Consider the following 56,958-nt stretch of genomic DNA (forward strand, 5'->3'; position numbering starts at 1 on the left):
AGCCCGAGAAGAAGATGGGCCAGCAAGGCGCGCACATCTGCGACGTGATCTTCGACAATGTCCGGGTGCCGGTGGAAAACCGCCTGGGCGCCGAGGGCGAAGGCTTCAAGGTCGCCATGCAGGTGCTGGACCGCGGGCGGCTGCACATCTCGGCGGTCTGCATCGGCGTGGCCGAGCGTCTGCTGGCCGACTGCGTGGCCTATGCGACCGAGCGCAAGCAGTTCGGGCAGGCGATCACCACGGCATCGAGCGGTTCTATCGCGACGTGCGCATCTTCCGGATCTACGAGGGCACCAGCCAGATTCAGCAGGTGGTCATCGCCCGCGAAACCCTGAAGCGGGGCGGCTGATACGTCTCCGCGGGGGGCGACCAGATGTGGCTGGCGCTCCGCGCCAAGTTCGCCCGCGAGTCCGATGGCGGGTTTCGGATCATCGACTGTCAGCTGGCCGAGCCCTAGGCGGCCCGCCCCGGTCGGTGAAACACGAGGCCTCGCAAATGGTGGAGGAGACCGGAGTCGAACCGGAAGCCCTCTGACAGGCTCAGCTGAACTTGACGAACAACTGGTGGCCCCCGCCACCGTCCTCCACGGCTCCGCTCTAAACTCTAGGCTGAGCCTGGGCAAGACGGGACTAAGGCTAGGCGCTGACCGCGCGGGGGTCCGTCGTGCTGCTGAACTGGCGGTACTGGGCGGAGTTCTTGGGTCTAAAGCTGCCCCGCTTGGGCAGGGACGTGATCTCCCACGCATAGACCTGGAAGATTGACGACTTAGGGTCGCTCGGAAACGGCGCGGTTCGACGACTTTGCAGAGCATTGGGGAACTCAAAGTCCTGATAGCCTGCGAAGAGATTGCGGAGCATGGCGCGTCGCGCCTCCACCGTCGGCCCAAGCGTGGTCTGGTGCAGGGCGTTGTTGTCATGACGAAGGAGCGGGCTCTTCACTCCCCGATTGTCGGTCGCCGCAAACGCCGGGTGCGCAAAGAACGTCTCGAGCTTTCTGCGCTTGCCGCCGAGGACGAAGATCGCTCGGATGCCCTGGCTGGCCAACATTTCGAGCCGAATGAGGTCCCAGAAGATCTTGTCCACCGGCGGCGTAGTCGCGCCGATCCATTTCGATTCTACGGCGACGACGACTTCGCGCTTTTCATTGATGACGACGAAATCCACCTCAGGGCGACGCCCGGCAGAGGTCTTCAGCGGCCCCAGCACGGGATGCTGATACTCGGCGAGCGTCCGCCCCCCGCTTGCGGCGTTGAGGATTTGGCCGATCGGATGGGCGAGGTACTTTTCGCTAAAGAGCGCGGTGCGATCGCACGCCGCTTCGAAATTGAGCCAGGCCCCAACGCCTCCTGTCAGTCGCTTCGCATAGTCCATCCCGCCCCCCTTACGCTAGCTGGAGTCCGCCAGCTCTAGCCGCCGCTCCGGCGCCAATCCTCTGGTCGACTGAAGCTTCCCTGCCAGACCCCGGCCTTGTCCCGCCGCGCGCGCAGCTCATCGGGGAGATAAGCTCCCCTGCTGTAGCGCGTGTAGTCGAGCGCGTGTCCCTCGCGAACCAGGCGCGCGCCGAGGTCCTCCCCATCGGCCGAGCACTGGGCCACCGTCCGCCCATATTGGTCGACGTCACGCTCCTGGCAGGTCAGGGTGCGGCCGGAGACCAATGACGATAGAGCCCAGGTCGCCTTTTCCCCGCAGCCATAGAGGTCGCCCGCCGCGTCTTCACAGCTCTGATCGCGCTCCGGCGCATCGACGCCCCACAACCGAACCCGCTCGCCCCCAACGTACAGGGTGTCGCCATCGATGACCCGGGCGGCCCCCGCCGGCCCGGCGTTCGCCGATGGCGGCGCGCCCGCATCGGCGATCACAAAGCCTATCGCTGCGCCCACCAGTACGGCGAAACCCAACAGGCCGAGCGGCAGGCCAGAGCGGCGGCGTCTCGACGACCTTGGCGACGAGATCGCTGCGAACCAACCTCGACGTCTGTGCATGCGAGGGTCTAGCGAGGTGGTCTTGCGGCGCATGGCAGTCTCAGGAAGGTGGGAGCGTCACAGTACGCGCCCAGCGAGCGGCGGCCAAACCGTCCCGGCCCTATGGCGAAGCGGCGTCGCCACGCAGATAGGCGGTCGGACTGACGCCGATGGTCGTGCGGAAGGCAAAGGCGAAGGCTGACGACGACGCGTATCCGAGTTCCAGCGCGATCTGGGTGATGTCCATGTCGCCCCCGAGCATCTCGATGGACCGAAAGAGCCGCATGCGCCGCCGCCACGAGCGCAAACTCATACCGAGGTCCGCCTCGAATCGCCGCGTGAGCGTGCGGGCGGATATCCCGAGTTGCTGGCTCCACTGTTCAGCGGAACGCGCGTCCGTCGGGTCGGCATAGAGCGCTTCGCACAGTTCCGTCAGCCTGGCCGAACGCGGCCAAGGCAAGGCTGCCGGCAGGGGACGTGCTCGGCGCAGCTGGTCGAGGATCAGATCCGTGACACGCCCCCGGTAGGCGACATCGTCATCGCCCTGCTGCAGGACGGCGGCCTCCGCGATCAGGGCGCGCAGCAACGGCGCGACGCTGAACACCGCAGATTCGTCGGGCAGATCGCCGGTCACGTCGGTGGTGATCCAAAGACTTCGAAACTCCGCTCCCATGAGCGAGCCAACACGATGGCTCACGCCTGCCGGCAACCAGGCCGCCTGCCGCGGGGAAATGATGAAGGACCGGCCGGGGATCGCCACCGAAAGCACACCGGAGATCGCGTAGGCCACCTGTCCCCACTGATGCTCGTGTTCCGGAAAGTAGGTTCGCGGCGTCAGGGACTCCACCCGCACCGAGAGCGGCGCGGGCGCTTCAATGTCGTGGGGAACTGGAATTGCACTCCAGGTCATGCTCGCCTCCGTATTGTCCGATGATCTACAAGATGTGTCGTCTGGTCGAAAGGCGGACAGACCGTGGCCGGATATAGCGGGGACACGCGCGCTAAGCGCCAGCACCGCCCGGCGCCGATCGACGCATGCGTGGGCGCCCTTTCCCGAGCGCTACGGTTTGCGCGCAAGCTAAAGGCCAAGTCTACGATGCCTCACGACGCCGCCGCGCCTCTGGGACAGCACGCTCAAAGTCTGACTGATCGACGGGTTCAACGGGGAAACATCGCCCGGCTCACCATAGCGAGCGCTCTGGCGGGCGCGAACTCGACTGTCATCTACGCCACCGGCGCGATCATCGGAGCGATGTTGGCGCCGGATAAGGCCCTGGCGACCCTCCCCATCTCGGTGTTCGTCGTCGGCATGGCGGCCTGCATCCTGCCCACCGGAGCAATCGCTCGCCGCCATGGTCGACGTGCGGCGTTCCTGGCCGGAACAGCCTGCGGCATCCTCACGGGCCTGCTCGCGACGCTCGCTGTCGTCATCGACTCGTTTTGGGTCTTCTGCCTCGCGACCTTCTTCGGGGGCGCCTACGCAGCTGTGGTCGCCTCCTTCCGCTTCGCCGCCGCCGACTGCGTTGAGCCCCTGTGGCGACCGCGAGCGCTATCGATCGTGATGGCGGGCGGGGTGGCGGCGGGCGTCGTCGGGCCTCAGCTCGTCACCCACACGATGGACCTCTGGCCGTCGCACATGTTCGCAGCGACCTTCATCGCCCAGGCCGCGGTCGCCGTCCTATCGGGCATGGTCGTCGCCGGGGTGCGCCTGCCGCCGCCGACGACGGACGAACAATCGGGCGGACGCCCGCTCCTTGTGATCCTGCGGCAGCGAATTTTCCTCATCGCGGTTATCTGCGGCGCCGCCTCATACATGCTGATGAACTTCCTCATGACCGCCGCCCCGCTGGCGATGCGGATGTGCGGGCACTCCCAGGAGTCGGCGAACCTCGGACTGCAATGGCACGTCATCGCAATGTTCGCGCCAAGCTTCTTCACCGGCCGGCTGATCACCAGGTTCGGCGCCGGACGTGTCGTCGCCGCGGGCCTTCTGCTCACAGGCCTGTCTGCTGCGATCGGTCTCGCTGGCGTGGACATCCCGCACTTCTGGCTGATGCTCATTCTCCTGGGCCTCGGATGGAACTTCGGCTTTGTGGGCGCCTCGGCGATGGTGCTCGAGTGCCATCGCCCTGAAGAGAAGACCCGTGTTCAGGCGCTGAACGACTTCATCGTGTTCGGCACCATGGCGATTGGCTCGTTCTCCTCCGGGGGCCTGCTGAGCTCCCATGGATGGCAGGTCGTCCTCGGGGTTTCATTTGCCCCCCTGCTCCTCGCCATCGTCGCCCTGGCCCTGGCCGCGCGCCGGCCCGCCAAGGCGCTCGCAGGCTGAGGCCATGGCCAGTCGCGCACGCCCGCCGCCTCGCGTCCCGTCAGCCCGGAACCGCGCCGTGCAGTAGCTAGACAGCCTAGGGCCTGTTGAGATCGGTGAATGAACCTCGCGTCCATCGGGCGCGCGGATGATCCTCCTGTGCGATCTCGCCTTCAACGCCTTCCAGATCAACGTCACGTCGCCGCTGCTTGCGATACGGACCACACGGTCCATATAGACCTGCAGTCTTTTGATCCCCTGCATGGGAGAGGCGAATGGCGAGGCCGCAGGAATTCTCGACGCCCGACGCGCTTCGGGCGGCAATGCATTTGTTTTGGCGGCGGGGCTTCGAGGCGACGTCCATGACCGACTTGCTCAATGCGACGGGGCTCAGCAAGAGCAGCCTTTATGCGACCTTTGGCGGAAAGCGGGAGCTGTTCCTGGCCGCCCTGGACGCCTACCGCGAGGAACAGGGCGCCATTTTTCGCGAAACCCTCGCCTCGGGCGACGCACGCACCTCACTCGAGACGTACTTCCGCCGGATCGTCGCCACCGAACGCGAACCCGAATACGCCTTCGGCTGCATGAGCGTCTGCCAGTTGGTCGAGATGTCACCCCGCGACCCAGAGGTCCAACAGCGTCTGCTGGCCGACATGGACGCGGGCGCCCAACAGCTCGCTGAAATCATCGCCAAGGGGCAGAACGAGGGTTCTGTGCGCAGCAAGCGTGCGCCGCTCGAACTCGCCCAACTACTGTCTGTCGCCTTTGCAGGCCTGCAGGTGCTGGTCCGAGCGGGGGCCGACCGGCGCAGGCTCGACAGCGCCGTGACCGCATTGCTCGCCAATCTCGACTGATCACAGAAGACGCTTGTCTCTCCGCTTACGCCGGGTATTGTGAACCGATCGGTCCACAACGCTCGACTAAGGCGATCAGTCATGAATTTCAGAAATCTTCGAAACCTTGCGCTGGGCGCTGCGGCCCTCACAGCCGCCTTTGCCACGAGTGTGCAAGCCGCGCCGAATAGTGAGACCGTGGTGTTCCAACAGGTCCGTGGCCCAACCATCAAGCTGACCTATGCGGGCACGACCTTTCTGGTGGATCCGCTGCTCGGCAGGAAGGACGCCTATCCCGGATTTGAAGGCACCCTGAACAGCGATCGCCGCTGGCCGCTGGTCGACCTGCCGTTTCCTGTGGCTGAGGTCCTCAAGGCCGATGCGGTGATCGTCACGCACACCCATCTCGACCACTGGGACGACGCCGCCCGCGCGGCCCTCCCGAAGGGCGTTCCAATCTTCGTCCAGAACGACGCTGATGCGGCGACGATCCGCAAAGATGGATTCGCCGACGTCCGCGTCCTGACTGAAAACACCGTCTTCAAGGGCACCCGCCTGCACAAGACAGGCGGCCAGCACGGCACTGACCAGCTCATGTCGAGCCCCGCCGGCCCGCTGCTGGGACAGGTGATGGGGGTGGTGTTCGAGCGTCCCGGCAGCGCCACCGTCTATGTCGCCGGCGACACGGTCTGGCACGCAAAGGTCACTGAGGCGGTCACCACCTACCAGCCCGACGTGATCATCCTCAACACGGCTTATGCCCGCGTCACTGGCTTCGACGGCTCCATCATCATGGGGAAGGAAGATCTGCGCCGGGCCTATGATCTGGCCCCCGGAGCGAAGATCATCGGGACCCATATGGACACGGTGAACCATGCCGCTCAGACCCGCAGCGACCTGCGGGAGTACATTGCGGCGAGCCAAATGGATCCCCAGCGCGTCCTCGTACCTGCGGACGGCGAGACCTACAGGTTCGCGGATGGCCACCAGACCGCGCCGACGGCGGTCGCCCACAAGGCGCAGACTTCGGCGGAAGAGAACAAGGCGATCGTGCGTGAGTTCTTCGCTGCTGTGGAACGCCAGGACTTCGAGGCTATCGCGTCGCTGACCCATAAGGAGTTCATGTTCTATCCGCAGCTCAATCAGCCGATCCGTGGCGCGGCCGCCTTCTTCGAAAGCGAGAAGCCTGGCTTTGCGGCCTTCAAGGGGTTCAAGTTCCCCGTCGAGCGGATCGTAGCCGAGAATGACCAAGTGGCGGCCTACATCATGTTCGATGGCGTACAGAGCTCGCCCCTGCCTGGGCTGCCGAACGTCGGCGCCCGACTGCACAATTCCATGCTGATGCTGCTGCGCCTCTCGGACGGAAAGATCATCGAGATGCGTCCCCACTACGATCGCGAAGAGAACCGGCGCCAACTCCTCGGCAAGCCGCCAGAAAAGCACTGAGCCCTCGCCCAACGGCAAGCCGGTCCCCCGCGTCCCCCCCGTACAACCTGCGGGCCGGGACGCGGGATGAGCGGATCGACGCCGGCCGGAAAGCTCGCGCTCTAGGTCGTAGCGCCGATATAGGGATATCCAGTAGGGGCGAACCCTTGTGCAGGTCTGACTTCGGAGGCGGCCTTGGAAGGCGAAACGCTTCCTCACGACCAGTGGGAGCGGGTCAAGCCGCTTCCCGGAGGTCTCAAGTGCAAGAGACGCCCACGGAGCAACCGGCAGCGGTTCACCGACGCCCTGTTGTGGACGCCCGATTGAGGGCGCGTTGGAGCGGCCTGGCCGGCGGGAGCTCAAATGCGCCACAAGCGGAAGTCGGCTTCCAACTGGAAAGCGGACTCAGTTGGCCCCTGCAGTGCGGCGGAAGACGGAAGTATTTGCCCGCGAGAATCCAACTCGTTCGAACAAACCGTGAGCAACTTCACGCGTCGGATTTGAAGTCAGGCTGATGGGAACGTCGCCGTACGACCGAGCTCTATCAAGAGCAGCTTCCATCAGTCGCCGCCGCCTGAAGCTTGGCTCATGAGCCCATGCCGCGCCACCCCGACGATGATCGGTGCTGAGTCAGCTCGGCGCCAGCTGCGGACATTGGCTCCCAGCCGCAGAGCGGACATCCCAGAGGTCCGCTTCCAGGAACCACGCTCTCGACCGCTTCCGACCCGTTGCGGACATTCTGGATGTCTGTTCCCAGCCGATGAGGCGCAAAGGTCTGGCCCCAGGCGTGGAAGCGGCTTCTGCTTTCAGATCACCTCTGAGTGGTGCGCAGCCCTACTCAGCGAGTCCGTCTTAGACACGCAGTAGCGTTTTGATCGCGCGGCGCTCGTCCATGGCCCGATAACCCTCGGCCACGTCCCCGATAGGCAGGCTTAGATCAAAGACCTTGCCCGGATTGATCTTCCGGCTCAGCACAAGATCCATCAGGTGCGGCAAGAAACGGCGCACTGGCGCCGGGCCGCCCAGCAGGTTCTTCTGGGCGTAGAATAGAAACTCCCCGCCAAGCTCGACGCCATGAGGCACGCCGACGAAGCCGACCGAGCCGCCCGGCCGGGCGCAGTCAATCGCCTGATGCATGGCCTCATTGGTGCCGACGCATTCGAGCACCGAATCTGCGCCCACCCCCTGCGTTAGCTGCTTGATGCTGGCTACGCCGTCCGCGCCGCGCTCGGAAACGATGTCCGTCGCACCGTATTGGAGCGCCAGGTCTTGCCGGCTCCTATGGCGGCTCATGGCGATAATCCGATCAGCGCCCATCTGCTTGGCCGCCAGCACACCCATCAGCCCGACAGCGCCATCACCTACGACCGCCACCGTTGAGCCCGGCTGCACCCTTGCAGCGTCGGCGGCGTACCAGCCGGTCCCCAGCACATCCGACGCGGCGAGCAGGCTTGGGATCAGATCGTCATCGGGCATGACTTCCGTCGCGACCAGGCTTCCGTCCGCCAGCGGCACACGGGCATACGGCGCCTGGGCGCCCGACATGAATTCGCGCTGTTCACAGGAGGATTGGAAGCCGAAGCGGCAATGCGGGCAGGTGTTGTCTGAGAGCGCGAAGGAGCCGACCACGAACTGGCCGGGCCGCACGGTCTTCACTGCGTCACCAACCTCAACGACAACGCCGCAATATTCGTGGCCCATGTGCATTGGGCCGTTGAGCGGCTGCAGGCCGCGATAGGGCCAGAGGTCCGAACCGCAGATGCAGGTGGCCGCTAGCTTGATGATGGCGTCGGTAGGCTTGAGGATCTTCGGCTCAGCGACCTCCTCGAAGCGGACGTCCCCGGGAGAGTGTAGGACAGTGGCGAGCATAAGGTTTGCCTCCAATCAGCGTTGGGGAGAGATGAGCTCGACGCGGACAGGCCCGTCGGTCTTCGCCAACGCCTCGACGCCGCCTTCGAAGCGGCCCAGACGAACAAGGCCGCGTGAGTAGCCAAAGTCGCGGTAGAAGATCGCGAGGTTGCCCCAGGGAGCGTAGTAAGTGATGTCGCCCACGGCCGGATCGACGCCGTCGGGGGCGCTCTCCGTACCCAGCCGCCGGGGCAGATCGGCGACCTTCTCGGTGCGGTTATAGTCCCGTAGGGTCAGCTCAATCGGCAGGAGGGCGGCGAAGTCCCGCGCCGTCTGGCTGTCTTCGAGCAGTGCGGTGAACGTCTGATCGGCGGCGATGAGTTTGATCTTCATCGGCTCCTCAACGGTTTGAGGTGATCGAGCTTGGGCTTGTGCGGAGCCGTCGGCCTGGGCCGGCGGTCCGCTACACGCGGCAGCCATCGCGATGAGCGCCAGTAAGGCGAGCGGGCGGCAGCGCTCTGTCATGACCTAGCGCTTTACGTCTGCCGACTGGGGGGAACCTGCGAGGTACTCTTCGTCCGTCACGTGTTCCATCCACTCGACCATCTTTCCGTCGAGGGCCTCTTGGACAGCGATGTGAGTCATGGCCGTGGTCGGCGACGCGCCGTGCCAGTGGCGATGTCCGGGCGGGCACCAAACGACATCGCCGGCACGGATTTCCACGATGGGCTCGCCTTCGCACTGTGTCCAACCAACGCCGGACGTCACGATCAGCGTCTGGCCCAGCGGGTGAGTGTGCCAGGCGGTGCGCGCGCCCGGTTCGAAGGTCACGCGCGCCGCACCGTGGCGCGCCGGCGCCGGCGCGGTGTTCAACGGATCGATGCGCACCGCGCCGGTAAACCAATCGGCCGGCCCCTTCTGCGAGGGTTGAGTTCCGTTGCGATAGAGCTTCATCGGTTCCTCCATGATGGGCTGCGCCACTGCCGGGGCGACCGACAGGAAAAGGGCGGCGATCATCACGCTAGCTGCGAGCAGGTCAGGTCGGCTTGGGGGCATAACGCGGCTCCTTCACGCCAGATGCTGAGTGAAGAAGGCCTGGAGCTTGTCGAAGGGGATCACATCCACCTTGTCGTAGAGATCAACGTGGCTGGCCCCTGGAATGATCAGGAACTCCTTGGGCTCGGCCGCGGCAGCGTAGGCCGTCTCGCTGAAGTAGCGCGAGTGGGCCTTCTCGCCATGGATCAGCAGGATCGGGCGCGGCGAGATCTCCTTGATGTAGGTCAGGAGCGGCATGTTCATGAACGACAACGGCGTCGTGACCGTCCACGCGTTCCCAGAGTTGACGGCTCGGGGGTGATACCCGCGCGGGGTCATGTAGTAGTCGTGGTAATCGACCAGGAACTGGGCCTCGCCTCCCTTCAGTTCATTGTAGGGCGGCTGGTACGCCGGGGCGCCCTTCTCGGCGTCCTCCCAGCGCTGCCGGCTCAACTGCTCCAGCGTCTTCGTGCGTTGATCGAGGGTGACGCTGTCGTTGTAGCCTTTCGACATGACCCGGGTCATGTCGTACATGGTGCTGGTCGCGACCGCCTTGACGCGCTTGTCCACGGCAACGGCGTTCAGCGCCATGCCGCCCCAGCCGCAGATGCCGATGATCCCGACACGTTCGCGGTCGACCGAGGATTGCAGGCCGAGGAAGTCGACGGCCGCGCTGAAGTCCTCGGTGTTGATGTCCGGCGAGGCGACATTGCGCGGCTCGCCCCCACTTTCTCCGGTGAAGGACGGATCGAATGCGAGGGTGACAAACCCCCGCTCGGCCATGGTCTGGGCATAGAGGCCCGACGACTGCTCCTTCACCGCGCCGAACGGGCCACCGATGGCGAGCGCCGCCAGTCGCCTGTCCCCGCGATCCTTCGGCAGATAGAGGTCGCCTGCCAGGGTGATGCCGTAGCGGTTCCGGAAGGTGACCTTCTGGTGATCGACCTTAGCGCTTCTCGGGAACGTCTTATCCCAATCACTCGACATCGTCTGAGCCTCCGCATTGGAAAGGTTGAGCAGCGCACCGACGCCTAGGACGGCCGCCCCAGCGCTGGATATTTTCAGCAGTTCCCGGCGACGCAGGCCGTTCGCGGCCGGTGTCCCGGCGTCTGGTTGAGGATTGATCATTGTGCCTCCTGGTCCTGGCGTCATTGGGACTTCAGCATTCGGCGGCCGTCGCCGATGAGGGCGATCGCGGCCACGGCGAGCAGGACGCTGCCGATGAAGGTCGCCTGGATCGACATAGCGTCGAGCAGGACGCCGCCCACCACAGCGCCGAAGAGGATTGAGGTTTGGATTGCAGCGACCATCAGACTGCCGGCCGCCTCTGGTGCATCGTCAGCGTTCTGCGACATCCAGGTCATCCAGATGACCGAGAACAGGGTGTTCATCGCCCCCCAGATCGCCATGAACAGGCCCGCCGCGATTGGCGAGAAGCCGAGCAGAAGTAATCCAACCGTGGCGCCGCCCATCACCATTGCGGGGAGCTTCAGGAACGGCGCGATATTGCCCTTCAGAAAGCGCCCAGCGGCCCAGGTTCCGATGAACCCAGCGCAACCGAGGATCAGAAGAAGGATCGACAGCGTCGTGACGCCGACACCCGTCACCCGCTCAAGGAACGGCCGCAGGTAGGTGAACATCGTGAAAGCCGAGCCCCACGAAAGCATGCAAGCTGCGAGGCCGCGCAGGAAGTAAGGGCGCGCCAGCAGCCCGAGCATGGCCCGGAAGTCCTGCTTCTGTTCCGCAGGCAGGGATGGCAACGCAACGACGTGCCAAATGAGATTGATGGCGACAATCGGCGTCAGGGCCCAGAACACCTCGCGCCAGCCGAAGAGGCCTCCGAGGTAGCTGCCCACGGGCGCGGCGAAGGCCGCGGCGATCGCCTGGCCGCCGTACATCAGCGCCAGTGCACGCGGCACGTCGCTTTTGGGAACCAGGCGCATGATGACCGCAGCAGCGAGGGCCCAGAAGCCGCCAATGCAGACGCCCAAGAGCGCGCGGCCGATCATCAGCACAGCAAAATTCGGTGCGGCGGCCACCAGGACCAGGGACAGCAGCATGAACGCGGTCATGGCCACCATCACCCACTTGCGATTCAGTCTCCCGGCGGCGGTCGTGATCAGAAGGCTGGCGGCGACCGCGAACAGGCCGCTAATCGAGATCGCTTGGCCGGTTTGACCTTCGGTTGCTCGAAGGCCCTCCGCCATCGGCGTCAGCAGGCTGACCGGCATGAACTCCGAAGCGATCAGCATCGCGACGCAAAGCGCCATGGATAGGACCGCGCCCCAGGCGGCGGTCCGTGCTGTTTCGATGTGTGAAGTGGCCGCGTCGGCCATGGGCGACTGTCCTGCAATGTCTGCTGGGAACCTAGTCGCTGGCTGTAGAAAGGATTACCCGTCGAAATCGGAATGAACTAATCGGTCAGGGCGATAAGTCTAAGTGAGTGCGTTGAATGGCCGGCGCTGACCTCAATCACCTGAAATGGCTTCAAGCTGTCGCCGAAGAGGGCAGCTTTACGAAGGCCGCGGCCAAGCTCGGCATCGCGCAATCGACGCTCAGCCAGACGATCAAGCAGCTCGAAGCACAGTTAGGCGTGCGCCTGCTGACCCGCACGACACGGAGCGTGGCGACAACCGCTGCCGGGGATCGCCTCCTGCAGACGAGCGTTCCGCGCATCGCTGAGATCGAGGAGGAAATCTCGGCTCTGACCGCGGTCGGTGAACGACCGTCGGGTTCCATCCGGTTGACCCTGTCCGATCATGCTTTGCAGACGGTCGTCTGGCCCAAGCTCAAGGCGGTGCTCGGCGCCTATCCAGACATCCACGTCGAGCTGATCCTGGACAGCACGTTCCGCAACATCGTGGAGGAGCGGTTCGACGCGGGCGTCCGCCTAGGCGAGAGCGTCGAGAAGGACATGATTGCGGTCCGCATCGGGCCCGATTGGCGACTAGTCGCCGTGGCCTCGCCAGTTTATCTCGCAGCGCGTGGCGTGCCTGGGCATCCCCGAGACCTAGTCGCGCATGTCTGCATCAACATGCGGCAGGAAACGGCCGGCGGACTCTATGCTTGGGAGTTCGAGAAGGACGGTCAGGCGCTCCGCGTGCGCGTGGACGGCCAACTGACGTTCAACAACTCCTACGCCATGATCGATGCGGCGGTGAGCGGCTTCGGCATCGCCTATGTGCCGGAGAGCATCGTCGAGGCGAACATCGCGTCCGGAGCCCTTGTGCGGGTCCTGGACGACTGGTCGCCGTCCTTCGACGGCTACTTCCTCTATTATCCGAGCCGCCGACAGAACCTCCCCGCGTTCCAGATCATCGTCGACGCCTTGCGGCATCGCGGCGGGTGAGTGTCCGGTCTCGGGCAGGGGCTCAAGGTCCGCCTCCCACCCTTTGCGGACGCCCCTTACGTCCGCGCCTGGCAGCGTCGGTTGCAATTGCGCCAAAGGCGGTGGCCTCCCCTACTTCAGCACGCCCAGAGCGTGAAGCGTAGCCATGTCCATATTCCCGCTGACGGTCAGGCCGCCTGCAGTCTGAAAGGCACGCAGTGCCTCGCGGGTCTTGGGCGAAAGCACGCCGTCCGCGGGGCCGGGATCGTAGCCCTTGATCATCAAGGCGATCTGCACGCGTTGGACGAAGCGGCTGATGTCGTCCTGGCTTAAGCGCTCCACGCCGGCTGCGACGTCCTGGGGCGCTTGCCCGGCGCTTCCTGTGACGAGGCCGCTGCTGGCGCCCGCAGCGCTCGAGGGCGGCGCGGGAGTCGAGGGCCTGGCCGCGGGCGACGCCTCAAAGAGGGTCGACGGCGAGGACGGTTGGTAGGACGGCGCAGGCCTTGGCGCCGGAGTCGAGACGGGCTTGGGCGCGGCCGGGGCTACCGGCAGCACGGGTGTGTAGCTCGGCGTATAGCTGGGCGTGCCGGAATAGTGTGAGCCATGTCCGCCGCTCCCTGAAACGTGCGACCGGTGGCTGGAGTGGCTGCTGTGGCTCGAGTGGCTCCGGTGTCCGGCCAGCTGCAGCAAGTGATGCGTGTGCGCAGGATCGTTCCAGAACTCGAGCGGCTGTAGACTGACGGGTTCATCGCCACCCTCCGTCCACAGCAATGTGTTCGGCGTCGCTGCGGCGCTGTGGTCTGCGATGGCGAACGGACTTGCTGCGCCCAGGAGCAGGGCCAGACGCTCACGCCATGTCATTAGGCGAACTCCTCAAGCTTGAGCGGTCGAACAGCGCGACTGCGCCAGCTGGGGCCAGCTGAGGCAAAGAAACCCCCGCAGTGGGGCCGCACCACGCATCCGTCACAAATCTCCGGATAGGCGTTCTTCCAAGCCGAGATCGACTGTTGGGCGAAGGGCCAAAGGTCCCGCGGCAGTACGCAGAGCGGCAGGTTGTAGAGTGACAACGACATGCCGCGGTCGGCCAGATGGAAGGCCGCTGCGCGCAGCTGCTCGATGTAGTCGGCCGGATCGATCCAGAGGCGATCGCGATTAGATTTGGCGAAGCCCATGGGCTCTAGGCCCATGAGCGCCACGTGGCGCACGAACGGCAGGCGCCGGTAGATGAAGGCCGCCAGCTGCGGTAGACGCGGAATGGTGATGGCGTGCAAGACCACGCGGATCTCGACGGCTGCGCCGAGCCGGCCAAGTTCGTAGAGGCCTTGCAGGGTCTCCAGGAACGCTCCCTCGGCGGCGACCACCTCGTCATGGATTTCGGCCACATCGGCATAGAGCGGGACCGCCCAGGTGACGTGATCTGGATGAGCGCTCCCCCACCGCTCGGCCCAACCACGATCCTTGAACGTCCGGCCATTGGTGAGGACGTGCATATGGGTGGAAGGCAGATAGGTCCGGCAGGCCGTGAGGACGTCGGCGAGCCCCTGGCCCAACAAGGTCGGCTCGCCTCCGGTGATCCCGAGCTGTGGTTCGTCGGCGTCGACGAGCGAGACCTGGCGCAGCAGTTCGCCCACGCGCCAACTGTCGTCCTCGTCGCGCGGGGGCTGCGAACACATCAGGCAGAGGCTGTTGCACCGTTCCGTGGCGAACAGCGTGTTGGAGGTCGACCCACGGCGATAGAGAACCGAGACGAGGCTGGAGCCGGGGCGCAGGCGCACCACATCCCCAGGGCCCACGACCTCGGGGTTGCGAAGGCTGCTGATCCTGATCGGGCCGCCGCCGCGGCGCACGAGCGCCTCGTCCTCCAGCAAGAGCACGTCCGTCTCGCCTAGGTGCGACCCCCTCGCCTCCTCCGGCGTCAGCACCTTGAGCAGCTCGACCCGCTCGACGCCTTCGATGGCGGCGTGGGTGTGCAGCGGCAGACCAATGCTCATCGCTCGACAAATCCCGACGTGCGCACCTCGCGGCGGTCCTTGCGAAACGCCCAGGCCGTGAAGGTCCGCAGAGTCTCCGGGTCGCCTTTATCGATGTGCTCGAAGAGGATCCGGAAGAGCCCCGTCTGCCGTTCGCAGAAGTCGCTTGCAGCGCGATCGCCGACCGGATCGCCGTGCACGACGGCGTGGTGCACCGGATCGGCGCCGCAGTACGGCAGGAAGGCGCAGCGGTCGCATGACGGGATGGCTTCTGCGACAGCGCCGGCCGCAAGCCAGCTCATCGCCGGCGAGGCCAGCAGGTCATCAAGCGGCTGATCGACCCGGCCGAGCGCGAAACGCTTATCCCCGGTCTCGGCGGCCATACGCGCCTCATCCGACGGATAGGCCAGGCCGTCGTAGTTGTAGACCATGACCCCAAGGCCTGCGCCGGCCGGCGAGCGGAGGTCGACATAGCCGGAGTGAAATGGGCTCCAGATGTGGCGCAGGAGGATGGCCGCATAGACCTCCTCGATCGCCTCGCCGGCCGCGCTCAGTTTGAGAATGTAGTCGAGCGCCTGCGCGTAGAACGCCAGGAACTCTGCCGTGCTGTAACCGTGCACACGCGCGGTCTTGCGCGCAAAACCGTAGGGGCTGACGGGCCGCAGGAAGATCGAGCGCAGTCCGAGCGCCCGATAGGTGTCGACCAGGCCGTGCGGATCGTTGAGCGCCGCGCGCGTGACCGTCGGCAGCGCGGCAACGGCGTGCTCACCTAAGGCCGCTCGCGCCCGCCCGATCCCCTCGACTGTTCGCGCCCAGGCGTCACGCGATGGATTGGGGCGCTGGTGATCGTGGAGGGCTGAAGCGCCGTCGATCGAGGTCGATAGTTGGATCTCGTGCTCGGCACAGAACGCGAGGTCAGCTTCGCCGAGATGGTGCAGCGTCGAGACCATGGTGAAGCGCAGCGCCTTTGCGCCATCAGCGTTTCGGGACTTCGCGCCGAGCACGATGTGGCGGACGAGGTCGAAGCGGAGCGCCGGCTCACCGCCTTGAAACTCGATCGTCAGGTCACGCCCGGGCGCCTCGAACACCCGATCGAGGGCGGCATCGGCGTCCGCCAGGCTCATATCGAAGCCGGCCGCGCCGACAGCCGCGCGCGAGACCTGACAATAGTGGCAGCTGTGATCGCAGCGCAGGGTGACGACGAAGATGTGGAGGGTCGGGCCCTCGAGCAGGAAGGCCTTGCGGGTGCGCCGCACAGCCTCGTCGAGGTCGGGGACCGCGCCGCTGACGTTAGTCAGGCCGCGCGCGGCGAGATCCATCCTGCGGGTTGGAGACAGCCCCTGGCCACCCGCCTGCAGGGCGTCGGCCTCGTCACGCGATAGCAGCGCATAGTCGCCAAAATCGCTGGAGATGAGAACGCGGTCTCGCCCCAGATCCGTCATGCGTCGCACGTCGCCTTCCCCCTGCTTAAGCTTAGGGTCGCGCGAAAGACGCTGCAACAGTAAGCTGCAGCTTGGAGTTGCCGGACAGTCGATGAGCCAAGATACGAACCCCGCCGGCCGCAGCTGGCTGTTGCCCGCCCTGGGAGCCGTCGGCCTGATCCTGGCGATCGGCCTGGCAGGGCAGCTGACGCGCACGTCGCCTGTTCGGCCCAAGACTGAGCCCGTCGCGGCGATCAGTTCGACGCAGGCAGAGCTGGCGTCCAACACGCTGGTGGAGTGGAGCCAGGACGATCAGCCCGGCCCGGTTTCGTTCAAGAGCGGGGATCTGGAACTGACGCTCTCGGAACAGGTCTCGTCGGAGGGAAATGCGCCGCTGCTCGTGGTTCGCCAGAATGGGAAAGTCGTGGCGGAGGTCGTCGGGACCCCATGGTTTGGTCGGGCGTCCGCCGAGTTCGGGGTGGGCCGCATCGATCTGACTAGCAGCGCACCGCAGGTCATCTTCACAACCTTCACCGGGGGCGCCCACTGCTGCGCGGACATCAAGTTGATTGAGCTGCACAAGGGCGCATGGAAGGTGATGGACGTGGCGGTCCAGGACGGCGATCGCCTGGGTGAGTTTCCCAAGGACTACGACGGAGACGGGCGTCCGGAGTTTCGCCTCGGTGACGACCGGTTCCTCTATGCGTTTGACGCCTATGCAGCCAGTTGGGCACCGCCGTCGTTCCACCAAGTCGTCGACAACAAGGTCATCGACGTCTCAGCAAGTCGGAAACTGCGGCCGCACTATCAATCCTTCCTGAACCAGCTGGAACCTGAATGCCGCAGGGGCCAGAATGGCGCGTGCGCGGCCTACGCCGCCGCCGCCGCGCGCCTCGGTCTCATCGAGACCGCTTGGCCTGTGGTGCTTGAAGCCTACCAGCGCGACAGTGACTGGACCTATCCAGGTCCTTGCCGAGCCGCCCTCGTCGAAGGGGCCTGTCCAGATGGCGAGCAGGTTCGTTTCGAGACCTATCCCGAAGCCTTGAGATGGTTCCTAGGCGATGCGGGCTACCTGCCGCCGATTTACTTGCCTGTTACGCAAAGCCAGACCCCTTCCTTCAAGTGCGAGAACGCTGAGGCCGAGGTGCTGCAGCTGATTTGCGCGACGCCTGAATTGGCTAAGGCCGATCGCGAGCTGGCCTGGCTCTATCAGCGCAGCCAGATCCTCTCGGCCGACACAGCGGCAGGTCGGGAAGCCGAGCGAGCGTTTCTGGCCCAGCGGGACGCCGGTCCTCCTGACGTATTCGTGTTGCTGCGGCTCTATGAGGGGCGGCTACAGGCGCTGAGGGATCAGCTCGCGGCCCAGTCAGCCGCGCTGCGCTAGCCGCCGCTCCGGCGCCAATCTTCGGGCCGGGTGAAAGAGCCTCGCCACATGCGAGCCTTCTCGCGGCGAGCACGAAGCTCGTCGGAGAGGTACGCGCCACGGCTATAGCGAGTGTAGTCGAGCGCATGCCCCTCGCGCACGAGTCGGCCGGCGAGGTCCTCCCCGTCCGCCGAACATTGCGCCACGGTCCGGCCGTAGTGATCGATGTCCCGCTGATTGCAGGTCACGGCTCGGCCCGCGATCAGGTCCGACAACGCGGCCGCGGCCTGCTGTCCGCAGGCATACGGACGCCCGGCCGCATCCTCGCAGCTTTGGTCGCGTTCAGGCGCATCTACGCCCCACAGTCTGACCCGTTCTCCACCGACGTCGAGTGTGTCGCCGTCGATGATACGCGCCTGGCCCGCCGGTCCGGCGAGAGCAGCCGGCGGCGCGCGATCCTCGGTGATCACGAAGCCGATGGCCGCCCCGACGAGCACCGCAAATCCCAAAATTCCAAGCGGTAGCCGCGAACTGCGCCGCTTCAACGCTCGCGCGCCTGAGACGGCCGCGAACCGGGCTCGGAGTTTCGATGCGCGTGGGTTGGAACTGGCGGACCTGCGTCCCATCGCGGCCTCCGAGGAGAGTAAGCTCTACAATATGTTGCGAGCCTCATCTGGGAAAGCGAAGCCCCGCGGCGCAGCCGAGAAGCACACCCTAGACGAGGTCCGTTTGCGGGAGCTCAGGCCCGACCGCTTCCGTCCCATGGCGGACGTTCGGGCTTAGGCAGTTCTCGGCTCGAACTGACGTCTAGTGATCTTGAGATCGCTCCACCCTTGGAACTCTCTCCATCCAAGCTCCGGTCCTGCCAGAACATAGCCACGCAGCGGCGCGCCCATTCCGCCGCATTCGTATGGCTCGAGCTGAAAGTGGGCACCGTCGCACCCCAGTTCGACGACTAGACGCATACGTATGGCGTCCCAGATATCGAGACCCATTTGTCCCCTCCCGAGCTGTCTGAATGCTGGACCTCCGGTTGCCTGCTCGTGGGTCAGACTCTCACCCCTATCGGAATTTGCTTCACGCCGCTCCCCTCTCCACGACGATGCCGTCAGCCGGACCCTGCGCGTGATGAGGAAGCTGCAGCGTTCTTTTGTTTGGAGTTGGCCCTCGTCCAGGTCGCGGCCCAGCCGGAACTCCAGAGACTGCAGCCATACAGCATGGCGCTAAGTCGCATCTTTCTATTTTCACGTGAAGTGATACGTTTACGTAAACCACAACGCACACGTGAGGCAGGCACCATGGAGTTTCGATCCCCCACGGTGGCGGCGCAGCAGAACGCCGCCGCCATCACCTACCTGACCAAGTCGCTACGCGACCCCGCTGGCGGCCGGGCGGTCGTCCAGCAGTTGATTGAGGAACTGGGCAACGCCACCGAGGGATATCCTGACTGGCACCCGATCCTTAGCTCCCCGCCCCGAGACTCGAGCCAACACGTTTCCAGCCTGCAGGAAATCAAGACCTACAAGGGTCTCGATCACACAATTGAGTTCGTCCGCGGATTTGTGACCTGCCCATATTCCGCAGAGGCGGCGGACCGGTTGGTGAGCGCCGTCAATTCGGTGCCGAACCTCGAGGCGCGTCGCCTCGCCGAGCCCCTCTATTCAGACCGGGCCTGCCCAGTTGTCGTCGCCGCGTGGGATGTTGAACTCGAAGCCGACGGCACGATCCGGAGCCGGGACGCCCTGCGGTGGTTCATCGCCCTCTCGGCGAGTGAAGCGGCCGACGCGCGGGTGGCAGAGACTTGGTGGAACATCCGGACCAACATTCTTGGACGCCCACACGGGTCTCGCTCCTCGTTGTTCGTGAACCAGCACACGGGCGCACACATGCGTAAGATCCTCGAGGCGATGAACGAAAGCGGCTTGTTCGGCCCGATCAAGGAATCATCGCTCGACATGCTCTCACAGAAGAAACGCGCCGCGATCGGCGAAACACTCATTCGCACGGCGGTGACGAATTGGGATCGAAGGGCCCCCTCCTTCACCTTCGAGTTACGGGGGGAAACCTGCAAGGCGTCGCTGCGCGACACGTGGGAAGACAACGAGGAGCTGTCGGTCCGCGTCGAAATCGGCGACCATGACCTATCCGTCTCGGGGTTCTACTACCCGGCGAAGGACAAAATCACGAACATCGATCCGCAGGGCAAACGTAAATTAGCCGAGAAATTTCTCTAATACTTGGGGACGCACTCGCGTTGACACCCAGGAACTGCAGGCGCGAAAGCACCCGAGGGCGGTCGCATAGGAGGCCGCAAGAGCGGCAGGACCGGCGCCCTCCCGCCGCTTGGCCCTAACAAGGCCAAAGGAAGCATTACTTGCGGACGGGCAGCCTAGGTCCCAAATCGATATGAACGGAGGGCCCATGAGTTCGACAGTCGGACGCGAGTTCTTGAAGTTCGAGGTCCGCGAGACCAACGAAGGCAGTGGCTATTGGCTGGATCGGCCGTGGGTCGACTCTAACCAACGCCCGGGCCTGCTCGCCGCGCAGATCGTTGCGGTTCCAGATGAGGGCGGTGACCACGGCCCGCTGTTCCCAGAGGGCAGTGGCGACTTCATCGCGCGTTTCCGCGAAGCCCTCGGGGACACGGCGGGCCTCGCTGTCGCGATCCGTTCGTCCGACTACCAGGAACTGGCGCTCCATTCTAAGGCTTGGCGGCTTCCGACACTGATCCTGAAGTACGGGATTTTTCCGATCGCCTTGAACATCTTTGCCAATCGCCTCGATGAGCTGCTGCCCGGCCACCAGCAGGGTGACACCGCAGAGATGACGCTGATTATCGAAGGCCCGAATCACAAGGCGCTGAAGCTCGAATACAAAGGCGATCCAGCGCAGATGGCGCCAATGCTCCAGACCGCTATACCAAAATTCATCGACCAGCTCGACGCTGCGCCAGCCTCGCCGCATCAGGTCCACCCCAGCAAGCGGCGCCAGCCCGCAGTCGATTGAGCATGCGGCGCCCGCTCGCCTCTACGGTCCTGACGACCGTTATCCGGGACAGCATCGACCGGCCTTCGCTCACCTTTTGGCGGCAACTGGGTCAGAAGGCGCGCGTCAGGAAAGGTGGCGCCGCTGACGCGGTCGAGAAGAACCGGCTGTGGTTCGTCGGTGCCTATGCGCACGCCACCGAGCTTTACCTGGACGCGTACCGGAAAATGGGTCGCGGAGCGTTTTATCCCGGCTGGTGCGCGCTGGAGGACGCGGAGCACGCTTTCGCACGACTTGAAGAGAATCCGTTCATCCCGGAGCTATCGGTGTGGGTTCGCCAAAGGGCGGATCTCGTGACGCTGTGGCAGTCGACCTTCCCCTACCGGCACTTCATCAGTCCGGCGATGATATACAAGCGCTGGGAATGCTCGATCTGCGGGAAGCAAAGCACCCCGGTCGATCCCTGCGGCCACATTCCGAAGCGCGTCTATAACGGCGAGATGTGTTTCCGGCGCATTCTCGAGGCCCATCCTCGGGAAATGTCGATCGTCACCGATCCGGTGCAGAAGTACTCCGTCCTACAGCTCGACTATCGCTATGACACGGTCCAGTACGTCCTCGACCTTCTGCAGGGGCCGTTCCATCCCTGGTCGGGGGAATGGACCTACAAGCGGCATCTGCACACGAAGTTCGCCGATCACCCGCATGACGATGCTTGCCCGTGCGACTCCAAGCTGCGCTACGCCGAATGCTGTCTGCCGACCGAGGGGGTTCGCATGCCGCACTTCCAACTGGAGGTCGCCTGGCGTCCCGGCATGCCGTCGATGGACGATATAATTCTTTTGCCTCGGCGCGGCAGGGAAGAGGGAACTGAAGATCGAACGGTTCGAGCCGTTGCGTTGCGAGGTCGCTGACGAGGCGTTGCGGGGGGCTCCGCTCGAAGGGGGCGTCCGAGACCCCGCGAGGGCTCGGGCGCAGGGGAGGCCTTCACCTTTCGGCGACCAACAGCCCTAGATTCAAAGTATCGCGTAGCCATCGGCAGCGTCTTCATCGGGACCAGACATGTTCAAAGGCACATTGTCGGGGCCGCCCCTCACCTCCGCGATGGACAGCGAGATCGCGCGAATGGTGCATGGGATTGCACAGCAGTTGGCGCACTATGACCCGGTTGTGACGCCGCAAAGCTGGCATCGAATCCTCCAAGGCGCGGAGGAGCTGATCAACTTCATGACCGAGCCTCTAGATGATGAGGCGTTGCACGACGTTATCGCCACCATGCCGCTGATGATGGCGATCGGCCCGCGGCGGAGCTGGCTCGAAACAACCATCCGTGACCTCTACGATGGCGGCATCGAGACGCGGATGCTGGAAGTCCTCCAACTGGTCCAGGCCTTCGACATGGCCTGTTCCGCGCACGGGCTACAGCTCGGCCTGGCGACGGTGGCGCACGCGGTCGGCTATCTTCACACCCGCCGACGTCGAATGGTGTCGCTCCTCTATGTGCTGCCAAAGGCGTGCCAAGGATCGACAGTGGCAAAGACCAGCTATGACCTGATGGCCTTCATGACCCTGATCGAACTCGGCGCAGGCACGGTCGTCGATCTCACGCAGTTCCGGATGCTCAATCAAGTCTTCCCCGATTTCGCGTTGCAGTCTGATGGGGTTTCCTACCGAGCCAGCCGCACAGCTGAGCTTCTGGACCCAGGCGCCATGGATGCGGAGCGGGTGTCGGTGACCGATATGGTTACCTACGGCGTGACGGGTGCCTTCCCAGAGCGAACGAGCCTGGATCCGCGGCGGCTCCTCTCCAAGGCGGAGGTCGTCTACCAGGTGGCATTGATCGAAGCGGCCTACGCCGAGTTTGACCTCGATCAGACCAGCTTCCGGCCGGTATCCGAATTGATTTTGCCGCTATTGAGAGGGCCGGAGAGCCACGTCGTGACGGTGCCGGCCGAACCGTTTCTTGCGGCTGTGGATGTCCTGGCCTCACGCTGGCCGGGCGTCAGCCGATCCGTTTTCGTCCACGATGGAGCCGACTACAGTGAAGCACTCAACGGCCATCAACCGTTCATACACATCGAGGACCAGTTGGTGACGAACGTCACCCTACTGACCCGCTTCCTGAACAACTGGAAAAACGTCGCCCTGGCTCGCAAGAAGCGGTTTCAGATCCGCTCCGGCTTCCTGTTCGAACGAAAGGTCAGTGGTATCCTCGCCGCGGGCGGGTTCGACATCGCAAAGGTCCGCCGCGTCGAGCGCCGGGAATTTGATGTGGTTACGACCCGAAGTGGCGTGATCCACAATTTTCAGTGCAAAAACACCTTCATCGACGGCCGACTCATCGAAGGTCAGCCCGCGCGATATGCCCGGTTCAACAATGCGGTCGTCAGCAGTCACCGCCGTGCCCTGGCAAAGGAAAGAGGGCGGGAGCACCTTCTCAAGGCGGAACTCGGTCTGACCGAGGTCCGTCACTATGTCGTCACCCGCTTCCCCGTCCTGTGCAACGACGCGGATATCATTCCGTTCGCGGTGCTCGACCGCTGGGTCGACAACGCTTCTAGGGCTTGAGGGCGTAACGCCTTTCACGGTCATGGAAGGCGGACTCGCCGCCTTCGAGGATGCGACAAACCTTGGCGCGGATACCGTCTACGGGCCGATTGTCCTCAAGGGGACCGGCCGCGTAGCTGATGGCTGGCAGGCCGTTGGCCTGCCGGCCGCAGGCGGCGACTATCACCTGCTCGGCGTCGGTGTTCACGACTAGGTTCGGATTGTGGGTGATTAGAATTATCTGACGGCGACGTTTCGCGGTCCGGAAGTAGTGGACCAGCAGGTCGTAGATCGACTCGCTGTCGAGGTTCTCTTCCGGCTGGTCGATGATCAACGGCCGACTGTCGTCAGTATCCATTCCCAGGTAGAGGATCAGTAGCACGATCCCCTTTGTGCCCGGCGACAGCTTCTCAAGATCGGTCGCGTTGTAGCGCAGGCCATAGGTGAGTTTGATGTGCTCGGGCGAGAACAACCAATCGAGCACATCGGTGGGGCTGGCTCCCTTGCGCAGCGCCGCTGACTGCGCCTGAAAGGCGCCATTGAAGGGTTCGACGAACTTCTCCATGGCTTCGGCGATCCGTTGCGGATCGCCCGAACGCCAGGCCGGCCCCAAGGTGTCCTTGATGGCCGCGGTAAGGTCGCCAACCGGCGTTCCGGTGCGACGGTCGAAAAGGGCGTCGCCGGTCGCTATCCAGGCGGCCGCATCGACGTCCCATCGGATGTAGAATTCGAGGCTCTGCTCCTGCTTGCGGCTGGTCTGAAGCCGCTGCCGGATCGGCCCGTAGAGCTGCTCCAGGATGTCCTGTTCCTCACGCAGGTTTTCGAAGTAGGTCTTGTAGGTCTCCATCCGCTCGGCCGGGAGTGCCCGCCGCCGCTCCATTTCTGGTCCCTCGATCCGGGCGATTTCCTCGCCCAACCGGGTGATTTCGACATCGATGGCGGCGAGCCGCTTTTGAATGCCGTCGATCCGTTCGCGCAGCGCTCGGTCGGCGGTCAGTTGGCCGTTTAGCCTGGCGATTGCGGCCTCGACGCTGGCAACTGTGTCAGCGCCCGGCGCGTCAGGGTCGCCCTGGCGTGCGCGGATCGTTTCATTGATGCCGCGCTCCACCGCCGCGAGCGGCCGCTCCGTGTCGCCGCCGAACTTTGGTTCGAAGAGCTGACGCGCCACCTCATCGAGCCCGAGTTCCACGAGCTTGGGCGTGATGGTGTTGTAAAACCTTCGCATCTCGCGAGCAAAGGCCGCCGTTTCGGCGCGGATATCGCCGATCTTCACCAGTCGCTGTTTGTCGCTGGCGGTCGCCGCCTGCAGCGCAGAGAGCTTCGTGCGCGCCTCAGCCATCGCCGCCTGCACCTTGGCGTCCTCGGCGTTGATCGCCGGTGGCATCTGCCCTCTCAGGCTGACAGACTCCGCCTGCAGGGTGGCAACGCGGACCTTGAGTTCGCCCAGCTTGGCTGCCCTGGCGCGCAGCTGGTCGCCTTCGCGGATCAATTGCTGAAGGCGCGTCACGATCCGATCGCGATCGGTGCGCAGCGCGCTCGTCTTGATGGAGCGAAGTTCGCCGAAGTCGGTGGCGTTCAAAGTCTCGGTCGGGTCTAGGGCGGCGAATACAACCGCCTCCACTTCACGGACCAGCTCGGCCCCGACATGGTCCTCGGCGCACAACCGCTCGACGAACCGCTGTGAAAGATACCGAACGGAATCGCCCTTGTAAGGCCCGTCGCCCAGCCGATGGGTCGTCGTCTTGCCGTCCTTCCACGTGAGCGTGACGGTCACGGCGTCAAGGTGGCGCTCGACCTTGCTGAGGAACGAAGCGTCCTTGGCCGGCGCGGAACTGCCTGCGGCGGCGCTGATCAGCTCGGCGAGGGCCGATTTTCCCGAACCCTTCTGCCCGATCACCGCGACGATGCCGGGATTGAGCAGCAGGGTTTGCGATCCGAACCAGCCGCCTGGATCGGCAATCGTGATGCTGTCGATGACCCGGCTGCGGTCATGCATGTCCGGCGGCGCGGCACCGATATAGACGCGGTCGCTGGGTTCGAAGAGGACTTGGCGCAGGCCTTCATATGTCGGATCGGCCTTGATCCAGCAGAAACGATCGTGGTCGGGCTTGAACAGCCTGGCGAGTTCGTGGGCGTCGGATCCGTGGACACACGGCTTGATGCCGCCGACCTTTTTCAGCTCCGCCTCTGCGCTTTTGTCGAGGCCGAGGTAGAAGTCCCGGTCCTTCGGATTGCCGGAAAAGATCATCCTCGAAAAGCGGATGATCTCCTCGCGCAGCGCTCCGAACCCGTCGGTCAGCGGCAGGCCGCTGAGGCCATCCGTCCCGCTATTAGCGACGGCGACCAGACTGTTGTGGGCGAGCCAATGCTCATTGCGATACCATTCCTCGATCGCTTGGAAGGGAACCTTGAATTGTCCGATCCCATGGCGCAGCGCGGCGCTGTCGTCGGTGATCGATGTGTCGTGCGCGCGGCCGAGCGCCATGAGGTCGCCGGGGATGCAGGCGAACGGTCGCCGATTGTAGGTGAAGGTCAGCCGTCCCAGGGCTTCGAGGATATGCCGCTCATGATCGGGGTCCGTTGGATCGATGAGAATATGGATGTTGATCGCCTTGCCTTTGGTTGTCTCCGGCGTCGCACGAAACTCAATGTTGGGGATTAGCAGGGCGATGTTGGCGAGGCGGCCCGACGCCTTCTCACGCCGTATTCGCGAGTAGTTCTCGATCGACATATAGTCGGTCACGCCCATGACGATGACATCGTCTTGGCCTTCGATCGCCGTCAGGTAGCTATCCCAATCGCCCTTGAAGCGATCCGCCATGGCGGTGCCTGGCGTGTGGACATGCAAATCCCAACGCCGCCACTCCGATCCCCGCTCCAGCACCCGCCACCCCCGAACCGCCAATTGCGATAACTTGGTTCAACAAGCGGCTTTGAGCCAGGGGTCAAAAGAAAGCAGGCCCGCTGCGGGCGCACTGGATTTGGTTTCTAGCTGTCCGGAGAGCGGACCGTCTCAAAGTCCGCTTTGAGCCCGAGGCTGACGCGCGGCGTCAGCCGGAGAGCAGACCTACTGATGGTCTGTAATGAGCCCCGAGCGGACCTAGCGGTATCTAACAGCCAGTCGCTAAACGCCTTGAGCCGATGCTCCGCCCGCGCGGCCTAAGCGCGAGCCTTAGGAAGAACGGACGCTTCGCCCCACTGATCAGGATCGTGCCCGTACACCACGACAGTGGCTGCCCCAGCGCGCGATAGCAGCGCATCGAGCGAACGGTTCATCTCAGGCCGCCTCGGATCTGACTCGTAGGGAAAGTGTCTGCTAGCTGCGATCTGGTGATTGTTGCAGGCGTCGCCGAGCAGGATGTGATCACCCAGCTCACTTCGCACGCGCAGCGACTGATGCCCCGGCGTATGCCCGAAGGACGGGATGCAGGTAACAGATCCATCTCCGAAGAGGTCGTGTTCTCCGTCGATTTGCTTCACCTGGTGACCCAGATCGAAGAAGCGTCTCGGCAAATGGTGCTCAGCCGCAACCGCACGATCGAAGCCCGCCTGCCACTCCCGGCGCTGCACGACGACGGTAGCGTTTGGAACTTGGTGCAGGCCGCCGGCGTGGTCGAAGTGGAGATGTGAAAGCACGACCCATCGAACCCGCTGCGGATCGATGTCTAGCCGCTCCAATTGCCGCGCCACCGCTTCCTCAGGCGTCACGGTAACGTCGATGTCGTGAGCGCGAAGGCCCTGGGTGTAGGCATCGTCTGCCTTGCCGATGTCAGCGTGCAAGCCGCAGTCAAAGAGCGCCACGCCCTGCGGATGCTCGATGACGTAGAATGGCAATGGCACCGTCGCACGGTCGCCGAACATTCCAAGCGCCTTGGCTGGGCTGTGGTACTGCCCGCACACGCAGCCAAACATGCGGATGGTCATGATCACTTCCTCCACTACTTGAGGGCGCGGCGCCTTCTGGATGGCTTCGGCAAAGCTACATCCGTCCGCTTTATCGCGAGCGCCCCACTGCGTTCGCTACCCGGCCCGGCGAACACCGATCTTATCGACCAACATTATTCAGTGGATCAATTTAGTACAACTGCATAAATTTCGTCAGCTCGTGGACAGCAATCCTGGCGCAGAAGGGCCCGAGTGACACCTTCAAGCCCAGGCTTCAGTCTGTCGGCGCGTGCAGAAAGACATCGCCGTTGCGAAGCAGGTAGGCCTTCACTTCGTTGAGCTCGGCGGAATGCGCTAGTAGCGTGCGCAGCGCGATATCGGCCACCTCGCCGGCGAGCACGGCGAGCGGAGGGAGATCGCTCTCTGGCCAAGTGAAGATCAACTGCGTCCTCGTGTAGACGAGGTTGAAGCGCCCCCAGGTCGCCAACGAGCGGCTAGAAACCGCAGGCCTCAAGCTCTCGAATGGACGGTGATTAGGCTTCTGGCGGCCGCAGCAAGCGGCGGCTACTGCGCTTTCGTCTCGGCGCGCAGGGTCGAGAGCCGCTCCTCGCAGGATTGCCGCACAAGGTCGGAGAGCACGCGGATGCGCTCGTCGATCCAGGTCAATTCCTCGGCGCTGATCTTGTAGTGCTCAGAGTAACGCGCATCGACATAAGCCCGCCTCAGAAGCTCGAAGCAGCGCTGCTCGAACTTCGTGCGGCGCGGCCATGCCGCCGTGAGCCGACCATCCAGCTGCTCGGCCTGGGATCTCAAAAAGTTCAGCTTGTGGGACTTGGGGCTGTAGAGCGTCTTGACCAGCAAAAGGCAGTGGTAAAGCCGCTCAGTCGCTTGGTGGAAGTCGAACGCCGCGATTTTCGGCGCATCATCATCGATCGCATGATGGGCTTGGCGAACGAATTGCTGAGCTCCCCCAAACCACTCACGGAAGAACCCCTCCGCCTCCACCAGGGCTTCGGCAGGCTCGAGCTTTTTGGGCCTCTCGAATTGATTGCCGGGCGCCTCGTAGAGCACCACCCCATCCCGGACGATATCGGTGAAGAAGTAGCGCCCATGCTTCAGCCGCTTGTTCACATCCGAGAGGCTATGGACGATGAAGTTCACCGGCGCTGTCAGCCGATGGGCGATCTGGTACTCGCGCAAGAGATGGTCGTCGGCGCCGGCCCAGAACTCCAGGATGTCCGTCAGCCGCTCGTGGTTCACGACCACCAGCAGGTCGTAGTCGGACACGTAGCCGCCGACCGGATCGTCCACCCAATCGCCGCGGGCGTGCGATCCGAACAGGATCACCTTCAGGATCTGGCCGTCGCGCTTGTGTTCCGAGTGACCGCCTTCGATCACCGCCTCGAACTCCGAGAACAGAACCTCGACGGCGCGCCCTAGTTCGCGTCGCTTGGCCTCCGGAAGATGATCCAGGCTCGTCTTCATGACCCTATGTCCCGTGAACCAGCCAAGGTTGCAAGGCGGCTGCGCCTCTACACCTCAAGCGCCAGGCGCGCCGAGCAGCTTTAAATAGCCGCCTTCCGATAGGGCCCGCCCCGTTCGCACCAAGCGGATCGCGGCATCGCGTATGGAAGAGGTCCTCCAGTCATACCGACGGACCGCCTCCTCCCCGAATATCTCGGCCGCAACCTGCCGATAGGTCGCCTGCGCCTGGGCGGCGTCGAGCGCCCTCAGCATCCGGTGAAGACGTTTGCTTTGCTGAGCTGTCAGATCGACCGGCGGAACATCGCCGCGCAGGATGCGCTCCAGATCCGCAACGCCTCTGAGCGCAGCGGAAAACGACCCCGTGATCGGGACAATCGCCGCGAGCGGTTCGCACGGCTCGCATCCTTCGACATAGGCTTGCAGGCCGCCACGCAGCTTTACATGCACGCCTCCCCTTGTGCGCCGCTGGGCGATTACGCCGGCGAGCTCGTTCAGGCGCAGACCGTCGTCCAAGGCCGCGCGCTGCAAGCACACGACATGGGTTGGGGCGACATCGGGGCGCCAGAATACGTGGTCGTCGGCTTCGGCCTCCGGGTCGACCCAGAACTGCAGGCCCCACCTCTGGGGTTCGGCCTCGGCCGTCGTGGCCTGCTCCCGATAGCTATGATTTCGGCGCAGGAACTCCCACGCGAAATCCGTACGTCGAAGGGTTCGCATCATCGAAGCACCCCGCCAGCTGGACCATCTGCCACCATGGAATGCGACCAGGTCCGCTAAGCCGAGCTTTGAGAGGCTATTCGGCGCCCATTTTGGTCTTTGCGCCACAGACTGGCGCATCGCGCGCCAGCCTCCGGCGCGTCTACGTCAGCAATGCCCTCAAAGCCGCCAGCCCGTGAGGCCCGCCGCGCCACGCCGGGAACTGCCGATGTCCAGGACCGTGAGATCGTCCCGGCTTGCCGTCCCGAAGCCTGGCTGTGGCGCGGGTTCACCCGGAGATATCACCCGAACCTACCGGTGGGTGAAGACGCCGAAGAAATTACAACTATACTTTGAGTCGACATGCACAACACGCTGGGCGGCGGCGCCCTCGAACACCACCGATCGGAGGGGCATGGACGACGACGCGCCAGGCAGTGTTCCTAGCCAGAACGCTCTCCTAGCCGCAGCGCTGCGCTCCGTGCGGCGCGCCCGTGGCATGCGCGCCGGAGAAGTCGCCCTGGCCATGGGCCTGCCTTTGCGCACCTACCAGCACTTCGAGGAGGGCTCTGGCCCCTTCGATCTCGAACGTGTCCGCCTTTTTGCCGACGCGACCGATAGCGACCCATTCGCCATTGTCGCCAGCATCTGGCTGCGCTCACCGGAGTTCGCCGTGCGATCCATCGACAGCAAGCCGATGGTCGTCATGATGCTGGCGCTCAGCCCGTTCCACGAAGAAATGGGAGAGGATCTTGCTCTCATCGAGCCGCGCGTCTGGTGGGGCGGGTTCAGGCGCTTGTTCCAAGACCTTGGCGAGCACGTTCGCAAACGAGATCTGACCGCCGAGACCTGGCTCGACGAACAGGCCACGCGCCTGGGCCTGCGCCCTTCATTCCTGCCGAAGGGCCGTCGGCGGTGGCCGCAAGACGACGCCGACTGACGTTCGGCGCCCACCCGCACTGACGCGCCCTGCTAGGGCTCTCCCCATTCTGACGCCACGCAAGGCATGCGCCCTCCTCTGAGAGGAAGGGCGCCGCCCTCGGATTTCGTACACGTACGAAGTGTGATTGACGGACCCCGGATATTGGGAATATCGTTTCCGTACGCGTACGGTATGTACTGGCGACCGATCAGGCTGTGCCCCCGCGGAGAGGAAAGAGATGGCCAGTGGTCCGCACAACGAACACGACGAAAGACGTGAGCATCTTTCGCTTTCGCGCCGGAGCGCCCTTGGCGTGGCGGTGGGCTTGACCGCGATGGGTGCTCAAGCCGCCGCCGCCCGGACGACAAACGTTGTCGACGTCGTGGTCGTGGGCGCTGGCTTCGCCGGCTTGACGACGGCTCGACGGCTTCGCGCCAGCGGGCATAGCGTTGTAGTCCTTGAGGCCGACGAACGCGTGGGCGGCCGCACCAAGCCAGGACGCATCGCCGGCGAAGTGGTCGATTTAGGCGGGCAATGGGTCGGTCCCACCCAGACCCGTCTGCTCGCTTTGGCGAAGGAACTCGGAGTCTCGACCTACCCGCAATTCGACGCCGGCAAGAATATCATCGACATCGGCGGTCACCGTGTCGCCTACGAAGGCGAAACCCCGCGCCTCGTCCCGGAGGCCATGCCGGAATTCATTGAGGTCATCGGCAAGATCGAGGCGATGGCGGCGAAGGTGCCGGCGGCGCAGCCTTGGCAGGCTGCGGACGCCGAGCAGCTCGACGCCCAGACCGTGGAGAGCTGGCTGGTCCTCAACGCGAAACATCCTGCCGTCCGGACGATGATCCGGCTCATGACGCGCGCTGTGTTCTCCGCCGAGACCGGACAAATCTCGCTCCTCTATTTTCTGGCCTACGCCGCCGCCGCTGGTGATTTCAACGCCCTGATCTCCACGCGTGGTGGAGCGCAGGACTCCTTGTTCGAGGGCGGCGTTTGGCAGCTCGCTCAGAAGATGGCCGCCGAACTGGGCGCGGCGGTCGTGCTGGAGGCGCCCGTCCAGTCAATCTCGCAAAACAATGATGGGGTGACCGTCGCCACGCCGAAGGGCGATTGGCGCGCCCGCCAGGTCGTGGTCACCGCCCCACCGGCGATCGCAAGCCGGATCGAGTACGCACCGCCGCTCCCGGCGCAGCGCGACGGCCTGACCCAACGGATGCCGTTGGGCTGCGTCATCAAGGTGCACGTGTCCTACTCGCGCCCCTTCTGGCGGGAGGAAGGTCTGACCGGGCTGGTGCTGTCTGATCGCACTGAGTTCGGGCCATGGTTCGACCATTCGCCAACGGTCGGTTCAACGGGCTCGCTGGTGGGCTTCTTCGATGGAGCGCCTGCACAGCGATGGGCTGACCGGCCCGTCGAGGCACGACGCGGACAGGTGCTGAAGGATCTCGCCCTCTATCTCGGCGACGCCGCGCTATCGCCTGTCGAGTACCTCGAAGAGGTCTGGACCCGCGCGCCGCTTAACCGCGGCGGCTACGTCTCGGTCCCAGGCCCGGGCGTCCTCACCGCGTTCGGTCCTGCTCTGCGAGAGCCCTTCGGCCGCATCCACTGGGCGGGGACCGAAACGGCCGATGCGTGGGTCGGTTACATCGATGGAGCCATCCGCTCCGGCGAGCGCGTCGCCCAGGAGGTGGCGGCAAAGCTATGACACGCTGCGGGCACACATCGGACCGCCGCCGCGCGACCACCTGGACAGTCGCGGCAGCGTCGTTCTTCGCCTCGTCCAGCCTGGGCGCTCGCTTCCGCGCGGTCCACTACCTGAAGGCGGTCGCATGACTGCCCATTGCCCGATCAATCCCCTCATCGCCGTGGGTCGCAGCGGCGGACGCGTGGACCTGTGCCTGAACCGTCCGGCCCAGTTCAACGCGCTGTCCGAGGAATTGCTCGTCGCACTAAAGGACGAGCTGGCGAGTATCGCGACGGACTCTTCGGTGCGGTGTGTCGTGCTGTCGGGCGCGGGGTCTGCGTTCTGCGCTGGTCACGACCTGGGCAAGGCGCGAGGATCTCATCGCCTCGAGCACTATCGGCAGCTCTTCGCACATTGCGCGGACGTGATGGGGGCGATCATAGCCCTGCCCGTTCCAGTCATCGCTCGCGTCCAAGGCGTCGCCACCGCCGCTGGCTGCCAGCTCGTGGCCAGCTGCGACCTCGCCGTCGCGTCGGACACAGCTCGCTTCGCCATTTCGGGGGTCAATGTCGGGCTGTTCTGCTCGCCGCCGGCCGCCGCGCTTGCGCACGATGTCCCGACCAAGCGCGCCTTTGAAATGCTCGTGGCGTCCCGCTTCATCGACGCGGCCACCGCCGAGACCTGGGGCCTCATCAACAAGGTCACGCCCGCCACCGAACTCGACGCGGCCGTCGACGCCCTCGTGGGGGCGATCATGGCCAAGAGCCCGGAGGCCCTTCGCTACGGAAAAGCCCTGCTTCATGCCCAGCCTCCGAGAACACGCGCGGCGGCCCATGCCTTGGCGGGCGATCTCATGGCGAGAAACATGATGGAGGAAGACGCTGGCGAAGGCGTCGACGCCTTCTTCGAAAAGCGCCCTGCGGTCTGGAAAAGCTGATGCCGCACGCACACGGCAAACCAACCAGCGACGATGCCTTCAACCCTTCGGAGCGAGTGTCATGAAGATCAGGCAGATTCGAAACGCTACGCTGGTCATCGAGTATGGCGGCGTAAAATTCCTCGTTGATCCTTGGCTCGCGCCCAAGGATTCAATGCCGGCGTTTCCAGGTTGCGCGAACCCGCACCTTCGCCAGCCTACGGCCCCCTTGCCGGCGGCGATCGAAGAGATCGTGGACGTCGATGCGGTCATCCTGACGCACATCCATTCCGACCACTGGGACCACACGGCCGCTGAGCATATCCCGGCCGACATGCCGATCTTTGTGCAACACGCGACTGACCGGGTGCTGGTCAGCCAGGCCGGCTCCATCGACCTTGAGGGCGGTCCTCACGTCAGATTCGTCGAAGGCAAGGCCTTCACCGACGTTCGCGTGCTCACCGGAAACCCTCAATTCAAGGGCGTGAAGCTCAAGAAGGTGCCTGGCCAACATGGGTCTGATGAGGCGCTTGGGCTCGCGCATGACGCCCTGCAGGAAGTGTGCGGCATCGTCTTCAGCCACCCGGACGAGAAGATCCTCTATCTCGCCGGCGACACGGTTTGGAACGAGTACGTCGAGGCCAATATCCGGCAGTACCAGCCCGACGTCATCATCGTGAATGCTGGTGACGCCCAGGCGCCAGGGCTGGGCAGCATCATCATGAACAACGAGGACGTCTGCTCGGTCTGCGCCGCAGCGCCTTCGGCGACGATCATCGCAAGCCACCTTGAAGCCGCCCACCACGCCCTCAACACGCGGGCCGCACTTCGCCGCCACCTGACCGAAGCTGGCTTGCTCGATCGGGTTCTCATCCCCGCCGATGGCGAAACCTGCACAGTCTGAAACGGCTGCAGAGAAGGAAACCAAGTCGATGTCGATCGAAGACAACAAGAAGCTGGTTGAAGAGTTCTACGCCGCCTTGGATCGGGCCGAGTTCGACCGGATGGGAGAATTCTGCCACCCGGATTTCGTCTTCTATTCCCAGGTGGACACCCCAAAGCCCGGCGTCACCGGGCTGATCGATTCCGAACGTCCGAGCTTCGAAGCGTTTGAAAGCTACAGCTTTGCGCTCAAGCAAATGGTGGCAGAGGGGGACAAGGTCGCAGCCTATCTGCTGTTTGAAGGCAAGAACCACGTTCGACAGCTCGGAGCCTTGGCGCCGCTCAACAAAGATCTGCGCATGTCGGTGTTTTGCCTCCTGACGATTAAGGACGGGAAGATCATCGAAAAGCGCGCGCATATCGACGGCGCCGACGCCATCGCCCAACTGTCGGCAGCCTGACTCAAGGCTAGGGGCGTGCTGCTCCGCCCCACTCGCCTGCCCGTTCGACGTCGTTCGTCGACAACGCCGCGACGGTCTCTTTCGCGATCGCGCTTTTGCGACGTCACCAGCCCCCGCTAAGTTTGCTCGATGGCACAGAATCCCGCGACCGCTAGGCAAAACGAGTTGGAGAGCTCCCCCCCGCGAAAGCGCGTGCGGCGCACCGCAAGCCAGGCCGCCGAGCTGAGAAATCAGCTCATTGAGGCTGCCCGCGAACTCTTCGTCGACGAAGGGTATGCAGGGGTCTCAATTCGGAAGATCACCCAGCGGGCAGGCTGCCCGCCCATGACGTTCTATCTCCACTTCGCATCTAAACATGCGCTTCTGCGGCACATCTGGCAGGACATCTTCGCTGACCTCCTGTCCCGATGCGACGCCGCCGCGGCCGCGCAGTCTGATCCTGTTGCAAAGGTCGAAGCCTACGTCGAAACCATGACGCGATACTGGCGCGATCACCCCGACAGCTACCGCGTCGTGCACCTGAACCAGGACGTTCTGGAGCCGGGTGAAGACACCTATTTCGTGGACACTGGGGACCTCCTAACGCGGTTCCAGGCGCTTGAGCGCCTCATTGAGAACGGCAAGGAGGTCGGCCGATTTCGAAGCGACGTGGACAGCGAGCTGATCATGCAGGCGCTCTCGGCAAACTCGCTCGGTGTCGCCCACGCCTTGGTCACAGTGCCCGAATATCCGTGGCGGCGCGATGAGCTGCTCAGCACGGGAACACGGCTGATCCTGGCTGCGATCACGATCAACTAATCCACGGCCGCGGGTGTGGGCGCGGAAGGCCGCGCACTCGGCTGCGGAGATCCACAACGCCAAGTCAGATCAACAGAGACGAACCATGGCTGGACGATCCCTGCACCCCGACACCCTGGCCTTGCATGCCGGATGGCGCGCCGACCCCACGACCGGTTCGGTGGCTGTGCCGATCCACCAGACGACGTCCTATCAGTTCCGGGATACCGACCATGCCTCGGCGCTATTTGCGCTGCAGGAGATGGGCAACATCTACACGCGGATCATGAACCCGACGACGGATGTGCTGGAACAGCGCATTGCGGCTTTGGAGGGGGGCGTCGCCGCCCTCGCAGTCGCCTCCGGCCAATCCGCGTCGGCCCTCTCGCTGCAGACCTTGGCGAAGTCCGGCGACAATGTCGTCAGCTCCACCGCGCTTTACGGCGGAACCTGGAACCTGTTCGCCAACACGCTTCGCGACCAGGGCATCGAGGTGCGCTTCGTCGATCCGGAAGACCCGGAGAACTTCCGACGGGCCACCGACGAGCGGACTCGCGCCTACTACGCCGAGACCCTGCCAAATCCCAAGCTGGAGGTGTTTCCGATCGCCGAGGTGGCGGCCATCGGCCGCTCGCTTGGCATACCGTTGATCATGGATAACACCGCAGCGCCGCGGCTGTGTCGCCCGTTGGAACACGGCGCCGCCGTCGTGGTCTACTCCGCGACCAAGTACCTTGGCGGCCACGGCACATCGATCGGCGGCATAATCGTGGATGGAGGCGGCTTCAACTGGGAGGCCGCCGGCGAGCGACAACCTGCTCTCAACAGTCCCGACGCCTCCTATCACGGCGCGATCTGGACGCAGGCGGTCAAGGCGCTCGGTCCGGTGGCCTACATCATGCGAATGCGAACAGTTCTGCTGCGCGATCTTGGCGCGGCCATCTCGCCCTTCAACGCCTTCCAGATTCTCCAAGGCGTGGAGACGCTTCACCTGCGGATGCCGCGACACTGTGAGAACGCCACGCGGGTCGCCACCTGGCTCGCCGATCGCCCGGACGTCACGCGCGTCATCCACCCCAGTCAACAGACCGGCGAGGCTCGCGTGCGCGCCGATCGCTACCTCCCCGGCGGCTTCGGCGGCTTGGTCGGCTTCGAGATGGCCGGCGGCGTGGAGGCTGGGCGCAAGTTCATCGACAGCCTGCAGCTACTCTATCATGTCGCCAACATCGGCGACGCGCGCAGCTTGGCGATCCATCCCGCATCCACGACCCACTCGCAGCTCGACGAGGAGGCCCAACTCTCCACGGGCGTGTCGCCAGGTTACGTGCGTCTGTCGATCGGTCTCGAATACGGCGATGACATTCTGGCCGATATTGAGCAAGCGCTCACAGCCGCAGCTTGGTGACCGGCGGCGCCCGTAACGATAGCCGACGGTCAACCCTGCAACCAGGTGATGCTTGAAGGGGGGGCAAGGAGCGGCTCAAGCGCACATTTTGGTCAAATGTACGACTTTAGTCAGTTGACATAAATTCATTGCGACACTTAGCTGACTGACGTCGCGTAACGAGGCGCAAACATGACACAGTCCCCCGACTACACCCCTGCGAACACGCCGAGCGCGCGAGCCAATGCGCTGCTCAAGGTCATGACCGATAAGGGCTTCGTTCCTGAAGGCTTCATTCAAGCGTTTACGCAGAAGATGGAAGTGGAATGGGATCCGGCGAATGGAGCCCGCGTCGTCGCGCGCGCCTGGGTCGATCCGGAGTTTCGCGAACTGCTGCTGAGAGACGGGACTGCGGCCTGCGAGCAGTTCGGCTACACCGGGATGCAAGGCGAATACATCGTCGCACTGGAGAATACGCCGACGCTGCAAAACGTCATTGTTTGCAGCCTGTGCTCCTGCACGGCCTGGCCGGTGTTGGGGCTTCCGCCCGAGTGGTACAAGAGCTTCGAGTTCCGGGCTCGCCTTGTCCGTGAGGGCGCGACCGTTCTGCGGGAATTGGGTGAAGATCTCGACGACGACATCGTCGTGAAGGTCTGGGATACGACCGCCGAGAGCCGCTACATGGTGCTTCCGGTGCGCCCCGAGGGCACGGATCACATGTCGGAGGAAGAACTCGCCGCGCTTGTGACCAAGGACGTCCTAATCGGGATCGCCCGGCCGCGGCTGACCGAACTGGCAAGTGCTTCGCAGGAGGGCTGACGATGGACGGAATTCACGACCTCGGCGGCGTCCAGGGCTTCGGCAAGGTGGCGCACACGATCAACAGCGACAGCTATAAGCCGGTCTTTCACGAAGACTGGGAGCACTTGGGCTACAGCCTTACCGTCGTCGCTGGCGGGCTTCTCGGCGCCTACGCCACCGACGAACTGCGCCATGCGATCGAGCGCATGAGCGCACGGCAATACTTCTCGGCCCCTTACTTCGACCGGATCATCGTCGGCACGGCGACGCTCCTCGTCGAAAAGGGCCTGATCACCCAGGAGGAATTGGACGAAGCGCTCGGCTCGCACTTCCAGTTGGCGGTTCCTTCGAACAATGGAGGCAGACCCGCGCCTGCAAACGCCAATAGCGCGCCATTCGAAATCGGCGAGCAGGTGGAGGTTCGCGACGAGCATGTCGAAGGCCACATCCGCGTTCCGGGCTATTGCCGAGGCAAGCGCGGCATAGTTCTCCACCGCACGACGGTCTCTTGGCCCTTTCCCGATACGATCGGGCATGGCGACAAGAACGCCGAACATCAACCGACCTATCACGTCGAGTTCAGGGCCAAGGAACTTTGGGGCCAAGGCGCGCGCGATGGCTCGGTGGTCATCGACCTGTTCGAGGGATATCTGACCAGGATCGACGCGGAAGCCGACCAGTCGGACACGCAGACGCCCCTCACCCGGGCCTGACCTATGGCGGCTGAAAGGCCAGGCCGTCTGCCAGTCACTGTTCTGTCTGGCTTTCTCGGGGCCGGAAAGACGACCTTGCTCAATCGCGTGCTGCAGAACCGTCAAGGCCTGCGGGTGGCGGTGATCGTCAACGACATGAGCGAGATCAACATCGATCACGATGAAGTCGAGCGTGAAGCCGCGCTCGAGCGGGGTCGAGACGAGCTGGTGGAGATGAGCAACGGCTGCATCTGCTGCACGCTCCGCGCCGACTTACTAGAGCGGGTCAGCGATCTCGCTCGGCGGGGTAGCTTCGACTACCTGCTGATCGAGTCCACCGGCATATCCGAGCCTCTCCCCGTGGCTGAGACCTTCGCCTTTCTCGATAGCAGTGGGTTCTGTCTCAGCGAGCTAGCGAAGCTCGACACGATGGTGACGGTGGTCGATGGCGGCAGCTTCGAAGCCATGCTCGTCTCCCAGCCCGAACCCGCCTTGTCGCCAACCGGCCTTGAGGCGCAGCGGCCGCTTTCGGAGCTTCTTGTCGACCAAGTCGAGTTCGCCAACGTCATTCTCGTCAGCCGCCTAGACCTCATCGGCATGGAAGGGTTCGAGCGTCTCAAGACGGTTCTGCGCGCATTGAATCCTGACGCTGAGATCTTGCCTATGAGCCACGGGGAGATCGCGACCGCGAGTATTCTCAACACAGGGCGGTTTGACCTCGCAAAGCTCGCCCAATCGCCGGGTTGGATGCGACATCTGGAGGCCTCTGCCGACGATCGCTCAGAGGCGGACGAATACGGAATCGGCGCCTGGTCCTATAAGGAACGCATCCCGTTCCACCCTCGGCGCCTCGCCCAGCTTCTCACCAGCCCCTGGAGCAACGGCCAGCTGTTGCGTTGCAAGGGCAGCTTCTGGGTGGCCAGCAATTTTCTTGAGATAGGCCGGCTCGCGCAGAGCGGTGGAGCCGTTCGCTGGGACTTCATCGGGCGATGGTGGCGGTTCCTGCCGCCTGATGAGTGGCCGCAGGATCCCCATAGGCGCAGCGCGATCATGGAGAAATGGGTCGAGCCCGCGGGGGACAGCCGGCAAGAGATCGTCTTCATCGGGAGGGGCGTTAATTTCGACCTGCTGAAGCACGACCTGGATAGTTGTCTTCTCACTCCACAGGAGATTTTGGCTGGGCCAGACCTCTGGCTCACCCTGGACCCGGAGCAGGTGTTCAAGTCGATGTCGACGCCCATCGCCCCCTCTCGCCAACAGGCGTCATGAGGGCGATAAGTCTCGAGCGGCGGCAGCCCTATCACGTGGGCAATGTCCGCGGACAACTTTTGACCGCCGCCAGGGATATCCTGCACGAGAACGGCCGAGCGGGCCTGTCGCTGCGGGCGATCGCCGATCGGGCGGGGGTCGCCCCGGGCACCGTCTACTATCACTACGCCGACAAGGCCGCGCTGCTGGCGGGGTTGGCGGTGGACGGCTTTAGGCAGCTGGCCGCGGCGATGCGGGTCGCCTACGAGACGGATGGCGACCAAGGGTGGCTACGCTCGACGGGGGCGGCCTATCTGAACTTCCTGCGCCAGAAGCCCGAACTGTACGAGCTGATGTTCGAAGCCCTGGACGCTGGTCGGCGCGAGGACGTCGCCGCCGCTGAGGCAGAGGCGTTCGCAGTGTCGCGCGCGGCGATCCTGGCCGACTTCGCAGACCGCCACCCTCCGGAGCTGGCCAGCAGCATTGCAGAGACGATCTGGGCCTGGGGGCGCGGTGTTGCCGCGGTGGCGCTATCGGGCACCCTGCCAGGGCAAGGTCCCGAGGACGGCGCTATGGATTCGGTGGTCCGCGGGCTAGAGGCGCTGATCTCCACGCGATTGGAGCCTGCTGAGTAAATCACGAGGGCGCTTCAGCGGCCCGAAGCGGCTCTTCCCGGCCCCAGCCACCGCAGCGGCGCGAGCCTGTAGCTCATCCGAATCTGATCGGCTCATCGCCGCCGGCTTACACGGGGCCAGCTTCTTGAATACGGCCTCGATCACATCGAGGCGGACATGCACAAAGACGTGCCCGCCTCTCCACTATCAAATTCGATCGTTGCGCGAGGCGGCCTGCTGGGCCTGGAGCGCGGCCTTCATCATCGCGAACTCGACGACCTGCTCGGCGACGGTCGCCAGTTGCGTAGCGTCCTTTGGACTGCAACAGGCCCCGCCCTCGTCGAACAGGGGCGTCGCCGAGTTCAAAGTCGCCCCAAATGGGGTTGGCCAGCCTCTCAATGCATGGATGACCGCGCGCATCGTCACGAGGCTGGTTCCGCCTGCCTGAGAGCCGGCGGCGGTGACGATGATCCCCACGGCCTTGCCGTCAAGGAACGGATGCCCGCTTAACCGAAGAAGGTCGAGCGTATCGAGGGCGTTCTTCATCGCCCCGGAAATTGAGCCGTGATAGCCGGGCGTGGCCAGGATGATGCCATCGGCCTTGACGACCGCCTCGGCGAGCTCAGCCTGCTCTGGGGTAGGTCCGCCTGGACGCGGATCAAAGATCGGCAAGGTCGCGAGGAAGGCGCCGCCGAGCAGCTTCGTCTCCGCGCCGGCCGAAGCCGCCACCTCAAGAGCCGCAACAAGAGCCCGCTCGGTAGAGGAGCCGGCACGAACTGTCCCACCAAGGCCGAGAATGTTCGGACGGTGCGACGGGGTGATGGGAGAAAGTTCCACGGGAGCGCCTCCTGGACCGCTGGGAAGGTCACATATTGATCAGTTGTATGATTTTGGTCAATTGACGAATATTGGTCGCATCATGTAGCTTTTAAGCACCACGCCCGCCCGTGCCGGCGGACGCTTGCGGCGACGGGCTACAGCACGCCGCCTCGCAGTCGTCAGGCCGCCGCACGCGGGCAAAGCCGGCTTTCAGCCCAAGACACCAAGGGAGTGACGGACACGATGCGCGAGCACCTGAAATTCTATATCGATGGCCAGTGGGTCGATCCCGTCGAACTCCGGACGCTCGATGTCGAGAACCCTGCGACGGAACAGGTCGTTGGCCGTATCGCGCTCGGCTCCGCCGCTGATGTCGACAAAGCCGTTGCAGCAGCGCGCAAGGCGTTCGCGACCTGGTCGCAGACGAGCCGCGAAGAGCGCCTCGACGTCCTGAACCGGATCCTCGCTGAGTACCAGAAGCGCTTTGGGGACTTGGCCGCCGCCATCACCGAGGAAATGGGCGCCCCGGCGAACCTGGCGCAGCGCGCCCAAGCGCCGATCGGCATGGGCCACCTTGGCGCGGCGATCGAGGTGCTGAAGTCCTTCAAATTCGAGGAAGATCGCGGTCCGACGAGGATCGTTAAGGAAGCGATCGGCGTCTGCGGCCTGATCACTCCCTGGAACTGGCCGATGAACCAGATGGTGTGCAAGGTGGCCCCTGCCCTCGCGACCGGCTGCACCATGGTGCTGAAACCCTCAGAGGTGGCCCCGTTCAGCGCGCATATCTTCGCTGAGATCCTACACGCCGCCGGCGTCCCGGCCGGTGTGTTCAATCTGGTGCAAGGCGACGGCCTCGGCGTCGGCGTGCCGCTGTCGAGCCACCCGGACGTGGACCTGATCTCGTTCACCGGCTCGACCCGCGCCGGCATTGAGGTGGCCAAGAACGCCGCTCCGACCGTCAAGCGAGTCGCCCAGGAACTGGGCGGCAAGAGCCCGAACATCGTCCTGGACGATGACGCCTTCGCCAAGGGCGTGGGCCGAGGCGTGGCCACAGTGATGACCAACTCGGGTCAGTCCTGCAACGCCCCGACCCGCATGCTGGTCCCTCAAAGTCGCATGGACGAAGCGATCGCAGTTGCTCGCGAAACGGTCAGCCAGATCACTGTGGGCGACCCGAACGGCAACAGCCAGCTCGGCCCCGTGGTCAACAAGGCGCAGTACGACAAGATCCAGAAGCTGATCCAGACCGGCATCGACGAGGGCGGGACCCTGGTCGCCGGCGGCGTCGGTCGCCCGCAAGGCCTGGATGTCGGCTACTATGTGAAGCCGACCGTGTTCGCCAACGTCACCCCGAGCATGACCATCGCCAAGGAAGAGATCTTCGGCCCGGTGCTGTCGATCCTCGGCTACGAGAACGTCGATCAGGCCATCCAGATCGGCAACGACACCGAGTACGGCTTGGCCGCCTACGTCCAGGCCGCTGACCTGGCCAAGGCTCGCGAAGTGGCTTCCAAGCTGCGCGCCGGCCAGGTGTCGATCAACGGCGGCGGCGGCGACATGTCCGCCCCGTTTGGCGGCTACAAGATGAGCGGCAACGGCCGCGAATGGGGCGACTACGGCTTCAATGAGTTCCTCGAAGTGAAGGCCCTCCTCGGCTACGCGCCGAGCGAAGCGGCCGAGTAGCAAGGCAGAGCAGCCTTGTCGTCGCCTCACCACTCTCAGTGCGGCGCCGGCAAGGCTGACGAGCTGGCGGCCAATCTGCCGGACACTGCGCCGCACGAGGAGCGACCAGTGGTCGCCTCGGCGCTCTGGATTGGCTCGCGGCGCGGTGGCCGGAAACTTGCCGCTTCAGGTCGCCGGCGCTCTGACTGCCGCGTAGCGCGCATGGCGACTGCCGGCTCGCAAATTTCTGGTCGCTGGCTGCCTTGCCCAAGCCGGCATCGTAGTGGGCCTTACATTTGCAACGACATCGACTGCTTTTGTGGCGCTTTCATGCGGTTTCGGCCTCTGCTGGCTTGGGCTGCAGCCGTTCATTGTCCGCGAACTGATTTCGCTCGAGTCCACCCGCCGGTTGGCGGTGCTGCTGTCCCCGCTGGTACTGCTTGGCCTCAGCGCTAGGCCGTTGGCGGCCTCGCTCTTTGTCACGCAGAAGAGCGTAGACGGCGGCTTTCACCTTGCCGGAGCACTCTTGCTCCTGGCGACCGGGGCGCTCTTCGCATCAGGCCGCTGAGTCGATCCTGATGCGAGAGCCTATTGGGCCTCAGGCCCTAGATGGTGTCAGCCGGGTTGTTCGATCGGTTGCGGCGAAGCGGCAGGATCCAGTTCGCCGGCGGCGCGCCGATCTCCCTCAATCAGCCGTCCCGCTGCATCACGGTAGCCGAAGACATCGCCGTCGAGCCGCACCGCTGGCATCGCGGATTCCTCCGCCACGTAGTCCAGACTTTGCCAGTCTGCACGGGGGCCGCGCTTCGGCATAAGGTGCAGACCCCGCAGAATGTAGCCGGCGTTGAAGACGTCTTTGTCCATGCCCGACTTGTGATCCTCACCTTGGCTCTCCGGCGGCAGCTGCACCTCGACGCTCGCTGCACCGATGGCGCGCATGTGGTTGAGGAGTCGGCAGACAAAGTCGCTCACCAGGTGCACCCGAAGCGTCCAACTGGACACGCGGAAGTACCCCATCGTCCGAGCCATGTTCGGGATGCCGCTGTGCAGGATGCTCCGGTAGCTCACGCTGTCGGCGAAGTTCAGCGGCTCGCCGTCGATTTTCAGGACGGTGTCCCCGAGCGCCGACATTTCGAAGCCCGTGGCCGTGACGATGATGTCGGCGTCCAGTTCGCCGCCGGAGGCCAGCCGCAGCCCGGTCGGGGTGAAGGACTCGATGTGATCGGTCACCACGCTCGCCTGGCCGGTTCGCAACGCCTTAAAAAGATCCCCGTTCGGCACCAGCGCCACGCGTTGCTGCCATGGCCGGTAGGTCGGGGTGAAGTGGGCCTCCACCTGGTCCGCTGGAAGGAAGGTTGCAACCGTCGCCAGCATGGCCGCCTTGGTGGCTTCGGGATTCTCCAGAGCATGCGTCAGCATGTTCTGCTGCTCGCGCACGATCTTCTTACGCATGATGTCATGGATGATCGCCGGCTCGACCCCAAGGTCGCGCAAGGTGTCGGCAAGCGCATCGCGGTTCGGCGCGGGAGAGAAGTAGGTCGGCGAGCGCTGAAGCATTGTGACATGTTCGCACTCCGGTGCGAGCGCGGGCACAAGGGTGGCCGCGGTCGCGCCCGAGCCAATCACGACGACCCGCTTGCCGCTGAAGTCGAGATCTTCAGGCCAGGTCTGCGGATGAACGATGCGACCCTCAAATTGCTCCATCCCGGGCCAGCCGGGCGTGTAGCCCGCCCCATGCCGGTAGTAGCCCTGGCACGACCACAGGAACCCGCAGGTAATCGAGAACGGCTTCTGATCAGCGCCGCGCACGCCTTCGACCCGCCACTGCTGCTTGTCGCTCTGCCAATCGGCAGAGATCACGCGGCAGCGGTAGTGGAAATGTGACCCGAGAGCGTTCTCTTCGATGGCCTCTCCCAGGTACTGGAGTATCTCGTCACGCGATGCGATCGGCCGGCCATGCCAGGGTTTGAAGCGAAAGCCGTAGGTAAAGAGGTCGCTGTCGGACCGCACGCCGGGATAGCGATGCGCCAGCCAGGTGCCGCCGAAACTCTCAAACGCCTCGAGAACGGCGAAGGACCGATCACGACATTGCTGAGTCAGTTCGTAGGCGGCGCCGATCCCGGATATTCCGGCGCCGAGGATGAGGACGTCGACGTGGTGAGGCAGCTCGACTTCTTTGGAAGACATGTTCACGAATGCAGCCTTCTATTTCTGGAGGGCTTGCCCCCTCTGGAGTTGGGAATAGGCGCCATCTTCACCGCCGGCCGCCGGCCAGTCGGATCGCATCGGGCGTGGCGCGAAGGCGGGCCATGGCCAGGCAGCCGAACAAGGGTCCGAGCGCCAGCATGGTGAACGCGGCAGGCCAGCTGAGGGCCTGAGCCACCGGCGCCACCAGTTGGATGCTCACCAATGTCAGCAGGAAACCGGCGCAGGTCTGCAGGGTCAGCATGGTGCCGATTGAATCGGGCTCGCTGAGTTCTGCGATGCTGGCGGAGAATTGGGCGGAATCCGCGATGATCGTCACGCCCCAGATCACTGCAACAAGGCTCACGAGCCAGGGCGGCGCATCCAGCAGCCAACCGATCAGCGCGGCGCACGCCCCGCTCGCCGCCATCGCAGCGATCGTGACCGTGGTTCGTCCCCACCGATCGGCGAACACCCCGCCAAGCCAGGCGCCGAGGGCGCCCGCGGCGATCGCGCCAAAGGTGACGATCTCCGCCAGCGTATGGTGGTCGGCTACGCCGGACCTTCTAAAGCTCTCAGCGAGAAACACGGCGAGCCATGTCCACATCGCGTAGAGCTCCCACATGTGTCCCAGGTAACCAAGATTGGTGAGCCTCAACGGGCGGCTCCTCCACGCCTGGGCCATGCGGCCAGGCTGAAGTCGCACGGTGCGAGGAGCGTTGGGGCCTACGCCAGCTAGGAGAATGGCCAACCCGCCGAAGACCGCAAAGCCGGCCGCAGCGAGATAGATCACGCGCCAGTCCAGGTGAGCGAAGGCCGCCAGGGCGTGCGGGCTTGCAGACCCCAGCGTAAGCGCGCCGACGAGCAGGCCCACCAGCAGCCCCAGATCCCCGGAGGCCCACGTGGCGGCCAGGCGCATGCCGATGGGATAGACACCTGCGAGCGCCACACCGGTCAGGAACCGCAACCCGAGGATCCCCGCCCCTGCCGGCGGCAGCGCCGCCAGAGTCAGCGAGGCGACTCCGGCAGCGATCGCGGAGATCATGAAGATACGTCGCGGATCAAAGCGGTCCGGGACGCCGAGGAACGCGCTTGCAAGCGTGCCCAGCACGAAGCCGGCCTGCACCGCGCTGGTGAGCAGCGCGGATTCGAAGCCAGATAGAGGTGCGCTTCTGGCGAGCGCGGAGGCCGCAGCCGCCGAGGCGAACCAAACGGCCATAGCCGCGACCTGCGCAATGAGGATGACCGCGATAGACGGCCACTTCCCAGATAGTCCTCCGCCCCAACCGGAAGGGGACGGCGCCGGCTCAACCGGCGCCGCTGCGGAACCTAGAGCAGTTCCGTGATTCAAATCAGCCTCCCGCATCACGCCGCCGGCGTTGGCCTAGGCGTCCGCTTTGACCGCGACGCCCTTGCGCAGGCGCGCCGCCGGGTGGTTGTTTTCCAGGCGCGGACCGCGCTTGAACAGCTTCTCGCGGTAGGTGCCCTTGGCGTAATCCTTCTTGAACAGGCCGCGATGCTGCAGCTCTGGCACGAGGTGATCGACGATGTCCGCGAAGGTCTCCGGCATCAGGGCGTAGGCCAAATTGAAGCCATCAAGATCACACTCGGTCGCCCAGGACTCCAGCTCGTCCGCGATCGTCTTGGCGCTACCGACAAGCACCGGGCCACCACCGCCGAGGGCGACGCTATTGGCGACGCTATCGAGATTTTGATGCTCGGAAGCCCCGCCCTTGGTGAACGCCGCGGCAGCAGTTTGAATGCTGTTGCTGCCGGCGGCGCTTGCTCCGACCAGTTCGGGCTTCGAAAAGTCGATGCCAGTCCACCCGGCCAGAAGGGCCAGGGCGCCCGACGCGCTCACGTACTGCCTGTAGTCCTCCGCCTTCGCCTGGGCCTCCTCATCGGTAGCCGCGGTGATGACGGTGATCAGGGAGAAAATCTTGATATCAGAGGCAGCACGACCGGCCTCCACCGCGAGCGCGCGTAGATTGGCGACCGTAGCGGCCAGCTTGCTCTTGTTATGGCCCACCACGAACACGCACTCGGCGTGCCGCGCGGCGAAGGCGGTCCCCTTCGAGGAGGTGCCCGCCTGATACAGCACGGGGGTGCGTTGAGGCGAGGGCTCGCACAGATGCACTGCGTTCACCCGGAAGTACTCGCCGTCGTGGCTCACGCGATGAACCTTCGCGGGGTCAGTGAAGACGCCAGCTTCCCGATCCTTGCGAACCGCGTCGTCCTCCCAGCTTCCCTCCCAGAAGTCGTACTGGATCGTTACGAACTCTTCGGCGATGTCGTAGCGGATGTCATGGGCGACCTGCTTGCCCTGACCGGCGCCCTTGGCGCCGCTGTCGAGATAGCCGGTAACGACGTTCCAGCCGATCCGGCCATTGGTCATGTGGTCCAGGGTCGACATCCGCCGCGCGAACGGCAGCGGCGCCTCATGGGAGAGGTTGACCGTAACGGCGAAGGCTAGGTTTTCGGTGGCCTGGGCCATCGGAGGGATAATCAGAAGGGGATCGTTCGTCGGCACCTGAACCGCTTCGCGCAGCGCGGTGTCCGGACTTCCGCCATAGACGTCGTACACCCCGACGACATCGGCCAGGAAAAGGCCGTCAAATTTGCCCCGCTCCAGCAGACGCGCAAGCTCAACCCAGTGATCCGTGTACTTGTAGTCCGCCGACTTATCGCGCGGGTGGCGCCACATGCCCTGCGACTGGTGTCCGACGCAGTTCATGGCGAAGGCGTTGAGTAGGATTTCGCGTGCCATGGGTTCCTCCCTATGTTGTGACAAACTTTATGCATCATGTTCAATATTCGTCAATTGACCAAAGTGTGTGCGAGGGCGCATTTTTCAGGGCGCGAGAAGGCGCGCGCCGTTCGAGCGTCCAGGTCACCTGACGAAGCGGCCAGAAACAGCTAGGACTTGTGGGCTAAGCTCGGGACCTAGCAGGCAAAGGACAGCAGAACAGATGATCGGCGCAGACCGCCTTCGCACGCGCACGGGTTCGGGCACCTACCAAACCGGTCGCGAGCGCGTCGTCCAAATCCTCGAGACCGCGCTCGAGATCATCATCGAGGATGGCTACCAGGCGCTGACGCTTCGGGAAGTGGCGCGCCGGTGCAAAATTCAGATCGGAGCGGTCAGCTACTACTACAAGAGCCGCTCCGACCTCCTCCAGGACGTGATCAACATGGTGCTGGTCCCGTACGCGGAAAACATCAGCTCCATCGTCCGCGAACCGGACCTGTCGGCGGAGCAGAAGCTCGAGCGGTTTATCCGCCTCCTTCTGGACGACATCCAGACAAAGCGGACGACCCGCCTCTTCCCCCACCTTTGGGTGCTCGCCAACCACGACCCCTTCGTCGCAAAGGCCGTGGACTGCATTTACATTCTGGAGCGGCGAACGCTTTCGCGGTTGATCGCTGAGATAAATCCATCGCTTGCAAAGCAGGAGCGAGAGGCCCTGGCGGTCTATGCTTCGGCAAGCGTGGCAGGCTCGACGATGTTCGTCGGCTTCGAGAGGCCTTGGGCCGGCGAACTTCCCCTCTATAGCGCCATCGCCTGTCATGCCCTGGTCGACCTGGTAAAGTCAGTCACACCGGAAAAGCTAAAAGCCTATGGGTGGCGGCACGAAGACCTGAATCCCAAGTGGAAGACACCAACCCTGCTCAGCGATGAGGAGTTCGCGGCGCTGCTGGCAAGAGCCGACTCCGATGACGCCCTGGCCCTGGCCGATCTAGAACGCGACGTCGCTAGGCCGGAGGAGAGCGGCAAGGCGGAAAAGCCCCGCGGGCGACGCCCCCGATCGAACACGTCAAAGATCTAGCCCACCGGAGGGACCCAGCGAGGCGGTCGGCGTATCAGCGCATCAATGGAACCGTGAACGTGGCCGCCGTTCCCTCCAGGCAAATGTCCCCCGCCTCGTTCAGGATCGCCGTCTTCAACGTGCAGACCGGCTTGTCATCGCGCACGGTGAGAACCTCCACACGCGCCGTGATCGTTTCATCTACGCCTACGGCCTTCAGGAACTTCCAATCACACGAAAGAAAAACTGTTCCGGGGCCCGGCAGAACTTCGGCCACACAGGCATTCAGCAGCCCGGAGGTCACGCCGCCCTGCACGATGAGTTTCCCGAACACAGTGCTTTCGGCCAGGGCCCTATCGTAGTGCAGCGGGTTGTGGTCGCCTGTTATCCCGCTGAAGGCCTCGATATCGCCCATTCGAGTGGTCCGTGCCCGCTCGGCGACCTGCCCCACCCCCGGCTTACCCCGTACAGTTCCAGCCCACCCATCGGATTGGTCTGATGTGTTGGTCATGAAGCCCTCGCAGACAGTGTTGGACCCGTGGGCCGGGCTGGCCGATGTGAACAGTTCTGGCCCCGGTGGCTCATCACGCGGGAAGCGGAACCCGAGCGACATTCGCCGCCGCCGCGTCGATGGCCTCGATCTGATGCGGCAACAGCTCCTGCCCGCCGAGCGCCTTGTGGTATTCAAGGTGCGGGTCCGACGTCCCGGTCTCAACGCCCGACAGTTCCTCGAGCACGGCCAAGCCGAAGTAAGGCACCGTCCAGCGCGAGTATCCCCCTTCGTGAAGAAACACGATGCGGCCTCCGCACAGCTCATCAGCAGCCGCCATAAGCTTGCGGGTGAGTTGGCGGTACCCGTCGGAGTGCATCATCATCCGGCCCATGGGATCCATGGCGCCGGCGTCAAAGCCGCTTGGGACTATGATGAAGTCTGGACGATATGCCTGCAGTGCGGGGATGACGACACGGTCGTAGGCCGCGCAGTAGGCTTCGGCGCCGCAGCCCGCCGGTAGCGGAATGTTGAGGTTGGTGCCGAGAGCGGCCCCCTCGCCAATCTGGTCCACGAACCCGTCGTCGACGGGATATAGACGATCCTGATGGACAGAGATGGTAAGCGCGCGGGGCTCGTTGTAGAGCGCCGCCTGCGTCCCGTTGCCGTGATGCACATCCCAATCGACATAAGCGATCCGCTTCACGCCGTGGAAGTCGAGGAGATGACGCCCTGCGATCGCAGCGTTTGAGAAGATGCAAAATCCCATAGAGCGGTCGGGCCTGGAATGGTGCCCGGCCGGCCTCAGAAGCGCATAGGCGTTGTCGACCTCGCCGCTCATGACGGCATCCACGGCGGCGATCGCTCCGCCGGCGGCCAGGGAGGCGATCTCGAACGCCCCGCTGGGCACTGGGGCGTTGTCCCCCGGCTCGCCCCCCGTTGGAAGGCTCGACATGATCTTGATCTGATTGATGTGACCGTTTGTGTGGACACGCCCGATCTCAAGCCCGGTGGCGAGGCGGGCCGGAATGTCCACCAGCTTTTTGAGAAGCCCGGTTGCGTCGATGAGATTGCGGAACCGCCGCACAACCTCTGGATCATAGACGTGGCGATCAGGCTGCATCGAGTCGACGCCCCCGCGCACGATGCCGCCGTAAGCCTGAAGTTCGAACCAGGCGAACTTCTCGTTCCAGACAAACCCCGTGCGCCTCACCTCACATCACTCCCTTTGTCAGGCCTCGCCGCACTTCGCTTCGAGCGCCCTGGGAGGCCCGCCCGGCATTCACCTTCAGCGCCCAGCACCTAGATGCTCACGCGGCCGCATATTGCGGCCTGGCGATCCGACGACCTCGCTTTGCGCAAATTTACAGCACACTGACCAATATTAGTCAATCGACCAAAATTATCCAAAGCTGGGAACGTGGGGAGGAGCGTGAAGGTCGCCGATGATCGGGCGCGATTGGGCCGCCCGGCGCAGGACCTGGCAGGCGCGTGCGCACGCCTCGCCTCCTCGTCGCCTTCGGCTGCTCAGCGCAAGCGGCCAATTGGCCAGCCCACGAGTTAGGAGGGATCGCCTTGCAGGACGTCAGACTCTCGGATGTTTGAGATCAGATCCATGAACGCCTTCACGGTGATGGCTTCCATTTGATCCATCTGAGCATGAAACGGCTTCTTGTATCCCGCAAATACAGTCAGGCCTTCGATTGACGCTTGGACCACGACTGACAGCTGATGGCGAAGAGTTGGAGATAGATCTGGCCTCAGCTCGGATATGAGATCGAAGAAGGTCACACGAGCGCTGTCGTACAGCGCATTGACGAGGTCGTAGACAAACTCATCATGATTTGAGAGCGACCATAGTTCGGGAAACACCATTGTCGTCTTCCTAGTTTTGATGTCATCCAGGAAGAAGTTACACAAATCCCGAAACCTCTGCGCCGGCCGGTCTTCATCGAGCGGCATCTTGTCTGTCACAACGGCCTGATAGCTTAGGCTGACCGCCTCAAACATTGACCTGACGAGGTCTTCTCTCGACGAAAAGTGATAGGTGACATTGCCTATCTTGAGCCCGCACTCCTTTGCGACCCGGCGCATGGTGATGGCGCGATAGCCTTCGTCCATGAGCAGGCGGAACGCGGCCGTGATGATCGTATCGCGCGTGTCTCGCCCATTGGCGTACCCCCCTTCCCGCGGCGGAAAAGTCAGGTCGCTGACCAGCGAATACCGGCGGCCTTCGGTCGCGGACATGGCGTCCCTCCTGTCAAAAGCGGGGCGGCGGTAGCCCAATTTAGGACAGTTGACAACATTTGGGTCCGAGGAGCACTCCGCGATCAACGTCACGAATTTGGCGATGAGGGGGACCATGCGACTAGCAACAACGGCGATCGCGCTCATGCTGTCGGCGCCGTGCGCCGCACAAACAGTGGCTTCGCAACCGCTGCCGGAAGAGGCGATCCCCAGCGTGTCGGAATTGCCGGCGGCATACCCGCCCAGTTGGATTCTCGTTCACGATCTGCACGGCGCCTCGATCGTCGACGGCCGCTTGGTGATTGCGGATACCGCGAACAAGTCACAGCCCTTGAAGGGGATGGTGCGCGCCGCTCAGATGGCCGGCACGCTCTACTCACCGTCGCGCCGGGAGATCTACACCGCGGAGACTTTCTATCCCCGCCTTACCCGAGGCGAGCGGACCGACGCGATCACCATCTGGGACGCGTCAACCCTACGCCCCAAAGGCGAAATCATTCTGCCAGGCGGCAAGAGGCAGCAATCGGTCCCCTATTCAGGCCTGTTCCAGTTCACCAATGGCGACAGGTGGGTGCTGGTCGCCAACTTCACGCCGGCCCATTCGATCTCCGTGGTCGATCTCGAAGCCCGCAAGGTCCTGAACGAGATCGATCTACCGGGATGCTCTCACATCTACCCCACTGGGGAGCGGGGCTTTTCAAGCTTCTGCGCCGACGGCTCGATGATCAGCATCACACTGGACGAAAAGGGCGCCGCCGCCTCATCCAAGACGATCGAAGGCGTTCAGGACATCGACAACCAGCCGATGTTCCAGATGCCGGCCATGGTCGGCAAGACCGCCTGGTTCGTGACCTATCACGGACAACTCAAGGCCTTTGATCTATCGGGTCCGATCGCCCAGCCTCTCAACGTGAACCTGAGCGTCGGCTCCGCCGAGGGCGGCGCTCCGGAGTGGCGCCCCGGCGGATGGCAAGTCATCGCCTCAGACGCCAAGGGCCGGCTCTATGTCTTGATGAGCCCCGCCGGCAAGGAAGGCAGCCACAAGGATGGCGGTTCAGAAGTCTGGGTGATCGACCCCGCCAGCGGCGAGCGCCTGTCGCGGATTTCGTTGCCGAACGGCGCGACCTCCATCCTCCTGACGCGTGAGTCCACGCCCCACCTGATCGCCGCCCGGTTGGATGGACTGATCGACGTGCTCGACGCGGGGACCGGCAAGCTGGTCCACAACTTGGGCGACAGGGTTGCTCCCACCCCGATCCTGCTCGCACCGGGGTCGTAATGCTCGCCATCACCTTCTTCCTGTCGGCGATCCTGGCGTCTTCGGCCGCGCACAAGGCGATCGACCGCGGCCGGCTCGGTCCGGTGGCGGCAAAGCTCGTCGGCGTGCAGCCGAGCTGGGGAGAGCTGCTGCTGGCGGTCGCAGGCGCAGTTGAGGCCCTTGCGGCCATAGCCTTGACGATGCCGCAGGTGCGCACCGGCGGCGCCCTCGCCGCCGCCGGCGTCTGGAGCGCCTACAGCCTTGCGCTGGCCTCGCGCAGAGGCGCGGTGATCGACTGCGGCTGCTACTTCGCCGAAAGGCCAAAGCCCGTCGATAAGATCGCAATTCTGCGCCCGGCGGTGTTGGCGGCCCTAGCCCTCGCCGTCGCCGCCTCGCCTGCGGGCGACTGGTCGATCGACACCCTCTTCGCCGCAATCGGCTTCGGCGCCCTGTGGTTCGCCGCCGGCGAGCTCGCCTCCATCAAAGTCTTCGCAAGGACCGGACAATGATCCTGACCTCACAGGTATTGCTGTGGGCCGCCGTCGCTATTCAAGCGGTTCTGATCGCCGCCTTGGCACGACAGGTCGGCATCCTCCACGAACGCATCGCCCCTGCAGGGGCGCTGACGCTCCACCAGAATGTCCGGGTCGGGGACATGCCGGCCCCGATGGAACTCGAAGCGGTCGATGGGGAAGCGATTGTGATCGGCGGCAAGCGCTCGGGCCGCAGCCAGCTGATTTTCTTCGCCGCGCCGGACTGCCCGGTTTGCAAGAGCCTGCTTCCAGTGCTGCGCTCGTCGGCCGACGCCGAAAGAGATTGGCTCGACGTGGTGCTTGCGGGGGATGGCGACGCCGCCGCGTACCGCAAACTGACCGTGGATCATGGCCTCGAGCGCTTCCCCCTTCTCTTGTCGGAAGCCCTCGGACGGGCCTTCGGCGTTTCGAAGCTGCCCTATGCGGTGCTCATCGACGAGAGCGGAAAGGTCGCCTCGCTAGGGCTGATCAACAGCCGCGAGCACCTCGAAAGCCTCTTTGAGGCGAAGGAGCGCGGCGTCGCCTCGCTCCAGGAATACCTGGCCAAACGAAATGGGGCGGCTTGACATGTCTGGTCTCGACAAATTCACCGAAGGTTTCTCAAGGCGCTTGGCGCGGACGACATCGCGGCGCAGCTCGCTCGCATGGCTAGGCGCAGCCTTGACCGGCGCAGTGGCGGTTCCCGCCCTGCCCGTTTCACGGGCTGCGGCAGCTGAACCAAAGCGCGCGCCGCGGGTAGCTGAAGATCCGGGCGATCCCACCAACTGCGACTACTGGCGTTACTGCGCCATCGACGGCTTCTTGTGCTCGTGCTGCGGCGGGTCAGTCAGCAGCTGCCCTCCAGGCACCGAAATGTCGCCCATCACGTGGATCGGCACCTGCACCAACCCGGCGGACGGGCGCGCCTACGTAATCAGCTACAATGATTGCTGCGGCACCTCGTCCTGCGGTCATTGCTCGTGCCACCGCAGCGAAGGCGACCGGCCTCAGGTCCGCCCCCAGTCGAACAACGACTATAATTGGTGCCTCGGCACCGAGAGCAGCATCTACCACTGCTCAGCGGCCTTGATCATTGGCGTGGCGGTGGAGCCATGAGGATGCAGGCCACGTCCATCGCCGTCGGCGCGGCCTTGCTCGTCGCGTGCGCTTCTCCGGCCGCAGCGCAGTCGGCAAATGGAGCGACAATCTACAATCGGTGCGCGGCCTGTCACACGGCTACGGGCGCGGGTGTTCCGGGCGCATATCCCCCGCTTGGAGTCGATTTTCGGCAGATGGCCGCCAAGCCCGATGGGCGCCGCTACCTCGTCGCAGTGGTCACCCGCGGCCTAGCTGGACCACTGACGGTCGATGGCAAGTCGTATCGCGGCGTCATGCCCGCGCAGGCGGGCCTCAACGACGCCTCGATTGCGGCGGTCCTGAACCACGTCGGCAGCAAGATCGCGACGACCGGCCCGGCGTTCCGCCTGTTCACCGAAGCTGAGGTCGCCAAGCATCGAGCCTCCGCCGCCGATCTCAACGGCGCGGCCGTCGCCAAGCTTCACGCCTACCTACGCGGCGCAAAATGAACGCTCGGGGGCGCGTTGGGCTCGTCGCAGGCACGCTCTTAGCGATGCTGTCCAGTTCCGCTGCCGGGCAAGAGCGTGTCGTGACCAATCCAGCCCGAGCGCGCGTCGACTACATGCTTAAGTGTCAGGGCTGTCACCAGCCGGACGGCGCGGGGAACCCCGCGAACACGCCGCCGCTCAGGAACCACGTCGCCCGCTTTCTCTCCGTTACAGGCGGCCGCGAGTTTCTCGTCCAGGTGCCCGGCGTCGCCTCGACTGACCTGAGCGATGACCGTCTCGCCGAAGTTCTGAATTGGTCGCTGTTACAGTTCGATGCGGCAAACGTACCGCAGTCGTTCAAGCCCTACAGCTCAACCGAAGTCGGCGCCTTGAGAAAGCGCCCTCTTCGTCTTGAGCGAATGTCTGTTCGGGAGACCCTGATCGCCGCGATCGAGGAAATGTCTGCCAAACAACACCGGAAATGATCGCTACAATATATGGGGGGACCATGCACACCAGATTGAATACTCGTAGAATATTGCTTTCCAATGCGGCGCTTGCGGTCATGCTCTACGCAACGTCTGCGGGAGCGCAGACGTCGCCCGACACGAGCGGCGCCTATGTAGAGGAAGTGGTCGTCACGGCGGCCAAGCGTTCCGAAAACCTGCAATCCGTTCCGATCTCAGTCTCCGCGATCACTGGCGATTCCTTGGCCCAATCCCGAGTCGACAGCGTCGACGCGCTGGTCACTAGGGTTCCCAACCTCCAACTGAGCTCAACTGTCGGCCCCAACACCCCGATTTTCGCGGTGCGAGGCGTCTCGATGTCGGACTTCTCCTTGAGCCAGGCGAGCCCGGTCGCGACCTATTACGACGAAGTCTACAAGGGCAACTTCGCGCTTCTCGGCGTCGCGATGTACGACCTCGAGCGGGTCGAAGTCCTGCGTGGGCCACAAGGCACGCTGTATGGCAAGAACACGACAGGCGGCGCGGTCAATCTGATCAGCCGCGACGCCAAGCTGGGCGAAACTAGCGGATATGTCGACGCCGGATATGGCAACTACAATCGGGTCGATGTGAACGGCGCCGTCAACCTGCCATTGGGTGAGGATGCCGCCCTGCGCGTTGCTGGCGCTTACAGCCGCGCCGACGGCTGGTTCGAGAGCGTGACGCCCGGCATCCGAGACCTCAATGAAGTTCGTGAGTATGGCGTGCGCGCGACCCTCAACTATGAGCCGACGGATGGTGTGCGCCTGAAGCTTGTCGGATCAACGAGCTTCCAGAATCCGCAGAACTACGGGATCTACGCGACGCCGGAAGCCACCAATCGGCCCGGCTTGGACACCTGGGAAATCGCCTCCAACATTCCCGATCGCCGGCGAGCGCGGACGTGGTCTCTCGCGCTACATGCCGACGTCGATCTCTCCGATACCCTAACGCTCACCAGCATCACGTCCTGGGATAAGGGCACCCTACGCTTCGTGGAGGACACCGACGGCAAGGCCACAAGTGAGTTGGAGATCACGTATGGCGACCGGGCGAGCCAATTCGCTCAAGACGTTCGTCTGACGAGCCACACCGGGGGCCCGTTCGACTTCATTCTCGGCGCCTACTTCAACCGGGAAAAGGTGTTCAATACCAACCTACTGAAGATGATGAACGATCTCGACGTCAACAGCGACGGGGGCGTTGACGCCAGCGACTGCATCGACAGCGGGTTCATCGCGGCTTGCCAGCTCTCGAACCAATTTTACCAGACCAAGAAGAGCTACGCGCTCTACACGGACGTAAAGTACGAGCTCGGCGAAGACCTGACCCTTCGCGGCGGGCTCCGCTACACCCGAGACGATGGCGAACAGGACGACTACCGATCTGCCGCCTATAGCGCCGATGGCGTTCTGATCACGGATCTCATCGCGCCAACCGGTCTCGAATATTCAGCCAAAAATCTCTCCGGAAAGATCGGCGTCGACTACAAGCTGACATCCAACAACATGATCTATGCGACGATCAGCACCGGCTATCGCGCACCGAGCTTCAACGCGCAGGCCTTCATCGATCCCTCCGAGATAACAGTAGCCAAGGCTGAAAAGGTCACCTCCTACGAGGTGGGCGCCAAGACGCAGTTCGCGGACCGGCGGGTGACGCTGAACATGGCGGCTTTCTACTACGACTATCGCAACCAGCAGTTTCTCAACATCGATGCAGCGACCGCACGCCAGCAGCTGCTCAACATCCCGAAGTCCCGTATCTTTGGCGGTGAAGCTGAGCTCTCGGCGTACGTGAACCAGATCCTCAGTGTGCGGGCCGGCCTCGGCCTACTCTCGACTGAGATCCGGACTGGCACCGTCAGCGGCGTCGATGTGAGCGGAAACGAGTTGTCCAACGCGCCAGGCGTCACGGCCAACCTCGGCCTCGACATCACCATCTTCGACAGCGATGACGGCAAGCTCTCCCTACACCCCGACGTCGCGTATCAATCGGGCCAGTACTTCGAGGTGATCAACATTTCGAGGTTGAGGCAGGACAGCTACGCGGTGCTCTCGGGACACATCCGATACGAGACAGCCGATGGCCGCTGGAACGCATCGGCCTGGGTCAAGAACGCCGCGAACGAGAAGTACTTCACGGCCCGCATCGACCTGCTGCACAATTGGGGGTTCGACTACAACCAGCTGGGGGCGCCCCGCACGTACGGCATCTCTGTCGGAGCCAAATTCTAGCGCATCGTACCTTGCGTTCCTCCTCCATTCGGACAAGCGCTTGCGGGCGTCCGAATGGAGGACATCGCCCTGGGTGACATCTTCGGTAGGTCAGAACGGCTCCACGGCTTTGGAGTCGATGCGAAACCGGCGGCGGTACTCCCCTGGGGTCAGCCCAACGAGCTTCGTGAACACCTTACGAAACGCGCCTGGATCAGAGTATCCGACTTCCCATGCAATG

Annotated in this window: 54 protein-coding genes and 1 pseudogene (1 of these 55 cut by a window edge); 30 read left to right on the plus strand and 25 right to left on the minus strand. The window is 64.0% G+C overall.

The genetic code is table 11. The annotated features are described in order from the left end of the window. Window positions 1-349, plus strand: a pseudogene (locus tag ASC79_RS21415) (acyl-CoA dehydrogenase family protein); the annotation flags it as partial. A 286-nt stretch (window positions 350-635) separates the two neighbouring features. Here ASC79_RS21415 and ASC79_RS00015 read toward each other — a convergent pair. The 3 genes from ASC79_RS00015 to ASC79_RS00025 form a co-directional block, all read right to left on the minus strand. Further along, window positions 636-1,370, minus strand: coding sequence for a hypothetical protein (locus tag ASC79_RS00015; RefSeq protein ID WP_056027178.1), 735 nt, complete (start codon window positions 1,368-1,370; stop codon window positions 636-638). A gap of 35 nt (window positions 1,371-1,405) precedes the next feature. Then, complete coding sequence (locus tag ASC79_RS00020) at window positions 1,406-1,981, minus strand: thermonuclease family protein (protein ID WP_082532011.1); 576 nt, start codon at window positions 1,979-1,981, stop codon at window positions 1,406-1,408. A gap of 100 nt (window positions 1,982-2,081) precedes the next feature. Further along, window positions 2,082-2,870, minus strand: coding sequence for a helix-turn-helix domain-containing protein (locus ASC79_RS00025; protein ID WP_056027181.1), 789 nt, complete (start codon window positions 2,868-2,870; stop codon window positions 2,082-2,084). A gap of 63 nt (window positions 2,871-2,933) precedes the next feature. Here ASC79_RS00025 and ASC79_RS00030 point away from each other — a divergent pair, with 63 nt between their 5' ends. The 3 genes from ASC79_RS00030 to ASC79_RS21240 all read left to right on the plus strand — a co-directional run bounded on the left by ASC79_RS00030 (window position 2,934) and on the right by ASC79_RS21240 (window position 6,547). Further along, entirely contained in the window at window positions 2,934-4,289 is a 1,356-nt protein-coding gene (locus ASC79_RS00030; RefSeq protein ID WP_235528854.1) for an MFS transporter, read from the plus strand. A 254-nt stretch (window positions 4,290-4,543) separates the two neighbouring features. Further along, complete coding sequence (locus tag ASC79_RS00035) at window positions 4,544-5,122, plus strand: TetR/AcrR family transcriptional regulator (protein ID WP_056027188.1); 579 nt, start codon at window positions 4,544-4,546, stop codon at window positions 5,120-5,122. A 39-nt stretch (window positions 5,123-5,161) separates the two neighbouring features. Then, entirely contained in the window at window positions 5,162-6,547 is a 1,386-nt protein-coding gene (locus tag ASC79_RS21240) for an ester cyclase (protein ID WP_156680047.1), read from the plus strand. An 831-nt stretch (window positions 6,548-7,378) separates the two neighbouring features. Here the strand turns inward: ASC79_RS21240 and ASC79_RS00045 are convergent. The 5 genes from ASC79_RS00045 to ASC79_RS00065 all read right to left on the minus strand — a co-directional run bounded on the left by ASC79_RS00045 (window position 7,379) and on the right by ASC79_RS00065 (window position 11,745). Further along, window positions 7,379-8,395, minus strand: a complete 1,017-nt coding sequence (locus ASC79_RS00045; protein WP_056027191.1) for a zinc-dependent alcohol dehydrogenase family protein — start codon at window positions 8,393-8,395, stop codon at window positions 7,379-7,381. A gap of 15 nt (window positions 8,396-8,410) precedes the next feature. After that, complete coding sequence (locus ASC79_RS00050) at window positions 8,411-8,767, minus strand: cyclophilin-like fold protein (protein WP_056027194.1); 357 nt, start codon at window positions 8,765-8,767, stop codon at window positions 8,411-8,413. 135 nt (window positions 8,768-8,902) lie between these two features. Further along, entirely contained in the window at window positions 8,903-9,391 is a 489-nt protein-coding gene (locus ASC79_RS00055; protein WP_235528855.1) for a cupin domain-containing protein, read from the minus strand. A 51-nt stretch (window positions 9,392-9,442) separates the two neighbouring features. After that, window positions 9,443-10,537 (minus strand): alpha/beta hydrolase, encoded by a 1,095-nt coding sequence (locus ASC79_RS00060; RefSeq protein WP_056027197.1) that lies wholly within the window; start codon window positions 10,535-10,537, stop codon window positions 9,443-9,445. 20 nt (window positions 10,538-10,557) lie between these two features. Continuing rightward, window positions 10,558-11,745: an MFS transporter gene (locus tag ASC79_RS00065; RefSeq protein ID WP_056027200.1), complete on the minus strand. Its 1,188-nt coding sequence runs from the start codon at window positions 11,743-11,745 to the stop codon at window positions 10,558-10,560. A gap of 116 nt (window positions 11,746-11,861) precedes the next feature. On the opposite strand from ASC79_RS00065, the gene ASC79_RS00070 reads away from it, so the two are divergent. Beyond that, window positions 11,862-12,758: a LysR family transcriptional regulator gene (locus tag ASC79_RS00070; protein ID WP_056027203.1), complete on the plus strand. Its 897-nt coding sequence runs from the start codon at window positions 11,862-11,864 to the stop codon at window positions 12,756-12,758. A 111-nt stretch (window positions 12,759-12,869) separates the two neighbouring features. Here ASC79_RS00070 and ASC79_RS20945 read toward each other — a convergent pair whose 3' ends face one another. Genes ASC79_RS20945 through hxsB form a run of 3 tightly spaced genes read right to left on the minus strand, consistent with a single transcriptional unit; the run spans window position 12,870 to window position 16,149 of the window. Continuing rightward, entirely contained in the window at window positions 12,870-13,598 is a 729-nt protein-coding gene (locus ASC79_RS20945) for a peptidoglycan-binding protein (RefSeq protein ID WP_156378514.1), read from the minus strand. After that, window positions 13,598-14,728 carry a His-Xaa-Ser system radical SAM maturase HxsC gene (gene hxsC, locus ASC79_RS00080; RefSeq protein WP_056027210.1) on the minus strand — a complete coding sequence of 377 codons (1,131 nt, stop codon included), beginning with the start codon at window positions 14,726-14,728 and terminating at the stop codon, window positions 13,598-13,600. The genes ASC79_RS20945 and hxsC overlap by 1 nt, the downstream gene beginning before the upstream one ends. Continuing rightward, the gene (gene hxsB / locus ASC79_RS00085; RefSeq protein WP_156378520.1) at window positions 14,725-16,149 is read right to left on the minus strand and encodes a His-Xaa-Ser system radical SAM maturase HxsB; all 1,425 of its coding nucleotides are present in this window, start codon (window positions 16,147-16,149) and stop codon (window positions 14,725-14,727) included. The genes hxsC and hxsB overlap by 4 nt, the downstream gene beginning before the upstream one ends. Before the next feature lie 91 nt (window positions 16,150-16,240). Between hxsB and ASC79_RS00090 the strand changes: the two genes are divergently transcribed. Then, window positions 16,241-17,512: a lysozyme inhibitor LprI family protein gene (locus tag ASC79_RS00090; RefSeq protein ID WP_056027216.1), complete on the plus strand. Its 1,272-nt coding sequence runs from the start codon at window positions 16,241-16,243 to the stop codon at window positions 17,510-17,512. Here the strand turns inward: ASC79_RS00090 and ASC79_RS00095 are convergent. Next, window positions 17,509-18,036, minus strand: coding sequence for a thermonuclease family protein (locus tag ASC79_RS00095; RefSeq protein ID WP_200937053.1), 528 nt, complete (start codon window positions 18,034-18,036; stop codon window positions 17,509-17,511). The two genes, ASC79_RS00090 and ASC79_RS00095, sit on opposite strands and share 4 nt — an antisense overlap. 753 nt (window positions 18,037-18,789) lie before the next feature. Here ASC79_RS00095 and ASC79_RS00105 point away from each other — a divergent pair. The 4 genes from ASC79_RS00105 (at window position 18,790) to ASC79_RS00120 (ending at window position 23,044) form a co-directional block, all read left to right on the plus strand. Beyond that, window positions 18,790-19,725: a hypothetical protein gene (locus ASC79_RS00105; RefSeq protein ID WP_056027224.1), complete on the plus strand. Its 936-nt coding sequence runs from the start codon at window positions 18,790-18,792 to the stop codon at window positions 19,723-19,725. A gap of 187 nt (window positions 19,726-19,912) precedes the next feature. Continuing rightward, entirely contained in the window at window positions 19,913-20,497 is a 585-nt protein-coding gene (locus ASC79_RS00110; protein ID WP_056027227.1) for a hypothetical protein, read from the plus strand. A gap of 2 nt (window positions 20,498-20,499) precedes the next feature. Beyond that, window positions 20,500-21,390 carry an SEC-C domain-containing protein gene (locus ASC79_RS00115; protein WP_056027231.1) on the plus strand — a complete coding sequence of 297 codons (891 nt, stop codon included), beginning with the start codon at window positions 20,500-20,502 and terminating at the stop codon, window positions 21,388-21,390. A 148-nt stretch (window positions 21,391-21,538) separates the two neighbouring features. Then, window positions 21,539-23,044 (plus strand): hypothetical protein, encoded by a 1,506-nt coding sequence (locus ASC79_RS00120; RefSeq protein WP_056027234.1) that lies wholly within the window; start codon window positions 21,539-21,541, stop codon window positions 23,042-23,044. Here the strand turns inward: ASC79_RS00120 and ASC79_RS00125 are convergent. The 5 genes from ASC79_RS00125 to ASC79_RS00145 form a co-directional block, all read right to left on the minus strand. Then, on the minus strand, window positions 23,034-25,907 hold the full coding sequence (locus ASC79_RS00125; protein WP_369817349.1) for a TrlF family AAA-like ATPase: 2,874 nt from the start codon (window positions 25,905-25,907) through the stop codon (window positions 23,034-23,036). The genes ASC79_RS00120 and ASC79_RS00125 overlap by 11 nt on opposite strands. A gap of 275 nt (window positions 25,908-26,182) precedes the next feature. Next, the gene (locus ASC79_RS00130) at window positions 26,183-26,947 is read right to left on the minus strand and encodes an N-acyl homoserine lactonase family protein (protein ID WP_056027241.1); all 765 of its coding nucleotides are present in this window, start codon (window positions 26,945-26,947) and stop codon (window positions 26,183-26,185) included. Between the two features lie 235 nt (window positions 26,948-27,182). Continuing rightward, window positions 27,183-27,350 (minus strand): hypothetical protein, encoded by a 168-nt coding sequence (locus ASC79_RS00135; protein ID WP_156378516.1) that lies wholly within the window; start codon window positions 27,348-27,350, stop codon window positions 27,183-27,185. A gap of 122 nt (window positions 27,351-27,472) precedes the next feature. Then, window positions 27,473-28,393, minus strand: a complete 921-nt coding sequence (locus ASC79_RS00140) for a HEPN domain-containing protein (protein WP_056027247.1) — start codon at window positions 28,391-28,393, stop codon at window positions 27,473-27,475. Between the two features lie 54 nt (window positions 28,394-28,447). After that, window positions 28,448-29,230 (minus strand): DUF2285 domain-containing protein, encoded by a 783-nt coding sequence (locus tag ASC79_RS00145; protein ID WP_082531869.1) that lies wholly within the window; start codon window positions 29,228-29,230, stop codon window positions 28,448-28,450. Window positions 29,231-29,504: 274 nt separating this feature from the next. Between ASC79_RS00145 and ASC79_RS00150 the strand changes: the two genes are divergently transcribed. The 11 genes from ASC79_RS00150 (at window position 29,505) to ASC79_RS00200 (ending at window position 39,494) form a co-directional block, all read left to right on the plus strand. Further along, entirely contained in the window at window positions 29,505-30,029 is a 525-nt protein-coding gene (locus tag ASC79_RS00150) for a helix-turn-helix transcriptional regulator (protein ID WP_156378517.1), read from the plus strand. Between the two features lie 220 nt (window positions 30,030-30,249). Next, a complete protein-coding gene (locus ASC79_RS00155; RefSeq protein ID WP_082531870.1) occupies window positions 30,250-31,719 on the plus strand; it encodes a flavin monoamine oxidase family protein in 1,470 nt (489 codons plus the stop codon). Beyond that, the gene (locus tag ASC79_RS00160; RefSeq protein ID WP_200937054.1) at window positions 31,664-32,635 is read left to right on the plus strand and encodes an enoyl-CoA hydratase; all 972 of its coding nucleotides are present in this window, start codon (window positions 31,664-31,666) and stop codon (window positions 32,633-32,635) included. Before ASC79_RS00155 ends, ASC79_RS00160 begins: the two co-directional genes overlap by 56 nt. 61 nt (window positions 32,636-32,696) lie before the next feature. Further along, the gene (locus ASC79_RS00165; RefSeq protein ID WP_056027258.1) at window positions 32,697-33,518 is read left to right on the plus strand and encodes an MBL fold metallo-hydrolase; all 822 of its coding nucleotides are present in this window, start codon (window positions 32,697-32,699) and stop codon (window positions 33,516-33,518) included. Between the two features lie 28 nt (window positions 33,519-33,546). After that, window positions 33,547-33,957: an ester cyclase gene (locus ASC79_RS00170; protein WP_056027261.1), complete on the plus strand. Its 411-nt coding sequence runs from the start codon at window positions 33,547-33,549 to the stop codon at window positions 33,955-33,957. A gap of 192 nt (window positions 33,958-34,149) precedes the next feature. After that, window positions 34,150-34,755, plus strand: a complete 606-nt coding sequence (locus ASC79_RS00175) for a TetR/AcrR family transcriptional regulator (protein ID WP_056027264.1) — start codon at window positions 34,150-34,152, stop codon at window positions 34,753-34,755. Window positions 34,756-34,840: 85 nt separating this feature from the next. After that, window positions 34,841-36,139, plus strand: coding sequence for an O-acetylhomoserine aminocarboxypropyltransferase/cysteine synthase family protein (locus ASC79_RS00180; RefSeq protein WP_056027267.1), 1,299 nt, complete (start codon window positions 34,841-34,843; stop codon window positions 36,137-36,139). Window positions 36,140-36,310: 171 nt separating this feature from the next. Next, a complete protein-coding gene (gene nthA / locus ASC79_RS00185; RefSeq protein ID WP_056027270.1) occupies window positions 36,311-36,937 on the plus strand; it encodes a nitrile hydratase subunit alpha in 627 nt (208 codons plus the stop codon). Between the two features lie 2 nt (window positions 36,938-36,939). Then, window positions 36,940-37,632 (plus strand): nitrile hydratase subunit beta, encoded by a 693-nt coding sequence (gene nthB, locus ASC79_RS00190; protein WP_056027273.1) that lies wholly within the window; start codon window positions 36,940-36,942, stop codon window positions 37,630-37,632. A 3-nt stretch (window positions 37,633-37,635) separates the two neighbouring features. Next, window positions 37,636-38,880: a GTP-binding protein gene (locus ASC79_RS00195; RefSeq protein ID WP_056027276.1), complete on the plus strand. Its 1,245-nt coding sequence runs from the start codon at window positions 37,636-37,638 to the stop codon at window positions 38,878-38,880. A 59-nt stretch (window positions 38,881-38,939) separates the two neighbouring features. Further along, window positions 38,940-39,494: a TetR/AcrR family transcriptional regulator gene (locus tag ASC79_RS00200; protein ID WP_162244238.1), complete on the plus strand. Its 555-nt coding sequence runs from the start codon at window positions 38,940-38,942 to the stop codon at window positions 39,492-39,494. Window positions 39,495-39,680: 186 nt separating this feature from the next. Here the strand turns inward: ASC79_RS00200 and ASC79_RS00205 are convergent, their stop codons facing one another. Beyond that, window positions 39,681-40,310: an NADPH-dependent FMN reductase gene (locus ASC79_RS00205; RefSeq protein ID WP_200937055.1), complete on the minus strand. Its 630-nt coding sequence runs from the start codon at window positions 40,308-40,310 to the stop codon at window positions 39,681-39,683. A 225-nt stretch (window positions 40,311-40,535) separates the two neighbouring features. Between ASC79_RS00205 and ASC79_RS00210 the strand changes: the two genes are divergently transcribed. Further along, entirely contained in the window at window positions 40,536-41,975 is a 1,440-nt protein-coding gene (locus tag ASC79_RS00210; protein WP_056027281.1) for an aldehyde dehydrogenase family protein, read from the plus strand. A gap of 594 nt (window positions 41,976-42,569) precedes the next feature. Here the strand turns inward: ASC79_RS00210 and ASC79_RS00220 are convergent. From ASC79_RS00220 to ASC79_RS00230, 3 genes are all read right to left on the minus strand, one after another. After that, window positions 42,570-44,141, minus strand: a complete 1,572-nt coding sequence (locus tag ASC79_RS00220) for an NAD(P)/FAD-dependent oxidoreductase (protein ID WP_082531872.1) — start codon at window positions 44,139-44,141, stop codon at window positions 42,570-42,572. Between the two features lie 67 nt (window positions 44,142-44,208). After that, complete coding sequence (locus ASC79_RS00225; protein ID WP_082531873.1) at window positions 44,209-45,504, minus strand: MFS transporter; 1,296 nt, start codon at window positions 45,502-45,504, stop codon at window positions 44,209-44,211. An 18-nt stretch (window positions 45,505-45,522) separates the two neighbouring features. Continuing rightward, a complete protein-coding gene (locus tag ASC79_RS00230) occupies window positions 45,523-46,905 on the minus strand; it encodes an LLM class flavin-dependent oxidoreductase (protein ID WP_056027287.1) in 1,383 nt (460 codons plus the stop codon). Window positions 46,906-47,107: 202 nt separating this feature from the next. On the opposite strand from ASC79_RS00230, the gene ASC79_RS00235 reads away from it, so the two are divergent. Next, window positions 47,108-47,965, plus strand: coding sequence for a TetR/AcrR family transcriptional regulator (locus ASC79_RS00235; protein ID WP_056027289.1), 858 nt, complete (start codon window positions 47,108-47,110; stop codon window positions 47,963-47,965). A 34-nt stretch (window positions 47,966-47,999) separates the two neighbouring features. Here ASC79_RS00235 and ASC79_RS00240 read toward each other — a convergent pair whose 3' ends face one another. The 3 genes from ASC79_RS00240 to ASC79_RS00250 form a co-directional block, all read right to left on the minus strand. Continuing rightward, complete coding sequence (locus tag ASC79_RS00240) at window positions 48,000-48,557, minus strand: MaoC family dehydratase (RefSeq protein ID WP_369817350.1); 558 nt, start codon at window positions 48,555-48,557, stop codon at window positions 48,000-48,002. After that, window positions 48,529-49,647, minus strand: a complete 1,119-nt coding sequence (locus ASC79_RS00245) for a class II histone deacetylase (protein WP_056027292.1) — start codon at window positions 49,645-49,647, stop codon at window positions 48,529-48,531. The genes ASC79_RS00240 and ASC79_RS00245 overlap by 29 nt, the downstream gene beginning before the upstream one ends. Window positions 49,648-49,994: 347 nt before the next feature. Beyond that, window positions 49,995-50,828, minus strand: a complete 834-nt coding sequence (locus tag ASC79_RS00250; protein WP_235528863.1) for a TetR/AcrR family transcriptional regulator — start codon at window positions 50,826-50,828, stop codon at window positions 49,995-49,997. Between ASC79_RS00250 and ASC79_RS00255 the strand changes: the two genes are divergently transcribed. From ASC79_RS00255 to ASC79_RS00280, 7 genes are all read left to right on the plus strand, one after another. Then, window positions 50,827-51,960, plus strand: coding sequence for an amine dehydrogenase large subunit (locus ASC79_RS00255; RefSeq protein ID WP_235528857.1), 1,134 nt, complete (start codon window positions 50,827-50,829; stop codon window positions 51,958-51,960). The two genes, ASC79_RS00250 and ASC79_RS00255, sit on opposite strands and share 2 nt — an antisense overlap. Continuing rightward, window positions 51,960-52,448: a MauE/DoxX family redox-associated membrane protein gene (locus ASC79_RS00260; protein WP_056027298.1), complete on the plus strand. Its 489-nt coding sequence runs from the start codon at window positions 51,960-51,962 to the stop codon at window positions 52,446-52,448. Before ASC79_RS00255 ends, ASC79_RS00260 begins: the two co-directional genes overlap by 1 nt. Further along, window positions 52,445-53,038, plus strand: coding sequence for a methylamine dehydrogenase (locus ASC79_RS00265; RefSeq protein ID WP_056027301.1), 594 nt, complete (start codon window positions 52,445-52,447; stop codon window positions 53,036-53,038). Before ASC79_RS00260 ends, ASC79_RS00265 begins: the two co-directional genes overlap by 4 nt. Window position 53,039: 1 nt before the next feature. Then, entirely contained in the window at window positions 53,040-53,567 is a 528-nt protein-coding gene (locus tag ASC79_RS20620) for a methylamine dehydrogenase light chain (RefSeq protein WP_082532013.1), read from the plus strand. A gap of 2 nt (window positions 53,568-53,569) precedes the next feature. Then, window positions 53,570-54,037 (plus strand): cytochrome c, encoded by a 468-nt coding sequence (locus ASC79_RS00270; RefSeq protein ID WP_235528858.1) that lies wholly within the window; start codon window positions 53,570-53,572, stop codon window positions 54,035-54,037. Between the two features lie 80 nt (window positions 54,038-54,117). Then, a complete protein-coding gene (locus tag ASC79_RS00275) occupies window positions 54,118-54,501 on the plus strand; it encodes a cytochrome c (RefSeq protein ID WP_235528859.1) in 384 nt (127 codons plus the stop codon). A gap of 23 nt (window positions 54,502-54,524) precedes the next feature. Then, entirely contained in the window at window positions 54,525-56,738 is a 2,214-nt protein-coding gene (locus tag ASC79_RS00280; protein ID WP_056027310.1) for a TonB-dependent receptor, read from the plus strand. A gap of 90 nt (window positions 56,739-56,828) precedes the next feature. Here the strand turns inward: ASC79_RS00280 and ASC79_RS00285 are convergent, their stop codons facing one another. Further along, on the minus strand, window positions 56,829-56,958 hold the 3' end of the coding sequence (locus ASC79_RS00285) for a GlxA family transcriptional regulator (protein ID WP_235528861.1). It continues 788 nt past the right edge of the window; 130 of the gene's 918 nt are visible here — the last part of the coding sequence; the start codon falls outside the window, past its right edge — the gene reads right to left on this strand; it ends in the stop codon at window positions 56,829-56,831.

Source organism: Phenylobacterium sp. Root1290 (assembly GCF_001425305.1).
In the GTDB taxonomy this organism is placed as follows: Bacteria; Pseudomonadota; Alphaproteobacteria; order Caulobacterales; family Caulobacteraceae; genus Phenylobacterium.

Coding starts and splice junctions, on each gene's coding strand:
- ASC79_RS00015 (WP_056027178.1), bottom strand. CDS start 1,370: ATGGACTATGCGAAGCGACTGACAGGAGGCGTTGGGGCCTGGCTCAAT.
- ASC79_RS00020 (WP_082532011.1), bottom strand. CDS start 1,981: ATGCACAGACGTCGAGGTTGGTTCGCAGCGATCTCGTCGCCAAGGTCG.
- ASC79_RS00025 (WP_056027181.1), bottom strand. CDS start 2,870: ATGACCTGGAGTGCAATTCCAGTTCCCCACGACATTGAAGCGCCCGCG.
- ASC79_RS00035 (WP_056027188.1), top strand. CDS start 4,544: ATGGCGAGGCCGCAGGAATTCTCGACGCCCGACGCGCTTCGGGCGGCA.
- ASC79_RS00045 (WP_056027191.1), bottom strand. CDS start 8,395: ATGCTCGCCACTGTCCTACACTCTCCCGGGGACGTCCGCTTCGAGGAG.
- ASC79_RS00050 (WP_056027194.1), bottom strand. CDS start 8,767: ATGAAGATCAAACTCATCGCCGCCGATCAGACGTTCACCGCACTGCTC.
- ASC79_RS00055 (WP_235528855.1), bottom strand. CDS start 9,391: ATGATCGCCGCCCTTTTCCTGTCGGTCGCCCCGGCAGTGGCGCAGCCC.
- ASC79_RS00060 (WP_056027197.1), bottom strand. CDS start 10,537: ATGATCAATCCTCAACCAGACGCCGGGACACCGGCCGCGAACGGCCTG.
- ASC79_RS00065 (WP_056027200.1), bottom strand. CDS start 11,745: ATGGCCGACGCGGCCACTTCACACATCGAAACAGCACGGACCGCCGCC.
- ASC79_RS00070 (WP_056027203.1), top strand. CDS start 11,862: ATGGCCGGCGCTGACCTCAATCACCTGAAATGGCTTCAAGCTGTCGCC.
- ASC79_RS20945 (WP_156378514.1), bottom strand. CDS start 13,598: ATGACATGGCGTGAGCGTCTGGCCCTGCTCCTGGGCGCAGCAAGTCCG.
- hxsC (WP_056027210.1), bottom strand. CDS start 14,728: ATGAGCATTGGTCTGCCGCTGCACACCCACGCCGCCATCGAAGGCGTC.
- hxsB (WP_156378520.1), bottom strand. CDS start 16,149: ATGACGGATCTGGGGCGAGACCGCGTTCTCATCTCCAGCGATTTTGGC.
- ASC79_RS00090 (WP_056027216.1), top strand. CDS start 16,241: ATGAGCCAAGATACGAACCCCGCCGGCCGCAGCTGGCTGTTGCCCGCC.
- ASC79_RS00105 (WP_056027224.1), top strand. CDS start 18,790: ATGGAGTTTCGATCCCCCACGGTGGCGGCGCAGCAGAACGCCGCCGCC.
- ASC79_RS00110 (WP_056027227.1), top strand. CDS start 19,913: ATGAGTTCGACAGTCGGACGCGAGTTCTTGAAGTTCGAGGTCCGCGAG.
- ASC79_RS00115 (WP_056027231.1), top strand. CDS start 20,500: ATGCGGCGCCCGCTCGCCTCTACGGTCCTGACGACCGTTATCCGGGAC.
- ASC79_RS00120 (WP_056027234.1), top strand. CDS start 21,539: ATGTTCAAAGGCACATTGTCGGGGCCGCCCCTCACCTCCGCGATGGAC.
- ASC79_RS00130 (WP_056027241.1), bottom strand. CDS start 26,947: ATGACCATCCGCATGTTTGGCTGCGTGTGCGGGCAGTACCACAGCCCA.
- ASC79_RS00140 (WP_056027247.1), bottom strand. CDS start 28,393: ATGAAGACGAGCCTGGATCATCTTCCGGAGGCCAAGCGACGCGAACTA.
- ASC79_RS00145 (WP_082531869.1), bottom strand. CDS start 29,230: ATGCGCCAGTCTGTGGCGCAAAGACCAAAATGGGCGCCGAATAGCCTC.
- ASC79_RS00150 (WP_156378517.1), top strand. CDS start 29,505: ATGGACGACGACGCGCCAGGCAGTGTTCCTAGCCAGAACGCTCTCCTA.
- ASC79_RS00155 (WP_082531870.1), top strand. CDS start 30,250: ATGGCCAGTGGTCCGCACAACGAACACGACGAAAGACGTGAGCATCTT.
- ASC79_RS00160 (WP_200937054.1), top strand. CDS start 31,664: ATGGAGCCATCCGCTCCGGCGAGCGCGTCGCCCAGGAGGTGGCGGCAA.
- ASC79_RS00165 (WP_056027258.1), top strand. CDS start 32,697: ATGAAGATCAGGCAGATTCGAAACGCTACGCTGGTCATCGAGTATGGC.
- ASC79_RS00170 (WP_056027261.1), top strand. CDS start 33,547: ATGTCGATCGAAGACAACAAGAAGCTGGTTGAAGAGTTCTACGCCGCC.
- ASC79_RS00180 (WP_056027267.1), top strand. CDS start 34,841: ATGGCTGGACGATCCCTGCACCCCGACACCCTGGCCTTGCATGCCGGA.
- nthA (WP_056027270.1), top strand. CDS start 36,311: ATGACACAGTCCCCCGACTACACCCCTGCGAACACGCCGAGCGCGCGA.
- nthB (WP_056027273.1), top strand. CDS start 36,940: ATGGACGGAATTCACGACCTCGGCGGCGTCCAGGGCTTCGGCAAGGTG.
- ASC79_RS00195 (WP_056027276.1), top strand. CDS start 37,636: ATGGCGGCTGAAAGGCCAGGCCGTCTGCCAGTCACTGTTCTGTCTGGC.
- ASC79_RS00210 (WP_056027281.1), top strand. CDS start 40,536: ATGCGCGAGCACCTGAAATTCTATATCGATGGCCAGTGGGTCGATCCC.
- ASC79_RS00220 (WP_082531872.1), bottom strand. CDS start 44,141: ATGTCTTCCAAAGAAGTCGAGCTGCCTCACCACGTCGACGTCCTCATC.
- ASC79_RS00225 (WP_082531873.1), bottom strand. CDS start 45,504: ATGCGGGAGGCTGATTTGAATCACGGAACTGCTCTAGGTTCCGCAGCG.
- ASC79_RS00230 (WP_056027287.1), bottom strand. CDS start 46,905: ATGGCACGCGAAATCCTACTCAACGCCTTCGCCATGAACTGCGTCGGA.
- ASC79_RS00235 (WP_056027289.1), top strand. CDS start 47,108: ATGATCGGCGCAGACCGCCTTCGCACGCGCACGGGTTCGGGCACCTAC.
- ASC79_RS00240 (WP_369817350.1), bottom strand. CDS start 48,557: ATGTCGCTCGGGTTCCGCTTCCCGCGTGATGAGCCACCGGGGCCAGAA.
- ASC79_RS00255 (WP_235528857.1), top strand. CDS start 50,827: ATGCTGTCGGCGCCGTGCGCCGCACAAACAGTGGCTTCGCAACCGCTG.
- ASC79_RS00250 (WP_235528863.1), bottom strand. CDS start 50,828: ATGAGCGCGATCGCCGTTGTTGCTAGTCGCATGGTCCCCCTCATCGCC.
- ASC79_RS00260 (WP_056027298.1), top strand. CDS start 51,960: ATGCTCGCCATCACCTTCTTCCTGTCGGCGATCCTGGCGTCTTCGGCC.
- ASC79_RS00265 (WP_056027301.1), top strand. CDS start 52,445: ATGATCCTGACCTCACAGGTATTGCTGTGGGCCGCCGTCGCTATTCAA.
- ASC79_RS20620 (WP_082532013.1), top strand. CDS start 53,040: ATGTCTGGTCTCGACAAATTCACCGAAGGTTTCTCAAGGCGCTTGGCG.
- ASC79_RS00270 (WP_235528858.1), top strand. CDS start 53,570: ATGCAGGCCACGTCCATCGCCGTCGGCGCGGCCTTGCTCGTCGCGTGC.
- ASC79_RS00280 (WP_056027310.1), top strand. CDS start 54,525: ATGCACACCAGATTGAATACTCGTAGAATATTGCTTTCCAATGCGGCG.